Annotated in this window: 56 protein-coding genes, 2 tRNA genes and 1 pseudogene (1 of these 59 only partly in view); 18 read left to right on the forward strand and 41 right to left on the reverse strand. The window is 63.7% G+C overall.

Going from position 1 to position 54,045, the window contains the following annotated elements:
• The 11 genes and pseudogenes from ACLIJ1_RS11935 to ACLIJ1_RS11985 all read right to left on the reverse strand — a co-directional run.
• The coding region (locus ACLIJ1_RS11935; RefSeq protein ID WP_411365756.1) for a DUF4347 domain-containing protein at window positions 1-3,519 on the reverse strand (3,519 nt) is incomplete at its 3' end.
• Window positions 3,520-3,721: 202 nt separating this feature from the next.
• Window positions 3,722-4,219, reverse strand: coding sequence for a dihydroneopterin triphosphate diphosphatase (nudB, locus tag ACLIJ1_RS11940; protein WP_411365757.1), 498 nt, complete (start codon window positions 4,217-4,219; stop codon window positions 3,722-3,724).
• 55 nt (window positions 4,220-4,274) lie between these two features.
• Window positions 4,275-6,077, reverse strand: a complete 1,803-nt coding sequence (gene aspS / locus ACLIJ1_RS11945) for an aspartate--tRNA ligase (protein WP_411365758.1) — start codon at window positions 6,075-6,077, stop codon at window positions 4,275-4,277.
• A 46-nt stretch (window positions 6,078-6,123) separates the two neighbouring features.
• Window positions 6,124-6,795: a DUF502 domain-containing protein gene (locus ACLIJ1_RS11950; protein ID WP_411365759.1), complete on the reverse strand. Its 672-nt coding sequence runs from the start codon at window positions 6,793-6,795 to the stop codon at window positions 6,124-6,126.
• A gap of 14 nt (window positions 6,796-6,809) precedes the next feature.
• Complete coding sequence (locus ACLIJ1_RS11955) at window positions 6,810-7,115, reverse strand: FmdB family zinc ribbon protein (protein WP_411365760.1); 306 nt, start codon at window positions 7,113-7,115, stop codon at window positions 6,810-6,812.
• Between the two features lie 163 nt (window positions 7,116-7,278).
• Complete coding sequence (gene ubiB / locus ACLIJ1_RS11960; protein WP_411365761.1) at window positions 7,279-8,847, reverse strand: ubiquinone biosynthesis regulatory protein kinase UbiB; 1,569 nt, start codon at window positions 8,845-8,847, stop codon at window positions 7,279-7,281.
• Window positions 8,844-9,416, reverse strand: a complete 573-nt coding sequence (locus ACLIJ1_RS11965) for a hypothetical protein (RefSeq protein ID WP_411365762.1) — start codon at window positions 9,414-9,416, stop codon at window positions 8,844-8,846. Before ACLIJ1_RS11965 ends, ubiB begins: the two co-directional genes overlap by 4 nt.
• Window positions 9,417-9,484: 68 nt before the next feature.
• Window positions 9,485-10,039: pseudogene (locus ACLIJ1_RS11970) on the reverse strand (Tim44 domain-containing protein); the annotation flags it as partial.
• 91 nt (window positions 10,040-10,130) lie between these two features.
• On the reverse strand, window positions 10,131-10,862 hold the full coding sequence (gene ubiE / locus ACLIJ1_RS11975) for a bifunctional demethylmenaquinone methyltransferase/2-methoxy-6-polyprenyl-1,4-benzoquinol methylase UbiE (RefSeq protein WP_411365763.1): 732 nt from the start codon (window positions 10,860-10,862) through the stop codon (window positions 10,131-10,133).
• Window positions 10,863-10,882: 20 nt separating this feature from the next.
• Window positions 10,883-11,296 (reverse strand): gamma-butyrobetaine hydroxylase-like domain-containing protein, encoded by a 414-nt coding sequence (locus tag ACLIJ1_RS11980; RefSeq protein WP_411365764.1) that lies wholly within the window; start codon window positions 11,294-11,296, stop codon window positions 10,883-10,885.
• A 17-nt stretch (window positions 11,297-11,313) separates the two neighbouring features.
• Entirely contained in the window at window positions 11,314-15,204 is a 3,891-nt protein-coding gene (locus tag ACLIJ1_RS11985) for a DUF3683 domain-containing protein (protein ID WP_411365765.1), read from the reverse strand.
• Between the two features lie 115 nt (window positions 15,205-15,319).
• On the opposite strand from ACLIJ1_RS11985, the gene ugpQ reads away from it, so the two are divergent.
• Window positions 15,320-16,075, forward strand: a complete 756-nt coding sequence (gene ugpQ, locus ACLIJ1_RS11990) for a glycerophosphodiester phosphodiesterase (RefSeq protein WP_411365766.1) — start codon at window positions 15,320-15,322, stop codon at window positions 16,073-16,075.
• Window positions 16,076-16,099: 24 nt separating this feature from the next.
• On the opposite strand, the gene ACLIJ1_RS11995 is transcribed toward ugpQ, so the two are convergent.
• Entirely contained in the window at window positions 16,100-16,366 is a 267-nt protein-coding gene (locus ACLIJ1_RS11995) for a hypothetical protein (RefSeq protein WP_411365767.1), read from the reverse strand.
• Between the two features lie 45 nt (window positions 16,367-16,411).
• On the opposite strand from ACLIJ1_RS11995, the gene hemA reads away from it, so the two are divergent.
• The 5 genes from hemA to ACLIJ1_RS12020 all read left to right on the forward strand — a co-directional run bounded on the left by hemA (window position 16,412) and on the right by ACLIJ1_RS12020 (window position 21,255).
• A complete protein-coding gene (gene hemA, locus ACLIJ1_RS12000) occupies window positions 16,412-17,686 on the forward strand; it encodes a glutamyl-tRNA reductase (RefSeq protein ID WP_411365768.1) in 1,275 nt (424 codons plus the stop codon).
• Window positions 17,687-17,776: 90 nt separating this feature from the next.
• A complete protein-coding gene (gene prfA / locus ACLIJ1_RS12005) occupies window positions 17,777-18,877 on the forward strand; it encodes a peptide chain release factor 1 (protein WP_411365769.1) in 1,101 nt (366 codons plus the stop codon).
• Window positions 18,874-19,713, forward strand: coding sequence for a peptide chain release factor N(5)-glutamine methyltransferase (gene prmC, locus ACLIJ1_RS12010; protein WP_411365770.1), 840 nt, complete (start codon window positions 18,874-18,876; stop codon window positions 19,711-19,713). The genes prfA and prmC overlap by 4 nt, the downstream gene beginning before the upstream one ends.
• Window positions 19,714-19,771: 58 nt before the next feature.
• Complete coding sequence (gene grxD / locus ACLIJ1_RS12015; RefSeq protein WP_411365771.1) at window positions 19,772-20,095, forward strand: Grx4 family monothiol glutaredoxin; 324 nt, start codon at window positions 19,772-19,774, stop codon at window positions 20,093-20,095.
• Between the two features lie 155 nt (window positions 20,096-20,250).
• Window positions 20,251-21,255, forward strand: coding sequence for an AAA family ATPase (locus ACLIJ1_RS12020; RefSeq protein ID WP_411365772.1), 1,005 nt, complete (start codon window positions 20,251-20,253; stop codon window positions 21,253-21,255).
• Between the two features lie 13 nt (window positions 21,256-21,268).
• On the opposite strand, the gene ACLIJ1_RS12025 is transcribed toward ACLIJ1_RS12020, so the two are convergent.
• Together ACLIJ1_RS12025 and ACLIJ1_RS12030 are read right to left on the reverse strand one after the other, a co-directional pair.
• Complete coding sequence (locus tag ACLIJ1_RS12025; protein ID WP_411365773.1) at window positions 21,269-21,889, reverse strand: lytic transglycosylase domain-containing protein; 621 nt, start codon at window positions 21,887-21,889, stop codon at window positions 21,269-21,271.
• 17 nt (window positions 21,890-21,906) lie between these two features.
• Window positions 21,907-23,652: a proline--tRNA ligase gene (locus ACLIJ1_RS12030; RefSeq protein ID WP_411365774.1), complete on the reverse strand. Its 1,746-nt coding sequence runs from the start codon at window positions 23,650-23,652 to the stop codon at window positions 21,907-21,909.
• Between the two features lie 178 nt (window positions 23,653-23,830).
• On the opposite strand from ACLIJ1_RS12030, the gene ACLIJ1_RS12035 reads away from it, so the two are divergent.
• Window positions 23,831-24,484, forward strand: a complete 654-nt coding sequence (locus ACLIJ1_RS12035) for an RNA pyrophosphohydrolase (protein WP_411365775.1) — start codon at window positions 23,831-23,833, stop codon at window positions 24,482-24,484.
• Window positions 24,485-24,495: 11 nt separating this feature from the next.
• Here ACLIJ1_RS12035 and proB read toward each other — a convergent pair whose 3' ends face one another.
• The 4 genes from proB to rplU form a co-directional block, all read right to left on the reverse strand.
• Entirely contained in the window at window positions 24,496-25,671 is a 1,176-nt protein-coding gene (gene proB, locus ACLIJ1_RS12040; RefSeq protein ID WP_411365776.1) for a glutamate 5-kinase, read from the reverse strand.
• 20 nt (window positions 25,672-25,691) lie between these two features.
• Window positions 25,692-26,768, reverse strand: coding sequence for an Obg family GTPase CgtA (gene cgtA / locus ACLIJ1_RS12045; RefSeq protein ID WP_411365777.1), 1,077 nt, complete (start codon window positions 26,766-26,768; stop codon window positions 25,692-25,694).
• A 99-nt stretch (window positions 26,769-26,867) separates the two neighbouring features.
• Complete coding sequence (gene rpmA, locus ACLIJ1_RS12050; RefSeq protein ID WP_411365778.1) at window positions 26,868-27,125, reverse strand: 50S ribosomal protein L27; 258 nt, start codon at window positions 27,123-27,125, stop codon at window positions 26,868-26,870.
• A gap of 13 nt (window positions 27,126-27,138) precedes the next feature.
• Window positions 27,139-27,450 carry a 50S ribosomal protein L21 gene (rplU, locus tag ACLIJ1_RS12055; protein ID WP_411365779.1) on the reverse strand — a complete coding sequence of 104 codons (312 nt, stop codon included), beginning with the start codon at window positions 27,448-27,450 and terminating at the stop codon, window positions 27,139-27,141.
• Between the two features lie 292 nt (window positions 27,451-27,742).
• On the opposite strand from rplU, the gene ACLIJ1_RS12060 reads away from it, so the two are divergent.
• The 8 genes from ACLIJ1_RS12060 to ACLIJ1_RS12095 all read left to right on the forward strand — a co-directional run bounded on the left by ACLIJ1_RS12060 (window position 27,743) and on the right by ACLIJ1_RS12095 (window position 34,372).
• Window positions 27,743-28,672, forward strand: a complete 930-nt coding sequence (locus ACLIJ1_RS12060) for a polyprenyl synthetase family protein (RefSeq protein WP_411366394.1) — start codon at window positions 27,743-27,745, stop codon at window positions 28,670-28,672.
• 40 nt (window positions 28,673-28,712) lie between these two features.
• A tRNA-Pro gene (locus ACLIJ1_RS12065) sits at window positions 28,713-28,789 on the forward strand.
• 151 nt (window positions 28,790-28,940) lie between these two features.
• Entirely contained in the window at window positions 28,941-30,677 is a 1,737-nt protein-coding gene (gene pilB / locus ACLIJ1_RS12070) for a type IV-A pilus assembly ATPase PilB (RefSeq protein ID WP_411365780.1), read from the forward strand.
• A gap of 30 nt (window positions 30,678-30,707) precedes the next feature.
• Window positions 30,708-31,925, forward strand: a complete 1,218-nt coding sequence (locus ACLIJ1_RS12075; RefSeq protein WP_411365781.1) for a type II secretion system F family protein — start codon at window positions 30,708-30,710, stop codon at window positions 31,923-31,925.
• Window positions 31,925-32,776: a prepilin peptidase gene (locus ACLIJ1_RS12080; RefSeq protein WP_411366395.1), complete on the forward strand. Its 852-nt coding sequence runs from the start codon at window positions 31,925-31,927 to the stop codon at window positions 32,774-32,776. Before ACLIJ1_RS12075 ends, ACLIJ1_RS12080 begins: the two co-directional genes overlap by 1 nt.
• 10 nt (window positions 32,777-32,786) lie before the next feature.
• Complete coding sequence (gene coaE, locus ACLIJ1_RS12085; protein ID WP_411365782.1) at window positions 32,787-33,377, forward strand: dephospho-CoA kinase; 591 nt, start codon at window positions 32,787-32,789, stop codon at window positions 33,375-33,377.
• A 40-nt stretch (window positions 33,378-33,417) separates the two neighbouring features.
• Window positions 33,418-34,173 (forward strand): cell division protein ZapD, encoded by a 756-nt coding sequence (gene zapD, locus ACLIJ1_RS12090; RefSeq protein ID WP_411365783.1) that lies wholly within the window; start codon window positions 33,418-33,420, stop codon window positions 34,171-34,173.
• A 10-nt stretch (window positions 34,174-34,183) separates the two neighbouring features.
• Window positions 34,184-34,372: a DNA gyrase inhibitor YacG gene (locus ACLIJ1_RS12095; RefSeq protein ID WP_411365784.1), complete on the forward strand. Its 189-nt coding sequence runs from the start codon at window positions 34,184-34,186 to the stop codon at window positions 34,370-34,372.
• On the opposite strand, the gene ACLIJ1_RS12100 is transcribed toward ACLIJ1_RS12095, so the two are convergent.
• From ACLIJ1_RS12100 to ACLIJ1_RS12120, 5 genes are all read right to left on the reverse strand, one after another.
• Window positions 34,373-34,846: an NUDIX domain-containing protein gene (locus ACLIJ1_RS12100; RefSeq protein ID WP_411365785.1), complete on the reverse strand. Its 474-nt coding sequence runs from the start codon at window positions 34,844-34,846 to the stop codon at window positions 34,373-34,375.
• Window positions 34,843-35,721, reverse strand: coding sequence for an ATP-binding protein (locus ACLIJ1_RS12105; RefSeq protein WP_411365786.1), 879 nt, complete (start codon window positions 35,719-35,721; stop codon window positions 34,843-34,845). The genes ACLIJ1_RS12100 and ACLIJ1_RS12105 overlap by 4 nt, the downstream gene beginning before the upstream one ends.
• Window positions 35,718-36,965 carry a bifunctional glutamate N-acetyltransferase/amino-acid acetyltransferase ArgJ gene (gene argJ, locus ACLIJ1_RS12110; protein WP_411365787.1) on the reverse strand — a complete coding sequence of 416 codons (1,248 nt, stop codon included), beginning with the start codon at window positions 36,963-36,965 and terminating at the stop codon, window positions 35,718-35,720. The genes ACLIJ1_RS12105 and argJ overlap by 4 nt, the downstream gene beginning before the upstream one ends.
• Window positions 36,966-36,980: 15 nt before the next feature.
• A complete protein-coding gene (secA, locus tag ACLIJ1_RS12115; RefSeq protein WP_411365788.1) occupies window positions 36,981-39,725 on the reverse strand; it encodes a preprotein translocase subunit SecA in 2,745 nt (914 codons plus the stop codon).
• A 156-nt stretch (window positions 39,726-39,881) separates the two neighbouring features.
• Window positions 39,882-40,835: a M23 family metallopeptidase gene (locus tag ACLIJ1_RS12120; protein WP_411365789.1), complete on the reverse strand. Its 954-nt coding sequence runs from the start codon at window positions 40,833-40,835 to the stop codon at window positions 39,882-39,884.
• 73 nt (window positions 40,836-40,908) lie between these two features.
• On the opposite strand from ACLIJ1_RS12120, the gene ACLIJ1_RS12125 reads away from it, so the two are divergent.
• Window positions 40,909-41,199, forward strand: coding sequence for a hypothetical protein (locus tag ACLIJ1_RS12125; RefSeq protein ID WP_411365790.1), 291 nt, complete (start codon window positions 40,909-40,911; stop codon window positions 41,197-41,199).
• 31 nt (window positions 41,200-41,230) lie between these two features.
• Here ACLIJ1_RS12125 and ACLIJ1_RS12130 read toward each other — a convergent pair.
• The 6 genes from ACLIJ1_RS12130 to petA all read right to left on the reverse strand — a co-directional run bounded on the left by ACLIJ1_RS12130 (window position 41,231) and on the right by petA (window position 45,449).
• Window positions 41,231-41,306 (reverse strand) — tRNA-Thr (locus ACLIJ1_RS12130).
• A gap of 16 nt (window positions 41,307-41,322) precedes the next feature.
• Window positions 41,323-41,841: a ClpXP protease specificity-enhancing factor gene (locus ACLIJ1_RS12135; protein WP_411365791.1), complete on the reverse strand. Its 519-nt coding sequence runs from the start codon at window positions 41,839-41,841 to the stop codon at window positions 41,323-41,325.
• 15 nt (window positions 41,842-41,856) lie between these two features.
• A complete protein-coding gene (locus tag ACLIJ1_RS12140) occupies window positions 41,857-42,468 on the reverse strand; it encodes a glutathione S-transferase N-terminal domain-containing protein (protein ID WP_066152914.1) in 612 nt (203 codons plus the stop codon).
• Between the two features lie 119 nt (window positions 42,469-42,587).
• Window positions 42,588-43,343 carry a cytochrome c1 gene (locus ACLIJ1_RS12145; protein WP_411365792.1) on the reverse strand — a complete coding sequence of 252 codons (756 nt, stop codon included), beginning with the start codon at window positions 43,341-43,343 and terminating at the stop codon, window positions 42,588-42,590.
• A 22-nt stretch (window positions 43,344-43,365) separates the two neighbouring features.
• Window positions 43,366-44,802 (reverse strand): cytochrome b, encoded by a 1,437-nt coding sequence (locus ACLIJ1_RS12150; RefSeq protein WP_411365793.1) that lies wholly within the window; start codon window positions 44,800-44,802, stop codon window positions 43,366-43,368.
• Window positions 44,803-44,840: 38 nt separating this feature from the next.
• Window positions 44,841-45,449 carry a ubiquinol-cytochrome c reductase iron-sulfur subunit gene (gene petA, locus ACLIJ1_RS12155; protein ID WP_411365794.1) on the reverse strand — a complete coding sequence of 203 codons (609 nt, stop codon included), beginning with the start codon at window positions 45,447-45,449 and terminating at the stop codon, window positions 44,841-44,843.
• A 230-nt stretch (window positions 45,450-45,679) separates the two neighbouring features.
• Here petA and mscL point away from each other — a divergent pair, with 230 nt between their 5' ends.
• A complete protein-coding gene (mscL, locus tag ACLIJ1_RS12160) occupies window positions 45,680-46,093 on the forward strand; it encodes a large conductance mechanosensitive channel protein MscL (protein ID WP_411365795.1) in 414 nt (137 codons plus the stop codon).
• A gap of 50 nt (window positions 46,094-46,143) precedes the next feature.
• Here mscL and pdxA read toward each other — a convergent pair whose 3' ends face one another.
• From pdxA to ACLIJ1_RS12175, 3 genes are all read right to left on the reverse strand, one after another.
• The gene (gene pdxA, locus ACLIJ1_RS12165; RefSeq protein ID WP_411365796.1) at window positions 46,144-47,196 is read right to left on the reverse strand and encodes a 4-hydroxythreonine-4-phosphate dehydrogenase PdxA; all 1,053 of its coding nucleotides are present in this window, start codon (window positions 47,194-47,196) and stop codon (window positions 46,144-46,146) included.
• Window position 47,197: 1 nt separating this feature from the next.
• Window positions 47,198-47,989, reverse strand: coding sequence for a Nif3-like dinuclear metal center hexameric protein (locus ACLIJ1_RS12170; RefSeq protein ID WP_411365797.1), 792 nt, complete (start codon window positions 47,987-47,989; stop codon window positions 47,198-47,200).
• A 106-nt stretch (window positions 47,990-48,095) separates the two neighbouring features.
• On the reverse strand, window positions 48,096-48,245 hold the full coding sequence (locus ACLIJ1_RS12175; protein WP_411365798.1) for a DUF3149 domain-containing protein: 150 nt from the start codon (window positions 48,243-48,245) through the stop codon (window positions 48,096-48,098).
• A 171-nt stretch (window positions 48,246-48,416) separates the two neighbouring features.
• On the opposite strand from ACLIJ1_RS12175, the gene ACLIJ1_RS12180 reads away from it, so the two are divergent.
• Complete coding sequence (locus ACLIJ1_RS12180) at window positions 48,417-49,580, forward strand: trypsin-like peptidase domain-containing protein (protein WP_411365799.1); 1,164 nt, start codon at window positions 48,417-48,419, stop codon at window positions 49,578-49,580.
• A gap of 16 nt (window positions 49,581-49,596) precedes the next feature.
• On the opposite strand, the gene tatC is transcribed toward ACLIJ1_RS12180, so the two are convergent.
• The 9 genes from tatC to ACLIJ1_RS12225 all read right to left on the reverse strand — a co-directional run.
• Complete coding sequence (gene tatC, locus ACLIJ1_RS12185) at window positions 49,597-50,388, reverse strand: twin-arginine translocase subunit TatC (protein WP_411365800.1); 792 nt, start codon at window positions 50,386-50,388, stop codon at window positions 49,597-49,599.
• Window positions 50,388-50,885, reverse strand: a complete 498-nt coding sequence (tatB, locus tag ACLIJ1_RS12190; protein ID WP_411365801.1) for a Sec-independent protein translocase protein TatB — start codon at window positions 50,883-50,885, stop codon at window positions 50,388-50,390. The genes tatC and tatB overlap by 1 nt, the downstream gene beginning before the upstream one ends.
• Window positions 50,886-50,949: 64 nt before the next feature.
• Window positions 50,950-51,180 (reverse strand): Sec-independent protein translocase subunit TatA, encoded by a 231-nt coding sequence (gene tatA, locus ACLIJ1_RS12195; RefSeq protein WP_411365802.1) that lies wholly within the window; start codon window positions 51,178-51,180, stop codon window positions 50,950-50,952.
• A gap of 72 nt (window positions 51,181-51,252) precedes the next feature.
• Window positions 51,253-51,615, reverse strand: coding sequence for a histidine triad nucleotide-binding protein (locus tag ACLIJ1_RS12200; protein WP_411365803.1), 363 nt, complete (start codon window positions 51,613-51,615; stop codon window positions 51,253-51,255).
• Window positions 51,616-51,638: 23 nt separating this feature from the next.
• Complete coding sequence (locus ACLIJ1_RS12205) at window positions 51,639-52,028, reverse strand: DUF4870 family protein (protein WP_411365804.1); 390 nt, start codon at window positions 52,026-52,028, stop codon at window positions 51,639-51,641.
• A 14-nt stretch (window positions 52,029-52,042) separates the two neighbouring features.
• Window positions 52,043-52,414 (reverse strand): phosphoribosyl-ATP diphosphatase, encoded by a 372-nt coding sequence (locus tag ACLIJ1_RS12210; protein ID WP_411365805.1) that lies wholly within the window; start codon window positions 52,412-52,414, stop codon window positions 52,043-52,045.
• A gap of 5 nt (window positions 52,415-52,419) precedes the next feature.
• A complete protein-coding gene (gene hisI / locus ACLIJ1_RS12215) occupies window positions 52,420-52,809 on the reverse strand; it encodes a phosphoribosyl-AMP cyclohydrolase (protein WP_411365806.1) in 390 nt (129 codons plus the stop codon).
• Window positions 52,809-53,588 (reverse strand): imidazole glycerol phosphate synthase subunit HisF, encoded by a 780-nt coding sequence (gene hisF, locus ACLIJ1_RS12220; protein ID WP_411365807.1) that lies wholly within the window; start codon window positions 53,586-53,588, stop codon window positions 52,809-52,811. The genes hisI and hisF overlap by 1 nt, the downstream gene beginning before the upstream one ends.
• A 39-nt stretch (window positions 53,589-53,627) precedes the next feature.
• On the reverse strand, window positions 53,628-54,045 hold the final stretch of the coding sequence (locus tag ACLIJ1_RS12225) for a D-hexose-6-phosphate mutarotase (RefSeq protein ID WP_411365808.1). The gene runs 464 nt beyond the window's last position; only the last 418 of its 882 coding nucleotides appear in the window; its start codon lies off the right edge, out of view — the gene reads right to left on this strand; the stop codon is at window positions 53,628-53,630.

A 54,045-nucleotide genomic window follows, 5' to 3' on the forward strand; every position in this document is an offset into this window, starting at 1 on the left:
GGTGTCTCCGTCCTTGTCCGTCAGGCGGTAGGTATAGACCTCTTGCAGCGTCTCTCCAGGAGCGAGTTGCTGCACCGTGGTGTTGGCGTTGTTCAGCGTGTACGTGTACGTGCCGTCCGGGTTCAGAGCCACGGTGCCGAAGCTGCCCGTGGGCGAGCCAACGATCCCCGTCGTGTTCTGCGCCGGCGTGCCGTCACCGTTGGTGTCGTTGGTCTTCACACCGCCCGTCACCGTGGCCGTGTCTTCCGCAATCGTGGCGGTGTCGGCCACCGCCACCGGCAGGTCTTCCGCACCGGTGATGGTGATCGTCAGCGTCGCCGTCGAGGTGTCTCCGTCCTTGTCCGTCAGCACGTACGTGTACGTCTCCGCCAGCGTCTCTCCAGGGGCCAGCTGCTGCACCGTGGTGTTGGCGTTGTCCAGCGTGTAGGTGTACGTGCCGTCGGCGTTCAGGCTCACCGTGCCGTAGCTGCCCGTGGGCGAGCCGCTCAGCGCCGTCGTGTTCTGCGCAGGCGTGCCGTCACCGTTGGTGTCGTTGGTCTTCACACCGCCCGTCACCGTGGCAGCACCTTCAGCGATCGTGGCTGTGTCGTTGACGGCAACCGGCAGGTCTTCCGTGCCGGTGATCGTGATCGTCAGCGTCGCCGTCGAGGTGTCACCGTCCTTGTCCGTCAGGCGGTAGGTATAGACCTCTTGCAGCGTCTCTCCAGGAGCGAGCTGCTGCACCGTGGTGTTGGCGTTGTTCAGTGTGTAGGTGTACGTGCCGTCGGCGTTTAGGCTCACCGTGCCGTAGCTGCCTGTGCCCGAGCCCGTCAGCGCCGTCGTGTTCTGCGCCGGCGTGCCGTCACCGTTGGTGTCGGCCGTGCCGTCGGTCTTGACGTTGCCGCTGACGTTGGCCGAGCCTTCGGCAACCGTCGCCGTGTTTGCGGTAGCCACCGGGAAGTCGTCGACCGAAGTCACATTGATGTTGACCGTGTCGGTGTCGGAGAGGCCTGCCACGTCCGTTGACACAACCGTCAATACCGACGCGCCGAAGTAGTTGGCCGTCGGCTGATAAGCGATGGACGCGAGAGCTGCGTTGATCTGCGCTGCGGTCCCGGACAGTGTCAGCGTACCGCTTCCGTTGGCACCGGCGGAAATGGTTGCACCACCAGCCAGGCTGACGTTCATGATGCCGTTGGTGATGGTCAGCTGAGTGGTGGCCAGGTTGCCGTCGGGGTCGCTCGTGGACACCCCAACAATATTCAGAGTGCCGTCTTCGGGAACCGTTTGGGTCCCGGGAACCACGTTCACCGGGGGCCTGTTGTTCAGACCGAAGTCCAACGCGAGGTTGGTGCTCCCGACCTGAGAAACATCCGCATCGGCTCTGGTGGCACCGCCCGCCGTGGTGTAGGTGCGTCCGGTACCCAGGACGCCACCCGTATCCGTGACCTGGACGATGTAGTTGCCCGGCAGAACCCCGGTGAACAGATAGTTACCGGTGGCATTGGTGGTGTCGATTGCGAGCACCCGCTCACCCGCGTCCACAACCCCGTTGTTGTTGACGTCATCCACCAGCCGCACGGTCACGCCCGCAATGCCGGAGTCGGTGCCATCAAAGACGCCGTTGGTGTTGGTATCGGTAAAGATCCGGTCACCCAGGTTGGCGGTCGGCGGCGTCCAGGCCGCGGCATCGTTGAGCGATCCCAGTGCGGTCGTGCCATTGGTGGTGATGTTGACCGCCGTGCCGATGTTGGCGCCCGTGGTGGCGTTGATCTGCTGGATGCTTGTGCCCAGCACGTACACGTTGCCGGCCTGACTCAAAGCAACCTGCGTATTGGTCGACGGCTTGGAGATCCCCGTCGTGGTGGCCGTCACAGCGGTGCCGCCGGCATTCAATGAGTAACGCGCCAGGGTCGTGCCCTGTGAGCTCAACAGCGTGTTGGTTGCGGAGTCGTATCCAAGATCACCCCAGTCGTTGTTGATGATGTTGCTCACCAGGAGCGTGACCGATCCGGCAGCCGTGTTCACGCTGCGGCCGTCGGCGGACAACGCGATCCGGTAGATCGAATCGTCCGCCACAGTGCCGCCACCGTCACCACCCAAGTTGTTCTCGACACCCAGATAGAGTGCGCCGTTGGCGAACGTTGCACCCCCGCTGCCCAACCCGGTGGCGCCAACCGCGACGTTGCCCACACCCGCCGCATTGTTGGTCAGATCCGAGTCAACAAGGATGTGCGTGTTGTTGATGTAGTCGTACGCAAACAGCGCGACGTTGCCAGTGGCTGAGTCGTTCGAGCAGTAATAGATGAGGCCATTGACTTGGTCGACGGCAAGGGAGTTCAGCCCAGTTCCCGAGGTTCCGGTGGACACACCACCGACGGTGGCCGGAGCGGTTGTCAAAAGGGTGGCCTTGCCGGTGGTGAGGTCGATGCTGTAGATGTTCTTTGCCGCATCGGTCCCCAGAACCGCACCAGCGCCTACGTTGGCCGGGGTGGTGAGGACACCAGCCCACTCCGCCGCTGTGATCACGACAGTTTCGATGCTGCCGTCGCTGGACCGGGTTTCCAGCACCCAGTCACCGCCCAGCATCTCCGTGCCCGTCATGTCGTCCGAAGCGGCCACATCGGCACCCGTCGCGTCGGCCAGAGCGTCCACAAAGGCAATGCCCTCTGGGGTCGAGGAAACCTCGCAGCCGTAGAGAAGGATGTCCGCGTCCTGTGACAGCGAGGCCCTGATGACTGCCAACTCGTCGGCATGCTCCTCGGCAATCGAGGTCGTGTCCAGCACAGCATTGCCCAGCTCCAGTTGACCTGCGCTGCCGTGGCTGATGATGTGAATCGCGTCGATGCCCGTCTGACCCGCCAGGATTTCAGCCATCTGTTCGACGCCATCACGGTTGGCGTCGAGCACGTAAACCTGTCCCTGCACCCAGTCCAGGTCATCGACAATGCTGGCCGCCACCGAGTCGACGAAGATCACCTCGACACGAACCTGGTCAGCAGCCACGGCGACGTCGATCACCGCAGGTGTGGCATCGTCCGGATTGGTCTGCACTTGTGGGCGATCCGCCACTGCCATCGGCGTCGACGCCACGGGTTTGGCCACCGCGACCGCCTCGCTGGGGCGTTCCGCCGCCACCGTGGTGGTCGTGGTCGTGGCGGGAGCTTCTACCGGCGCTGTGGCGGCTCCAGTCGTCACAGGCACTGTGGTGACGCTCGTTGTAGCAGGAGTGGCAACGGATTCCGCAGGCACTGTCGCCGTGGTCGAAGCAGCCGAATCGGCGGTGTGGTTGTCATCCGCCAGCAACAACAGGTCCTGCGTCTGCGACTTGTCGGTATTGGTTTCAATGACCGTTGCCGGCAGGGCCGCATCAAAGACGATGCGCTGCTCCAAAGCGATCTGGCTGGAGAGGGCCCGCTCAGGCGCCCGCCGAGACTTGCGGGCCGAGGACACCTTGCGCCCGCCGGAAACGGCAACTTCGGAAGCCGCCACGTAGGTGCCCAAGGACTCGTTCCAGATCGACTTGTATGACTTGTTCATGCTGGTGCGTATTTTGTGTAACAAGACGCTACGGACTGCCCGCGCTTGTAACTTAGGTTGTACCTTTCTAGGGTACCAAAAAAAGGGAGCGGAAAGGCCCGTTGGAAGGGCTTGTGCTGCGCAAGAAGTACCTTTTTAGTAACTTCTTGCACATGAAATCGATATGCAGCCAACGAACCTGGAACGAAATCCAGGACAAGGGTTAACCCTTATGTTTTGATTTTTTCATTCCTGAAACAAAGGCCGGCAGATGAAGTACGGCCTCGGCATTCGACGATGAAAAACACCGATCGGCGGCCTCTCGCCACGGCAGCCAGAGTTGCGACCGGTGTTCCCGGGGATTGAGCGCCACCGGCATTGCCTCGGGAATGCAAAGCCCGAATACCCGCTCCGTGTTGAGCAAGACCCCCGGCGCATACCGGTGCAGCCACTGCGGGTAGATTTCGTAGACGTTTTCCAGCCGCCAGTCCGTCAGCACGTTTCCAGCGGCCTTGGCATCCAGCCCGGTTTCCTCCGCGGCCTCGCGTGCAGCTGCAACCTCAAACGCCTCGTCCTCGCGGTCCAACGACCCGGTGACCGACTGCCAGAACCCGGGCGAGTCGGCTCGCTCAATCAGCAACACATCCAGATCCTGGGTATGGATGACCACCAGAACGGAGCGCGGGATCTTGAATGTGGTCCTGATCGGAAGTTGCGCCATGGAGAAAAACAAAAAGGGCGCCCATGGCGCCCTTTCATCCTAGCTGAAGCCCTGCTCAGACCGCCTTGACCGCGTCAGGGTTGCGCAGGCGGATGTGCAGTTCGCGCAGCTGCTTCTCGTCCACCGGGCTCGGAGCCTGGGTCAGCAGACACTGGGCGCGCTGGGTCTTGGGGAAGGCGATCACGTCGCGGATGGACTCGGCGCCGGTCATCAGCGTGACGATACGGTCCAGGCCGAAGGCCAGGCCGCCGTGCGGGGGCGCGCCGTACTGCAGCGCATCCAGCAGGAAGCCGAACTTGAGCTGCGCTTCTTCGGGTGTGATCTTGAGCGCGTCAAACACTTTCTGCTGCACGGCCGCGGTGTGGATACGGACCGAGCCACCGCCGATTTCCCAGCCGTTGAGCACCATGTCGTAGCCCTTGGCGATGCACTTCTCGGGTGCGGTGACCATCCAGTCCTCGTGGCCGTCTTTCGGCGCGGTGAACGGGTGGTGCACGGCGGTCCAGCGGTCGGCTTCTTCGTCGTGCTCGAACATCGGGAAATCCACCACCCACATCGGGGCCCAGCGGTCTTCGAACAGGCCGTTCTTCTTGCCCAGGGCGCTGTGGCCGATCTTCAGGCGCAGCGCGCCGATGGCGTCGTTGACGATCTTGGCTTTGTCGGCGCCGAAGAACAGGATGTCGCCATCCTGCGCGCCGGTGCGGGAGAGGATCTCGGCGATCGCCTTGTCGTGCAGGTTCTTGACGATGGGCGACTGCAGACCGTCCTTGCCCTTGGCCAGTTCGTTGACCTTGATCCAGGCCAGGCCCTTGGCGCCGTAGATCTTGACGAACTCGGTGTAGGCGTCGATCTCGCTGCGCGGCATTTCGGCACCGCCACGCACGCACAGTGCGACCACGCGGCCGCCCGTCATCTGCGCCGGCGCGCTGAAGACCTTGAAGTCCACGTCGGCCATGACGTCGGTGAGTTCGGTGAACTCCATCTTCACGCGCAGGTCAGGCTTGTCCGAGCCGAAGCGGTGCATGGCTTCGCTGTACGCCATGATGGGGAACTCGCCCAGGTCCACGCCCAGAGTGTTCTGGAACACCGTCTTGATCATGCCCTGGAACATCTCGCGGATGTCTTCCTCGGTCAGGAACGATGTCTCGATATCGATCTGGGTGAATTCCGGCTGGCGGTCGGCGCGCAGGTCTTCATCGCGGAAGCACTTGGTGATCTGGTAGTAACGGTCGTAGCCGGCCACCATCAGCAGCTGCTTGAACAGCTGTGGGCTTTGCGGCAGCGCGAAGAACTGGCCGTCGTGCACGCGGCTGGGCACCAGATAGTCGCGCGCGCCTTCGGGCGTGCTCTTGGTCAGCATGGGCGTCTCGATGTCGATGAAGCCGTTGGCATCCAGGAACTTGCGCACTTCCATCGCCACGCGGTAGCGCAGCATCAGGTTGTTCTGCATGTAGGGGCGGCGCAGGTCCAGCACGCGGTGCGTCAGGCGGGTGGTCTCGCTGAGGTTGTCGTCATCCAGCTGGAACGGCGGCGTGACCGAAGCGTTGAGCACCTTGAGCTCGTGACACAGCACTTCGATCTGGCCGCTCTTGAGCTTGTCGTTGGTGGTGCCAGCCGGGCGGGCACGCACCAGGCCGGTGACCTGCACGCAGAACTCGTTGCGCACGTCTTCTGCGGTCTTGAACATCTCGGCGCGGTCGGGGTCACAGACCACCTGCACATAGCCTTCGCGGTCGCGCAGGTCGATGAAGATCACGCCGCCATGGTCGCGGCGGCGGTTGACCCAGCCGCAGAGTTTCACGGTTTGGCCCAGAAGGGCTTCGGTCACCAGACCGCAATAGTGGGAGCGCATGGCCATGTCGGTTCTTCTTTCAGCAGTGTTGCCACATCCAGTGGCAGGAAATTCAGTGATGGGCGGAAGCTTCCGCCGTCTTCAAGGCAGGGTTCTTGGGGCCCCCGGGCACGATCACGCCCATGGACACGATGTAGGTCAGCGCTTCGTCCACGGACATCTGCAATTCGACGCAATCGCTCTGGCGCACCATGACGAAATAGCCGCCAGTGGGATTGGGCGTGGTGGGCACGAAGACACTCAGAAATGCGTCTGGCAGGCCTTCATCGGTCGTCTGGGCGTGCAGATGCTGCAACACCTCGCCGCCCGGTGCGCCAGTCTGAAACCCGATGGTCCACATGCCGGTGTGTGGCCATTGCACCAGCACCGCCTTGCGAAAGGCGTTGCCCTTTTCGGAAAACAGGGTGTCGGAGATCTGCTTGACGCCCGAATAGATCGAGCGCACCACGGGGATGCGGTGCAGCAGGGCGTGCCACCAGTTCACCAGCTGGTTGCCGATGATGTTCGAGGCCAGTGCGCCGATGGACAGCACCACGACCAGCGCGAAGATCACCCCCAGGCCGGGGATGTGGAAGCCAAACAGCTGATCGGGCTGCCAGGCGGCCGGCAGGATGCGCAGCGTCTGGTCCAGCGTCGAGACAACCCACTCCAGCACCCAAAGGGTGATGATGAGTGGCACCAGAACCAGCAGACCGGCCAGCAGCCACTTGCGGACAGAGGCCATGCGATCCATTGGCATCAATGACAGGCGCAGGAACCGCCGCAGGGCGTGGACGGCGCAGCGCTGGCCGCTTCGGCCGGCTTGCTCTCGGCCGCAGGAGCAGCAGCGGCGCCAGCCGCCGGGGCGGCCGCGGCGCCGGCTCCACCCTTGAAATCGGTGGCGTACCAGCCCGAGCCCTTGAGCTGGAAGCCGGCGGCCGTCAGTTGCTTGCGGAATGCATCTGCTCCGCAGGACGGGCAATGGGTCAACGGCGTGTCGGAAATTTTCTGCAGGACGTCCTTGGCGTGGCCGCAGGACTCGCACTTGTAGGCATAGATCGGCATGGCTTGGGCAAAGGAAGTGACGGAAACCAACCCTGGGGGCGCTTCAGACCGGCCAAGCCGGTGGCGCCCCGGCTGGCCCGGGAAGTGGAACAAAACCTGAAATTATAGATGGGGGCCGTCTTTTCCGGGTTCAAGATCCCCGGTAAAAAGGACCTCGCCAGAGCTACAGGCGCAGCAGCAGGCGAACCAGCATCGGCAGGAGGATCAGCCCCAGCAGGAAGCCGATCCCTGCGTAGACGATGCCCTGCAGCAGCCGGTTGGTGCGGCGCTGCTCCGCCACCAGGCTGTCCAGCTCGGCGCGCAGCTGGTGCGGCCGGTGCTGGAGGTAGTCGTTGAGCAGCCGCGGCAGGGCCGGCAACAGCTTGGCGTACTGGGGCGCTTCTGCCTTGAGTTGCTGCAGCAGCTTCTGCGGGCCGACCTGCTCGACCATCCACTTTTCGAGGAACGGTTTGGCGGTGGCCCATAGATCCAGCTCGGGATCCAGTTCACGCCCCAGGCCTTCGATGTTCAGCAGCGTCTTCTGCAGCAGAACCAGTTGCGGCTGGATTTCGACATGGAAGCGGCGCGACGTCTGGAACAGGCGCATCAGCACCATGCCCAGCGAAATTTCCTTGAGCGGCCGGTCGAAATACGGCTCACACACCGCCCGGATCGCGGACTCCAGCTCATCCACCCGCGTTTCGGGCGGCACCCAGCCGCTTTCGATGTGCAGCTCGGCCACGCGCTTGTAGTCGCGCCGGAAGAACGCCGTGAAGTTCTGCGCCAGGTATTCCTTGTCGTACTCGGTCAGCGTGCCGACGATGCCGAAGTCCAGCGAGATGTAGCGACCGAAAGTCGCCGGGTCGACACTGACCTGGATGTTGCCCGGGTGCATGTCGGCGTGGAAGAACCCGTCGCGGAACACCTGGGTGAAGAAGATGGTCACGCCGTCGCGCGCCAGCCTGGGAATGTCGACGCCGCGATCGCGCAGTTCCTCGATGCGGTTGATGGGCACCCCGTTCATGCGCTCCATCACCATGACTTCGGTGCGGCAGTAGTCCCAGAACATCTCGGGAATCAGCACCAGGTCGAGGCCCGCCATGTTGCGGCGCAGCTGGGCAGCGTTGGCCGCCTCACGCAGCAGGTCCAGTTCGTCGTGCAGGTACTTGTCGAACTCGGACACCACCTCCAGCGGCTTCAGGCGCTTGCCGTCGGCCGACAGCTTCTCGACCCAGCCGGCCATCATGCGCATCAGGCTCAAGTCCTTCTCGATCACCGGCAGCATGTTGGGCCGCAGCACCTTGACCGCCACCTCCCGCCCGCCGTGCCGGCCGTCGCGCAAGGTCGCGAAATGCACCTGGGCGATGGAAGCGCTGGCCACCGGCGTCTGATCGAAATGGCTGAACACCTCGTCCAGCGGCTTGCCGAAGGCGCGCTCGATGGTGGCCACAGCGATCGCGCTGTCGAACGGCGGCACGCGGTCCTGCAGGCGCGCGAGTTCGTCGGCGATGTCCGGCGGCAGCAGGTCACGCCGGGTCGACAGCACCTGCCCGAACTTGACAAAGATCGGGCCCAGGCCTTCCAGCGCTTCGCGCAGGCGCTGTCCGCGCGGCGCATCGAGGTTGCGCCCGATCGAAACGATCCGGGTCAGCAGCCGCAGGCCCGGACGCTGGAAGCTGGACAGCACCAGCTCGTCCAGCCCGTGGCGCAGCACCACCCAGACGATGAACAGTCCACGCAGCAGCCGGGTCATGCGGAGTGTCCGTCGCCCCGACCCGCCCCGCCAGGAGCGCGGCGACCGACAAAGGCCTTCACGGCCGTCGCAGCGGAGCGTGCACCGCCCACCAGCGTGTGCGCCATCGCATCGCCCACCAGCCGAGAAAGATCCTCTTCAACGTCCCAGCGCACGTTGTCCACCAGCCAAGCCACTTCGGCCGCCAGTTGCACATCACCCTGGATGTCGACGCCTGGGCGCTCCCCGGCCAGCACCTTCTGCGCCAGTGCAAAGGGCGAAGCCTGCGTCAGGGTCACGTTGAGTTCAGGTTGGCGGTCGCCGGCCGGGCGTTCCAGCAGCCCTGCGGGCGTGGCGGCCAGGGTGAGATGAAAGTCGCCCCACTGCACCCGCACCGGCTTGCCCTGCTGGCGGCGCAAGCGTTGCTGTGCCTGAGGTTCCTGCATCAACACATGGTTGAGAAAGAGAACCACCCGGTTCTGCACCTCGTCGACCACCCACTCGGGAGGACGGACGCTGCCCAGCAGCGACTGCAGAAAGCCCAGGGGCGAACGGGGCGCGGACGAAGAGGTGGGGGAATCGCTTTGCATGATCCCCCGATTTTGACGGATAACCCGTACCCGTCAGGCCCGGTGGACCCGAGAGGTACGGTGCAGGCTCACTGCAGAGCCTGAACGCCCGCCACCAGCCAGCCGCTGTCGCCGGCTTTGGGTCGGGTGATGTTCCAGATCTCGCGGAACGGATTGGGACCGGCCGACAGATCCTCGCGAATCATCCCGGAGAACTCGACACTGGCGAGGTAGGCACTTTCCAGCTCCTCCAGCCCCAGCAACTGCGCCTCCAGCATCACCACTTCCGTGCGGTTCGGCTCGATGGCAGCGCGCTCGCGCTCGACGAGCTGGGTCTGGATTTCGGCCAGCATGCCGTCGGTCATCATGGCCCGCAGGCTGGCAACGTCGGCCCGGTCCCAGGCCTCCTGGAGATTGACAAAATTGGACTTGGAGGCCTGCAGGAAACCGTCGGCGTCGAACCCCTCGGGTACCGTGCGGCCCGCGCTGGCAGACGCAGCAACCTCGGCCACCGACTCCCAGGGGCGCGCCGACGCATCGTTGCCCACGTTTTTCGGACTGTATCCCTTGGGCTCCACCACCGGGCCACCGGGGCCGGAGGCCGCCAGCATGCCCACAGGCGTCGCCGCTGCACTCTTGCGCCGCAGAAGTCCGCGCATCGCAAGCCTCTTGCCCAAACCCCCTGTCCACCACGGCTTCATGTTCTTTCTCCCTCTGGTTCAACCCGTCAACCCGTCAACACTTGATCCCGAGATGCAGCGCCACCACACCGGCACTCAGGTTGTGCACGTCCACGTGCCCGAATCCGGCCGACTTCATGAGCTGGCGCAATTCTTCCTGGCCGGGATGCATGCGAATCGACTCGGCCAGGTAGCGATAGCTGTGCTCGTCATTGGCCACCAGCTTGCCCAGCTTCGGCAGCACGTTGAACGAGTACCAGTCATACGCCTTTTCCAGCGGCTTGGCGACGCGGGAAAACTCCAAGACCAGCAGTTTCCCCCCCGGTTTGAGGACGCGGCACATCTCTGCCAGCGCCTGGTCCTTGTGCGTCATGTTGCGCAAACCAAACGCCACCGAAACGAAATCGAAGCTCTCGCTGGCAAACGGCAGCTTCTCGGCGTCGCAGACCATGGTCGGCAACACCTGTCCCAGGTCGAGCAGCCGGTTGCGGCCTTCGCGCAACATGGCTTCATTGATGTCGGTGTGGACCACCCGGCCAGTGGGGCCGACGCGTTTGGCGAACGCCAGCGACAGGTCACCCGTGCCGCCCGCAATGTCCAGCACCTGCTGGCCCGGCTGCGGGTTGGCCACGGTGATCGTGTAGCGCTTCCAGATCCGGTGCAGGCCAGCCGACATGAGGTCGTTCATCACGTCGTACTTGGGCGCGACCGAGTCGAACACGCTGCGCACGTGCTTCGCTTTTTCCTGCTCGTCGACGGTCTGGAAGCCGAAGTGGGTGGTGGCCATGGAATGTGTCTCCGTCGGGGTCAGTGGCTGCCGCAGGCGTGTCCGCCCTTTTCCGGCATCGGTGCGTCGCGATCGACCCCGGCGGCCTGAAGCCGCTGGTGGTAATCGTTCCAGAGTTGTTCCTGCTGCGATCCCAGGAAATACAGGTAATCCCAGGTGTAAATGCCCGATTCATGGCCGTCGGAGAAGGTCGGCTGCACCGCATAGTTGCCGACCTGTTCCAGGGAGACAAGGCCAACTTCGCGCTTGCCGGTCTGCAATGTCTCCTGACCCGGGCCGTGACCCTGCACCTCGGCCGAGGGCGAATACACGCGCATCAGCTCGAACGGGATGCGGAACGTCTGTCCGTCCGAGAAGGCAATCTCCAGCAGGCGCGAGGCGCCGTGCACGGTAATGTCTTGCGGCGTCGGGGTGTCTTTGTTCAGGCCAGCCATGGAAATCCTTGTATTGATCAGACCAGTACGCGTTCGATACCGCCCTGGTTGGCGTGCGCGACGTATTCGGGCAGCCAGTTTTCGCCCAGTATCTGGCGCGCCATCTCGACCACGATGTAGTCGGCTTCCAGCAAGCCGTTCTGCAGGTCGTCGCCGTAGCGCGTGAGGCCTTGCAGGCAGCTCGGGCAAGAGGTCAGCATCTTGATGTTGGCCTTCTCGCCCACGGTGCCTGCGGCACGCAGCGTGGCTTCACCCTTGCGGATTTCTTCTTCCTTGCGGAAGCGCACCTGGGTCGAGATGTCAGGCCGCGTCACGCCGAGCGTGCCACTCTCGCCACAGCAGCGTTCGCTCTTGACGACGCCCTCGCCCACCAGGGCCTTGACAGTCTTCAAGGAGTCCTGCAGCTTCATCGGGTTGTGGCAAGGCTCGTGGTACAGGTAACCACCTTGCCCGGCCGGCAGGGTGATCCCCTTTTCCAGCAGGTACTCGTGGATGTCGATGATGCGGCAGCCCGGGAAGATCTCCTCGAACTTGTAGCCCTGCAGCTGGTCGTAGCAGGTGCCGCAGCTGACCACCACGGTCTTGATGTCCAGGTAGTTCAGGGTGTTGGCGACGCGGTGGAACAGCACCCGGTTGTCGGTGATGATCTTCTCGGCCTTGTCGAACTGGCCCGAGCCGCGTTGCGGGTAGCCGCAGCACAGGTAACCCGGCGGCAGCACGGTCTGCACACCCGCGTGCCACAGCATCGCCTGCGTGGCCAGACCCACCTGGCTGAACAGTCGCTCCGAACCGCACCCCGGAAAATAGAACACCGCTTCGGTCTCGGCCGTGGTGTCCACCGGGTTGCGAATGATCGGCACGTAGTCCTTGTCCTCGATGTCCAGCAGGGCGCGCGCCGTCTTCTTGGGCAGGCCACCCGGCATCTTTTTGTTGATGAAGTGGATCACCTGCTCTTTGACCGGCGCCGGGCCGAGCGTGGCCGGCGGCGCGCTGGTTTGCTTGCGCGCGGCGAGCTTGAGCACCTTGTTGGCCAGGCGCTGGGCCTTGAAGCCCACGTCCACCATGCCCGCACGCATGAACTTGATGGTCTCCGGGCTGGTCGCATTCAGGAAGAACATCGCCGCCGCGTTGCCGGGACGGAAGCTCTTCTGACCCATCTTGCGCAGCAGGTTGCGCATGTTCATCGACACGTCGCCGAAGTCGATCTTCACCGGGCAGGGCGAAAGGCACTTGTGGCAGACCGTGCAGTGGTCGGCCACATCTTCAAACTCTTCCCAATGCTTGATGCTGATGCCGCGGCGCGTCTGTTCTTCGTAGAGGAAGGCCTCGACCAGCAGCGACGTCGCCAGGATCTTGTTGCGCGGGCTGTACAGCAGGTTGGCGCGAGGCACGTGCGTCGAGCAGACCGGTTTGCACTTGCCGCAGCGCAGGCAGTCCTTGACCGAATCGGCGATGGCGCCGATGTCGCTCTGCTGCATGAGCAGCGACTCATGGCCCATGAGGCCGAACGATGGTGTGTATGCGTTGGCCAGGTCGGCCTGGCGCACGCTCGCATCGCCCGCGACCAGCGACTGGTGCGCGGCACCGCGCAGCAGCTTGCCCTTGTTGAAGCGGCCTTCGGGGTCAACCTTGGCCTTGTAGGCCGCGAAGGGACCCAGCTCGGCATCGGTCAGGAACTCCAGCTTGGTGATGCCGATGCCGTGTTCGCCCGAGATGACGCCGTCCAGGCTGCGCGCCAGCACCATGATGCGGGCCACCGCCTCGTGTGCGGTCTGCAGCATCTCGTAGTCGTCGCTGTTGACCGGGATGTTGGTGTGCACATTGCCGTCGCCGGCGTGCATGTGCAGCGCCACCCAGACCCGACCCTTGAGTACGCGCTTGTGGATCGCGTTGCACTCGTCGAGGATGGGGCCGAAGGCCGCGCCGGTGAAGATCTGCTGCAGCGGCGCACGGATCTGTGTCTTCCAGCTGGCGCGCAGGGTGTGGTCCTGCAGTTGCGGGAACAGGGACTCCACATCATGCAGCCAGGTGGACCAGAGCGAACGCACTTCACGCACCAGGCTCAGCGCCTGTTGCACGCGGTCTTCCAGCAGCTCGGCATTGGGCAGTTCGTTGGCCTCGTCGGTCTTGCCCAGGGGCAGGTTGCCCTTGGTAAAGAAGGCTTCCAGCGCTTCGCACAGCTTGAGCTTGTTGCGCAGCGACAGCTCGATGTTGATGCGCTCGATGCCCAGGGTGTACTCGCCCATGCGCGGCAGCGGGATCACCACGTCTTCGTTGATCTTGAAGGCGTTGGTGTGCTTGCTGATGGCCGCGGTGCGCTTGCGGTCCAGCCAGAACTTCTTGCGCGCCTCGTAGCTGATGGCGATGAAGCCCTCGCCGCTGCGGCCATTGGCCAGGCGGATCACTTCGCTGGTGGCGCGTGCCACGGCGTCGGCGTCGTCGCCGACGATGTCGCCAATCAGCACCATCTTGGGCAGGGTGCCGCGCTTGCTCTTGGTGGTGTAACCCACTGCCTTGAGGTAACGGTCGTCCAGATGCTCCAGGCCAGCCAGCAGCACGCCCGAGCGCTTCTGCTCGGCAAACATGAAGTCCTTGATCTCGACGATCGACGGCACGCCGTCCTTGGGATTGCCGAAGAACTCCAGGCACACGGTGCGGGTGTGCTCGGGCATGCGGTGCACCACCCAGCGGCCGCTGGTGATCAGGCCGTCGCAGCCTTCTTTCTGGATGCCCGGCAGGCCGCTCAGGAACTTGTCGGTGACGTCCTTGCCCAGACCTTCCTTGCGGAACGACTTGCCCGGAATCACCAGCTGCTCGGTTCGCACCGGCGTCTTGCCATCGGCCTCGAAATACTTCAGCTCGAAGGTCGCGACCTCGGCGTCGTGGATCTTGCCCAGGTTGTGGTCGGTGCGTGTGACTTCCAGCCATTGCGCCTGCGGCGTCACCATGCGCCAGCTCACCAGGTTGTCCAGCGCCGTGCCCCAGAGCACCGCTTTCTTGCCGCCCGCGTTCATGGCGATGTTGCCGCCCACGCAGGACGCTTCGGCCGACGTCGGGTCCACCGCGAACACATAACCCGCGCGCTCGGCCGCATCGGCCACGCGCTGCGTCACCACGCCGGCCTCGGTCCACACGGTGGCCACTGGCTGCTCATGCCCGCCGATGCGGATGTGCTCCACCTCGGTCATGGCTTCGAGCTTTTCGGTGTTGATGACCACGCTCTTCCAGGTCAGCGGGATCGCGCCGCCGGTGTAGCCGGTGCCGCCCCCGCGCGGGATGATGGTCAGGCCCAGTTCCACGCAGCCCTTGACCAGGTGCGCCATCTCGGCCTCGGTGTCGGGCGTGAGCACCACGAAGGGGTATTCCACGCGCCAGTCGGTCGCATCGGTCACGTGGGACACACGCGAGAGGCCGTCGAACTTGATGTTGTCCTTGGCGGTGAGCTTGCGCAGCACCTTGTTCGTGCGCTGGCGCAACGCCGCCATCTCGTCGAACGAGCGGGCAAAGCGGTCCACCGCTGCTTTGGCCGCCGTCAGCAACTGGCCGACCGACTCGTCGCGCGCCGGATCGTCCTGCGGCGTGCGGCGCTTCTGCACTTCACCCAGGCGGTGGTGCAGGGCCTCGACCAGGGCCGCACGGCGCTTGGGGTTGTCCAGCAGGTCGTCCTGCAGATAGGGGTTGCGCTGCACGACCCAGATATCTCCCAGCACTTCGTAGAGCATGCGGGCCGAGCGGCCGGTGCGCCGCTCTCCGCGCAGTTCGTCCAGCAGGTCCCAGGCCCCGGAACCGAGCAACCGCACCACGATTTCCCGGTCCGAGAACGAAGTGTAGTTGTAGGGAATTTCGCGCAGGCGCGGCGCGTCATCGGCGGCCGTCGCCAGGAGCGTAAGAGGGGTCGGGGCGTTCATGGGCAAAGGGGGACGGTCAGCAGGAAACGCTGAACCCGCGATGGTACCGCAGCCCCTATACGCGCACCTCTGGGGCGGGTACTGGCAAACTGGACCTTTTGACGCACCCGAACCCATGAAAAAACCCGCCCCTGCCCTGCCCGACTGGCCCTATCCGCGCTGGGTTGCCCACCGGGGCGCCGGCAAGCTGGTGCCTGAAAACACCCTGGCAGCGTTCCGGGAAGGCGCCCGGTATGGCTACCGCATGTTCGAGTGCGACGCAAAGCTCAGTGCCGACGGTGTGGTGTTCCTGCTGCACGACGACACCCTGGACCGGACCACCGATGGCCAGGGCATCGCGGGCGAGCAGCCCTGGTCCAGCCTCAGCCGCCGCGACGCAGGCGGCTGGCATTCCCGCCAGTTCGCCGGCGAATCGCTGCCCACGCTGGAAGCCGTCGCCCGGTTCTGCCGCGCCAATGCGTGCCTGCTGAACATCGAGATCAAGCCAACCCCGGGCCTGGAAGAGGAAACCGGCCAGGTGGTGGCGCTCGAAGCGGCACGGCTCTGGGCCGACGCGAACGTGCTGCCGCTGCTGACCTCGTTTCAGCCGCAGTCCCTGGCTGGCGCGAAGGCGGCGGCGCCCCATCTTCCCCGCGGGCTGCTGCTGGAAACGCTGTGGGACGGCTGGCTGGGCCACGCGCAGTCATTGGGCTGCGTGGCCATCGTGTGCGACGAGGTGCTCTGGGGCGCCGGGACGATGGCGGCCGTGCATGGCGCCGGCTTGCGCGCCCTGGCCTACACGGTCAACGAACCCCGGGAAGCCGTGCGCCTGTGGGCACTGGACATCGACGGGTTGATCACCGACCGCGTCGACCTGTTCGCGCCCGACTGATCCGTCGAGGGCGAGAAGACGCCGTCAGCGGCGCATCCACCAGCCCAGGGAACCCTGCGCCAGCACCAGCGCGGCGTAGGTCACCATCTTGCCGTCACGGCCAAAGACCACCAGCCCGGCCAGCAGCACCAGCACCCCGACCCCGGCCAGCACCGACCACTCGACCGCCGGCCGGTAGCGCACCGCCCGCGCATTTCTTCTCAGGCGCGGCACCGCCCAAAGAAGGGCCGCCATGACCAGGGCTGGGGCCATGAAATTGGCGAAGTGCCCGAACAAGGCAAAGAAGGTCATGGGGAATGGGTCCGCAACAGAGCAGGCAATTTTATAATCCGGCCCATGTCTGTCTGGGCGCTCGGCATCAACCACCACACGGCTCCGCTGGATCTGCGGGGCCGTTTTGCGTTCGCGCTGGACCAGATCCAGCCCACGCTGCACGGCTACCGCCAGAGTCTGGCGCGCCAGCCCGAGGCCACGCTGCTGTCCACCTGCAACCGCACCGAACTCTATGGCGCCGGCGAACAGGCGGCCGTGGAACCCACACTGGACTGGCTGGCCCAGACCGGCGGCGTCAGCACCCACGTGCTCAAGGAACACGCCTACGTGCTGCGCGAAGGTGAGGCCGCGCGCCATGCTTTCCGCGTCGCCAGCGGCCTGGACAGCATGGTCCTGGGCGAGGCCCAGATCCTGGGCCAGATGAAGGACGCGGTGCGCGCCGCCGACGAGGCCGGCGCCCTGGGCACCACACTGCACCAGCTGTTCCAGCGCTCCTTCTCGGTCGCCAAGCAGGTGCGCACCTCGACCGAGATCGGCGCCCACTCGATCAGCATGACCGCCGCCGCGGTGCGGCTGGCGAGCCAGCTGTTCGAAGACCTGAAAGACATCAAGGTGCTGTTCGTGGGCGCTGGCGAGATGATCGAGCTGGCCGCCACCCACTTCGCGGCCAAGACGCCCAAGAGCATGGCCATTGCCAACCGCACGCTCGAACGCGGCGAGGCCCTGGCCGGCCGCTTCGGTGCCCAGGTCCTGCGTCTGGCCGACATTCCCGAGCGGCTGCACGAATTCGATGCGGTCGTCAGCTGCACCGCCAGCACCCTGCCCATCATCGGTCTGGGGGCCGTGGAGCGCGCGCTGAAAAAGCGCAGGCACCGTCCCATGTTCATGGTCGATCTGGCCGTGCCGCGCGACATCGAGATCGAGGTCAAGGGCCTGTCCGACGTCTATCTGTATACCGTGGACGATCTGGCCAGCGTGGTGCAGACCGGCAAGGAAAACCGACAGGCTGCCGTGGCGCAGGCCGAGGCGATCATCGACGCGGGCGTGCTCAGCTTCATGCATTGGATGGAGCAGCGCGACCCCGCCAGGGGCGGCGTGGTGCCGCTGATCCAGCAGATCAACGCCCAGGCCGACGTCTGGCGCGCTGCCGAACTGGCCCGCGCGAAGAAGCTGCTGGCCAAGGGCGAACCGGTCGAAGCGGTGCTCGAAGCCCTGTCCAAGGGGTTGACGCAGAAGATGCTGCACGGCACCCTGGCCGAACTGCATGCGGGCGACGCCGAATCGCGCGCCGCCACGGCGCAGACGGTCTCGCGCCTGTTCCTGCGCGAAAAGTCCTAGCGACGACGGCCGGCACCCCCGGGTGCCTCCAGCACGGTTTGTCGGCCCCGTGCGTTCCCGCTCCGCCGTCGCCTCCTTTTCGCTTCCCGCATGAAACCCTTTGTCCGCGACACCCTGCTGCGCCAGAAAGCCCGCCTGCACGAGCTGGACGCCCTGCTCTCTGCACCTGATGTGGTGAACGACCTGGAGCGTTTTCGCATGCTCAGTCGCGAGCACGCCGACGCCTCGGTCGTGGTCGAAGCCTTCAACCGCCACCAGCAGCGCGAGAGCGATCTCGCCGCCGCAAAGGACCTGCTGACCGACCCGGACATGGCAGAGATGGCGCAGGACGAGATCGACGCTGCGCAAGCCGATCTGGAACGGCTGGACGCCGAACTTCAGCAATTGCTGCTGCCCAAGGACCCGGATGATGAACGCCCGGCCTTCGTGGAAATCCGGGCCGGCACCGGCGGCGACGAGTCCGCCCTGTTCGCGGGCGACCTGGCGCGCATGTACACCCGCTACGCCGACAGCCAGGGCTGGACCACTGAGATCGTGAGCGAGTCGCCCAGCGAACTCGGCGGCTACAAGGAAGTGGTGCTGCGCATGGCCGGCCGCGGACCGGGAACGAACGTCTATGGGCAGCTGCGCTTCGAGTCGGGCGGCCACCGGGTGCAGCGCGTGCCCGCCACCGAGACGCAGGGCCGCATCCACACCAGCGCCGCGACCGTGGCCGTGATGCCCGAGCCCGACGAAGCCGAGGCCGTCAAGCTCAACCCGGCCGATCTGCGCATCGACACCTTCCGCGCCAGCGGCGCTGGCGGCCAGCACATCAACAAGACCGATTCGGCCGTGCGCGTGGTGCACCTGCCCACGGGCATCGTGGCCGAATGCCAGGACGGCCGCAGCCAGCACAGCAACAAGGCCAAGGCTTTGCAGGTGCTGCAGGCACGCATTCAGGAAAAGGAGCGCAGCGAACGCGCCGCCAAGGAAGCCGCCACCCGCAAGGGCCTGGTTGGCAGCGGCGACCGCAGCGACCGCATCCGCACCTACAACTTTCCGCAAGGGCGCCTGACCGACCACCGCATCAACCTCACGCTGTACAAGCTGCTGCAGGCGATGGAAGGCGACCTGGGCGACGTGATCCATGCGCTGCAGGTGGCGCGCGGTGCCGAGCTGCTGTCTGAACTTGAGCAGCGGAACAGCCTGTGAACACCCTGACCGACGCTCTGCGACACGCCACCACTGCCGGCCTGGACCGGCTGGACGCGCAGATGCTGCTGCTGCACACGCTGGGGCGCTCACCGCACGACCGCGCCTGGCTGATCGCGCACGACAGCGACCCGCTGCCGGCCGAAGCCGACGCCCGCTGGCAAGCGCTGCTGCAGCGCCGCCACGCAGGAGAGCCGGTGGCCTACCTTCTCGGCGAAAAGGAGTTCGGGGGTCTGACGCTGAATGTGGACGCCCGCGTGCTGGTGCCCCGCCCCGACACCGAGGTGCTGGTGGAATGGGCGCTGGACGCCCTGCCCCTGGTTGGCGGCCAAACGCCCCGCCTGCTGGACCTGGGCACCGGCAGCGGCGCCATCGCTCTGACCGTCGCTGCCCGCCGCCCCGATGCGCAGGTTACCGCCACCGACGCCAGTGCCGACGCTCTGGCAGTCGCAGAGGCCAACGCCCGGCGGCTGGGCCTGCCGGTGCGCTTTGCCCACGGCGCCTGGCTGGCGGCCGTGCCGGGTGAATGTTTCCACGTGATAGCGAGCAACCCGCCTTACATCGCCGAGGGCGACCCGCACCTGAACGCGCTCTCCCACGAACCCATCAGTGCCCTGACCGCAGGCCCCGACGGCCTGGACGACATCCGCCAGATCGTGGCACAGGCTCCCTCGGCGCTGGTCCCCGGCGGCTGGCTGCTGCTGGAACACGGCCACGACCAGGCGGCCAGCGTCCGCGCCCTGCTGGCCGCTCAGGGCTTTGACGCCGTTGGCAGCCAACAGGACCTGGCGGGCATCGAGCGCTGCAGCGGCGGACTTTGGCCCGGCGCGCGATAATTCCAACCCTGTCTCCGGCAACATCCGGCCAACCTCCACCGAACCCAGGACGCCCACCATGAGCGACGCGCAAACCCAGATCGACCAACTGGTCAAATCCAACGACATCGTGCTGTTCATGAAGGGCAGCGCCAGCTTCCCGATGTGCGGCTTCTCCGGCCGCGCCATCCAGATCCTCAAGGCCTGCGGCGTGGACACCAAGTCCGTCAAGACCGTCAACGTGCTGGAAGACGACGGCATCCGTCAGGGCATCAAGGAATACAGCAGTTGGCCCACGATCCCGCAGCTCTACGTCAAGGGCGAGTTCATCGGCGGCTCGGACATCATGATGGAGATGTACGAATCGGGCGAACTGCAGAAAGCCATCAGCGGCCAGGCCTGAACCGCCCCCCTCTGACAAAGCCACCTTCGGGTGGCTTTTGTTTTTGGTGCACGCGAACGCACAGGCAAGAGGGGTTTTCCTGGGCTTATCCGGCGTTGAGCAGTGGCACGTCTTGTGCTTGAATGAAAGCGTCGCCGAATCCTCCGGAGAACCGCATGAGCTCTCACAGCCTGGTCGCTTCCCCCACCCTCGGACTGCCCATCGCCCGGATGCGCAGCGTGTTCAATGCCGACGCGGTCGAGCGCAAGCTCACGCAGCTGCAGGCCAGCGGCAACGAACGCGAACACGAAGGCCTGCGCAACACCTACCAGCGCATGCTGGAACGTGGTCCGCAGCGTTTCGCCGTCAAGCCCTCGGGCGTGCCCGACATGGCCCCCCTTTACGAACTCCTGCCCAACTTCACCGACGTGCTCGACGACGTCAAGCGCCACGTGGCGCTGAGCCAGGACAGCCACGACAGCCTGGAAGTGACGCCCATCCTGCTGCTGGGCCCGCCCGGCGTCGGCAAGACCCACTTCGCCAAACAGATCGCCGACCTGCTGGGCACGGGCATGAGCCTGGTGCCAATGAGCAGCATGACGGCTGGCTGGCTGCTGTCGGGTTCATCGTCGCAGTGGAAGGGTGCCAAGCCCGGCAAGGTGTTCGAGGCCCTGGTCGATGGCCAATATGCCAACCCGGTGATCGTCGTCGACGAGATCGACAAGGCCTCGGCCGACGCACAGTACGATCCGCTGGGTGCCCTCTACAGCCTGCTGGAACACGACACGGCACAGCACTTCGTCGACGAATTCGCCGAAGTGCCGATCGATGCCAGCCAGGTGATCTGGGTCACCACAGCCAACGACGAGCGCGCCATTCCCGAACCGATCCGCAACCGCATGAATGTGTTCGAGATCGCGCCGCCCTCGCCCGACGCGGCGCGCAAGATCGCGGCCCATCTGTACCGCAGCATCCTCGGCGAACACGACTGGGGCCAGCGCTTCGATCCTGAGCCTTCCGCCGATGTGCTCGATCAGCTGGCCTCGCTGGCGCCACGAGAGATGCGCCGCGCATTGGTCACCGCCTTCGGCAACGCGAGGCTGGACAGCCGCTACAGCGTGACGCCCGTTGACCTGCCCAAGGCCGGTGGCGGCAAGGCACGGATCGGTTTTCTCCAGTAGCCGGGAGGAGCGTTCAGACGCCCGGGTGCACCCAGTTGCGGGCCGCGGCAAACACGGCGTTCGGATATTCCGCCCGCCCCCGGCTGCCGTTGTAGCGCCCCAGCGCCAGGAAGCTGTCGCCACGCTCCCGGTCCAGGTAGTGGCGCAGGATCACGCAGCCAAAGCGGATGTTGGTCTGCATGTGAAAGAGCCTTGACGGATCGCCGTCACCGATCAGGCGCGACCAGAACGGCATGATCTGCATGTAGCCGCGGGCGCCGACCCGCGAAATCGCGAACTTGCGGAACGCACTTTCGACCTGGATCAGACCCATCACCATGGTGGTGTCCAGTCCCGCACGGCGCGTCTCGTACCAGACCGTCTGCAGGAACTCGATGCGGGTCTGGAAATCCGGCTTCTTGTGCCGCAGCCGGTCGCTCATCACACCCAGCCACCGGAGATAGGCCAGGCGCTTCTCGGTATCGGTGAACTCGGGCACCGGCGGTGCGCTGTTGGCGATGGCCGAGGCCAGGGCTGTGCGCACCGAATCGGCGAGCGGCTCCTCGACTTGGCCGCCGGCATGCACCGCCGCGGTGCCGAGGCAGCCTGCCGCGCCCAGTGCCGCACCACGCAGCAGACATTGCCGACGGTCCATCACCGACCAATCAACGCTCACGCGCCCAGACGGCCCCGCACGAAGGCCAGTGCCTCGGCTGCCGGCACCTTGGTGGCAGCCGCATCGCGGCGGTGCTGGTACTCGACCATGCCTTCCTTGAGACCGCGATCGCCGATGGTCACGCGGTGCGGCACGCCGATCAGCTCCCAGTCTGCAAACATCGCGCCCGGGCGTTCGCCACGGTCGTCAATGATCACGTCCACACCCGCTGCCAGCAGGCCAGCATAGAGCTCGTCGGCCGCGGTCTTGACTGCCTCGCTGCGGTCGGCGCCTACCGGGCAGACCACCAAAGTGAACGGCGCGATCGCATCAGGCCAGACGATGCCGCGCTCGTCGTGGTTCTGTTCGATGGCAGCCGCCGGCAGACGCGTGATGCCGATGCCGTAGCAGCCCATCTCGAAGTGTTTGGGCTTGCCGTCGGTATCCAGAAAGGTCGCGTTCATGGCCTTGCTGTACTTGGTGCCCAGGTAGAACACATGGCCCACCTCGATGCCGCGCTCGATCGCCAGCGCACCCTTTCCATCCGGCGACGGATCGCCTTCGACCACGTTGCGCAGGTCGGCCACCAGGTCTGGTTCGGGCAAGTCGCGGCCCCAGTTCACCCCCGTGGTGTGGAAGTCCGGCTCATTGGAGCCGCAGATCCAGTCGGCCATCACCGCCACCTCCCTGTCGGCGACGATCTTCAGCGGCTCCTTCATGCCTACGGGCCCCAGATAGCCCGGCTTGCAGCCGAAGTGGGTGTCGATCTCGGGAATGCTCGCGAAGCGGAAGCCCTTGTCCAGGCCAGGCACCTTGCTCACCTTGACCTCGTTCATGTCATGGTCGCCACGCAGCAGCAGCAGCCACACCTGGCTCTTGGCGATTTCGCCCGCCTCGTTGAGCTCGTCGGTGGCCAGGACCAGCGACTTGATCGTCGTTGACAGCGGCACCCCCAGATACCGCGCCACGTCGGCACAGGTGCTCTTGCCCGGCGTCGGGGTCTTGGTCATCGGATTGGCCGGAGCCGGACGCGGGCCGGCCGGCGCCAGCGCCTCGGCCTTCTCCATGTTGGCGGCGTAGTCGCTGGCCGGGCAATAGACGATGGCGTCCTCACCCGTGGCGGCGATCACCTGGAATTCTTCGCTCAAGTCGCCACCGATGGCGCCGCTGTCGGCCGCCACAGCGCGGTAGCGCAGGCCGAAGCGATCGAAGATCCGGCGGTAGGCGGCGGCCATCACCTGGTAGCTGGCCTTGGCACCTGCCTCGTCGCGGTCGAAGGAGTAGGCGTCCTTCATGATGAACTCGCGACCTCGCATCAGACCGAAACGCGGGCGGCGCTCGTCCCGGAATTTGGTCTGGATCTGGTACAGGTTCTTGGGCAGCTGTTTGTAGCTGCGCAGTTCCTGCCGTGCCACGTCGGTCACCACTTCCTCGCTGGTGGGCTGCACGATGTAGTCGCGCTCGTGCCGGTCCTTGATGCGCAGCAGCTCAGGGCCCATCTTTTCGAAGCGGCCGGTTTCTTGCCACAGCTCGGCGGGCTGCACCACCGGCATCGTCATCTCGACGGCGCCCGCACGGTTCATTTCCTCTCGCACGATCGCTTCCACCTTCTGGATCACGCGCAGCCCCATCGGCATGTAGTTGTAGATGCCGGCACCGAGCTTGCGGATCATGCCGGCGCGGGTCATGAGCTGGTGGCTGACCACCTCGGCATCGGCGGGCGCTTCCTTGAGTGTGGTGATGAGGAACTGGGAGGCTTTCATGGGCAAACCGCCGCCGATGGCGGCCAGGAGGCAATGGACAGGGATGGGGAAACGGGGCGAACCTGCAGCGCCACCGATCAGTATTTACCCGGCGTTGGGCCGCCGGCAGTGCTCAATCGGTACGCAATCTGTCATGCGCGATGCATAATCCAGACAGTTCAAAAATTTGGGGTTGATTATGCTTGACAGAGAAGGCTTCAGGCCCAATGTCGGCATCATTCTGCTCAACCAGAGAAACCAGGTGTTCTGGGGCAAGCGCATCCGCTCGCACTCCTGGCAGTTTCCGCAAGGCGGCATTGATCGCGGGGAGTCCCCGGAACAGGCCATGTACCGCGAACTGCATGAAGAGGTGGGCCTCAAGCCCGAACACGTCTGCATCGTCGCCCGCACGCGGGACTGGTTGCGCTACGAAGTGCCAGACCGCTTCATCCGCAGGGATGCGCGCGGCCATTACAAGGGTCAGAAACAGATCTGGTATCTGCTGCGCCTCATTGCGCAAGACTGGAACCTGAACTTGCGCGCCACCAACCATCCCGAGTTCGACGCTTGGCGGTGGAACGACTACTGGGTGCCTCTCGATGTCGTGGTCGAGTTCAAACGCGGTGTCTATGAGATGGCACTGACCGAACTCGCCCGTTACCTGCCCCGCAACGAAAACCGCAACCGTTATCTGCGCACCGGCAACCGCCCGCGTTCGCCGGAACATTCGTCGGACTGCGCGCCGAGCCCCTTGTTCAACGGCTCCGGCATGGAACTGCCGCCCGGCGCGATGTTCGATCCGGATCCGCAGGCAGGTTTTCAGGTCGCCGACGGCCGCAACAAGCTGGTCTGATCCGGCAAAGATCAGGCCTTCGACAACACCAGGTTGTCGCGGTGGATCATTTCCGGCTCGGCGGCATAGCCCAGCAGACGCTCGAAGTCTGCCGACGACTTGCGGCACAGCAACCGTGCCTCCGAGCTGGCGTAATTCGCCAGTCCGCGAGCGATCTCATTGCCTTGTGGATCGCGCACCGCGATGACGTCGCCGCGCGAGAAATCCCCCGCCACTTCGGTCATGCCGATCGGCAACAGGCTCTTGCCTTCGCCAACAATCTTGACCACGGCACCTTCGTCCACCACCACAGCCCCGCGCATCTGCAGATGGTCGGCCATCCATTGCTTGCGCGCCTGTTGCTTGGCGGTCTGTGCCACCAGGCAGGTGCCGATTGCCTCGCCCTCGCACAGGCGCTGCAGCACCTGTGGCTCACGCCCCCAGGCAATGACGGTCGAAGCCCCTGATCCCGCAGCCCGCTTGGCCGCCAGAATCTTGGTGATCATCCCGCCCTTGCCGATGCCCGAACCGGCGCCACCGGCCATCGTTTCGAGTTGAGGATCACCCGCACGCGCTACATGCACGAAGGTCGCTGACGGATCGCGGCGCGGATCGGCGGTGTACAAGCCCTTCTGGTCCGTCAGGATGATCAGCACGTCCGCTTCGACCAGATTCGCCACCAGCGCCCCCAACGTGTCGTTGTCGCCGAACTTGATTTCGTCGTTGACCACCGTGTCGTTCTCGTTGATCACGGGAACCACACCCAGCTGCAACAGCGTCAGCAAGGTCGACCGCGCATTGAGATAGCGCTCGCGATCCGCCAGATCGGCATGGGTCAGCAGCACCTGCGCACTGCCCACGCCGCATTCCCGCAGCTTGGTCTCGTACATCTGTACCAGACCCATCTGCCCGACAGCCGCAGCGGCCTGCAGCTCGTGGATTTCCTTGGGGCGCGACGTCCAGCCCAGGCGCTTCATGCCTTCCGCCACCGCGCCGCTGCTGACCATGATCAGTTCACGCCCCTGCTGCACCAGCGCAGCCAGCTCCTGACTCCAGTGGCCAATGGCTGTTTCGTCCAGCCCCCGACCTTCATTGGTCACCAGGCTGGAGCCCACCTTCACCACGATGCGGCGGGCGGTCCTGACCACCTGCGGTACCGCATCGAGATCGTTGATCGGAGCGTTCACAAAGCTTCCCACGTCTGCCATGGCGATCGGACCGTGTCGTTTCAGTCAGGTTGTTGTTCGTTGCCGGCGAAGCGCGGATCCACCTCCACCGGTGCCTGCGCGTCTTCGTGCACCTTGGCAATGTGTGCGTAGATCTTCTGCACCAGAAATTCGCAGCCTTCGCGGGTGAGCGCAGAAATCTCGAACACCTGGCCCTTGTGCTTCAGGCGCTTGACGATGTCTTTCACACGCGCCTCGCGCTCTTCGGTCGACACCATGTCCAGCTTGTTGAGCACCAGCCAGCGCGGCTTGGCATACAGCTCGGGATCGAACTTCTTGAGTTCGGCCGCGATCGCCTTGGCCTGTTGCACCGGATCGACGGCATCGTCGAAAGGCGCCACATCCACAAGATGCAGCAAGAGTCGGGTGCGCTGCAGATGGCGCAGGAACTGGTGCCCCAGACCGGCACCTTCCGAGGCGCCCTCGATAAGCCCTGGCACATCCGCCACGACAAAGCTCTTTTCCGGCCCCACACGCACGACACCGAGGTTGGGATGCAGGGTGGTGAACGGGTAGTCGGCAATCTTCGGGCGCGCATTCGAAATCGCGGCGATCAGGGTGGACTTGCCGGCGTTGGGCATGCCCAGCAAACCCACATCGGCCAGCACCTTGAGTTCAAGCTTGAGCGCACGGTGCTCACCCGGCCAGCCTGGCGTCTTTTGACGCGGCGCACGGTTGGTCGAGCTCTTGTAGTGCATGTTGCCGAAACCGCCGTCACCGCCCTTGGCAATGGTGACCTGTTCTCCCGGCTTGAGCAGCTCGAACAGCACTTCACCCGTTTCGGCGTCGGTAATGATGGTTCCGACCGGCATCTTGAGTGTGATGTCGTCACCCTTGACGCCGAACATGTCGGAGCCCTTGCCGTGTTCCCCGCGCTGCGCTTCAAAACGGCGTGTGTAGCGGAAATCCACCAGCGTGTTCAGGCTGGCATCGGCGAGGGCATAGACGTGACCGCCACGGCCACCGTCACCACCGTCCGGGCCACCGAACTCCTTGTACTTCTCATGCCGGAACGACGCGCAGCCGTTGCCGCCATCGCCCGCGGCGACATCGATCGTGGCTTCGTCCACAAACTTCATGATCCGTGCTTTCGAAAAGTCAAACAGAAAAGGCCCGCGTACGGCGGGCCTTTCCAAAGGGATGATGCCATCCGGTCAGCGGCCCGGGGGGCCACCGCATCACACAGGGGTGATGCTCACGGTCTGGCGATTCAGTGCGCCCTTGATGGCGAAGGTCACATGACCATCCACCGTGGCAAACAGGGTGTGATCCTTGCCCACGCCGACATTGGTGCCGGGGTGGAACTTGGTGCCGCGCTGGCGCACGATGATGGAACCGGCGCTGACCAGTTCACCACCGAAAGCCTTCACACCAAGCATCTTTGGCTTGGAATCGCGCCCGTTTCGCGTAGAGCCGCCGCCTTTTTTCTGTGCCATTTCAAATTACTCCTCAGGCTGCGATCGAACCGATCTGCAGCTCGGTGAAATTCTGACGGTGACCTTGGCGCTTCTGGTAGTGCTTGCGACGGCGCATCTTGAAGATGCGGACCTTGTCGTGCCGACCATGCGCCACCACCGTGGCCTTGACCGTTGCGCCAGAGACCAGGGGAGTGCCGACCTTCAGTTCGGTGCCGTTGCCGACAGCCAGAACCTGATCGATCACGATTTCCTGGCCCACTTCCGCAGCAATCTGTTCTACTTTGATTTTCTCGCCAGCGGCAACGCGATACTGCTTGCCACCGGTTTTTATGACCGCGTACATAGGAACCTCGTGAAGTTATCCCGGCAGACATTGCCCGGGAACTCGGCAGACGGACTTCCGCCGAACCAAAGATTCTATCACGGAGAGAAAAGTCCATCAAGCCCCGCCTCGACCCGTTGAAATGCTGTTGGATTCACGGCCAGCACCGTGAGAACAGCTTCGCGCGGGGACACGCCCCGAACACGGCGTTCCTATAATTCGCGCAGCGCTTCCTAGGCCGATTCCCGGTACCAGCATCTTGACCACCTCCAGTGTTACCTTCGACTCCCCACTTGACCTGATCCGGCCGGACATGCAGGTGGTCGACCAAGTCATCAGCGAGCGCCTGACATCCGATGTCCCACTGGTCAAGGAAGTCTCCCAATACATCATTTCCGCGGGTGGCAAGCGCCTGAGGCCCGCACTGCTGCTGCTGGTCAGCGGTGCGCTGGAGAGCCTGCACCCCCATCGCCACACGCTGGCAGCGGTGGTCGAGTTCATCCATACCGCCACTCTGTTGCACGACGATGTGGTCGACGAGTCCACCCTGCGCCGTGGCCGCGCAACGGCCAACGAACGGTTTGGAAATGCACCCAGTGTGCTGGTCGGCGATTTTCTGTACTCCCGCGCCTTCCAGATGATGGTGGACGTCAACAACATGCGCGTGATGCAGGTGTTGTCAGACGCCACCAACGTGATCGCCGAAGGCGAAGTGCAGCAATTGGTGAACATGCACGACCCGTCACTGGACGAAGCGGCCTATCTGCGCGTCATCCGGTCCAAGACCGCCAAGCTTTTTGAAGCTTCGGCCAGACTGGCGCCGATCCTGTGCGGCGCACCCACGGACGTCGAACAGACCTGCGCAACCTATGGCCAGGCCCTGGGTACGGCCTTCCAGGTGATTGACGACGTCCTGGACTACGAAGGGTCAGCCAACGTGCTCGGGAAGAACCTCGGCGATGACCTTCGAGAGGGCAAGGTCACGCTGCCGATCATCTGTGCGCTGAAAAAAGCCAGTGCGTCCCAGCAGGCATTGCTCAGAGATGCCATCGTGGACGGAGACCTTGAACACATGGACGACATCCTGCAGGTCATCCGTGAAACGGGCGCCCTGGAAGCCGCACGAGCCAGCGCATATGGCGAAGCTCAGCGAGCCATGAAGGCGGCCGAACGCCTCCCCGCCAATCACTACAGTTCAGCTTTGCTACAATTGGCGGCTGATCTGTTGGAGCGACGCTCCTGAAGTTCAAAACGCATCGTGCGGGCCTTGCCCGCGTGCATGTCGGGGTGTAGCTTAGCCTGGTAGAGCGCTACGTTCGGGACGTAGAGGCCGGAGGTTCGAATCCTCTCACCCCGACCATTTCTTTGGTCTTCCCCGCCCCGGCTCCGCCGGCTTCGCGGGTCCGAACGACACCTTCCTACAACGCTGCCTCCGCCGGAATGCCGGTTTTCGACACAGTTTGGGTGAATTGTGTCTTCCAAGTCGTTGATTTACGATAGATTACGCGTTTATGGCATCTGTCGACACGGCTCTCTCCGACACCCCATCCATGGCCCTGCCCGGCTTGGGTCGCGCGCTGGTGGCTGCAGGAAAGCTGGGCCAAAAGTCCGCGGAGGATCTCTACAAGAAGGCCCAGAGCGGACGAACCAGCTTCATTGCTGAACTCACTGGCTCTGGCGCGGTCTCTCCCACCGATCTGGCACACACCATGTCGGTGGCTTTCGCTGCACCCTTGCTGGATCTGGACGCCATCGATGTCCAGCGTCTGCCCAAAGGTCTGCTTGACGCGAAGATCTGCAGCGACTACCGGATCGTTGTTCTGAGCAAACGCAACAACCGTCTGATGGTGGCCACGGCGGATCCGGCCGACCAGCAGGCAGCGGAAAAGATCAAGTTCGCAACCCAGCTCGGTGTCGACTGGGTCATTGCCGAATACGACAAGCTCAGCAAGCTGGTCGATGCACAGTCCACCACCGCCACCGAGGCGATGGACAACATCATCGGCGGCGATTTCGAGTTCGACGAGCTCGACGCTGAAGTGGCTACCACCGACACCGACAAGAGCGCGACCTCTGAGGTTGACGATGCGCCGGTCGTCAAGTTCCTGCACAAGATGCTTCTGGACGCCTTCAACATGAGGGCCTCCGACCTGCACTTCGAACCCTATGAACACAGCTACCGGGTCCGCTTTCGCATCGATGGCGAGCTCAGGGAAATCGCATCACCGCCCATTGCCATCAAGGAAAAGCTCGCATCGCGGATCAAGGTGATCTCGCGCATGGACATCTCCGAAAAGCGGGTGCCACAGGACGGCCGGATGAAGCTCAAGGTCGGTCCGGACCGGGTCATTGATTTCCGCGTCAGCACCTTGCCCACCCTCTTCGGCGAAAAGATCGTGATCCGTATCCTGGATCCGAGCAGCGCCAAGGTAGGCATCGATGCCCTGGGGTATGAACCCGAGGAGAAGGAACGGCTGCTGGACGCCATCTCGCGTCCGTACGGCATGGTTCTGGTCACAGGTCCGACAGGTTCAGGCAAGACCGTGTCGCTCTATACCTGTCTGAACCTGCTGAACAAACCAGGCATCAACATTTCGACGGCAGAAGACCCGTCTGAAATCAATTTGCCAGGCGTGAACCAGGTCAACGTGAACGAGAAGGCCGGGTTGACGTTCGCGGCAGCGCTCAAGGCTTTCCTGCGCCAGGATCCCGACGTGATCATGGTGGGTGAAATCCGCGATCTCGAAACCGCCGATATTTCCATCAAGGCGGCGCAGACCGGTCACATGGTGCTCTCCACCCTGCACACCAACGACGCGCCAACCACGCTGACCCGCATGATGAACATGGGCATTCCCACGTTCAACATCGCTTCAAGCGTGATCCTGATTACCGCCCAGCGGCTTGCACGCAGGTTGTGCCCCAATTGCAAGGCGCCGCTGGATGTGCCGCGCAAGGCCTTGCTGGATGCTGGTTTCAAGGCCGATGAACTGGACGGCAGCTGGACCCCCTACAAACCTGTGGGATGCTCAGCCTGCAACAATGGGTACAAAGGCCGGGTGGGCATCTACCAGGTGATGCCGATTTCCGAAGAAATCCAACGCATCATCCTCAAGGGTGGCGGCGCGCTGGACATCGCTCAGCAGGCTGGGCGCGAAGGGGTCAGGACGTTGCGCGAGTCAGGCCTGCTGAAGGTCAAGCAGGGAATGACATCCCTGGAAGAAGTGCTCAGCGTCACCAACGAGTAAGTCGCCACTGAGCCAGAACACGAGGATCACATGGCCACCGCAGCAACAAAGAAACCGTCGGACTTCGTGTTCGAGTGGGAGGGGAAAGATCGCAACGGCAAGCCTGTCCGGGGCGAGACCCGAGCGATCGGCGAAAACCAGGTCCTTGCCGCCATGCGGCGCCAGGGGATCATCGTCACCAAGGTCAAGAAGCGCCGCATGCGCTCGGGCAAGCGGATCAAGCCAAAGGACATCTCGATCTTCACGCGCCAGCTGGCGACGATGATGAAGGCGGGGGTGCCGTTGCTTCAGGCTTTTGACATCGTGGGCCGTGGCAATCCAAACCCCAGCCTGTCCAAGCTGCTCAACGACATCCGTTCGGATGTCGAAACCGGTACCTCACTGAGCTCCGCGTTCCGCAAGTACCCGCTGTACTTCGACAGCCTGTACTGCAATCTGGTGGAGGCTGGTGAGGCGGCGGGTATTCTGGAAGAGTTGCTGGATCGCCTGGCAACCTACATGGAGAAGACAGAAGCGCTGAAATCCAAGATCAAGTCGGCGCTCATGTACCCCATCGCCGTGATCGTGGTCGCGTTTGTCGTGGTCGCGGTGATCATGATCTTCGTGATCCCCTCGTTCAAGCAGGTGTTCAGTTCGTTCGGTGCCGAGTTGCCAGCGCCGACGCTGTTCGTCATCGCGATGAGCGAGTTCTTCACCAAATACTGGTGGCTCATCTTTGGCGGGCTGGGCGGTGGGGTTTACTTCTTCATGCAAGCCTGGAAGCGCAATGAGAAGGTCCAGATGTTCATGGACCGCCTGTTGCTCAGGCTGCCGATCTTCGGTGCGCTGATCGAGAAATCCGTGATCGCCCGCTGGACCCGCACACTTGCCACCATGTTTGCAGCCGGCGTTCCTCTGGTGGAGGCGTTGGACTCCGTCGGGGGCGCTTCCGGCAACTCGGTCTTCCAGATGGCCACAGAGAGGATTCAGCAGGAAGTGTCGACCGGCACGAGCCTCACCAACGCCATGACCAACGCGAACATCTTCCCGTCCATGGTCCTGCAGATGTGCGCGATCGGTGAAGAGTCCGGCTCGATTGACCACATGCTGGGCAAGGCGGCGGACTTCTACGAAGCGGAGGTTGACGACATGGTCGCTGGCCTGTCCAGCCTGATGGAACCCATCATCATCGTTGTCCTGGGCACGATCATCGGCGGCATTGTGGTGTCGATGTACCTCCCAATCTTCAAGCTGGGTCAGGTCGTTTGATCATCGTGGCAAGCCTGCTGGACGCGCTGCCGCTGGGTGCGCTTGGGCTGCTGGTGGGCAGTTTCCTGAATGTGGTCATTCATCGCCTTCCAAAGATGATGGAAATGCGGTGGGCCGCCGAATGCGCTGAGCTCCAAGGTAGCCCTGCGATCCCGGACAGCGAGGCACCGCAGTTCAACCTGATGCTTCCGCGCTCTCGCTGCCCGCACTGCGGCCATCAGATCCGCTGGTTTGAAAACATCCCTGTCGCCAGCTATGTCGCGCTTGGCGGCAAGTGCTCCAACTGCAAGTCGCCCATCAGTGCGCGCTATCCCGCCATCGAATGCCTGACCGGCGTCCTGTTCGCCTGGTGTGGCTGGAAATGGGGTATCGGAGCGGAAGCCTTGGCCTGGTGCGGGTTTGCAGCCTCACTCGTGGCACTGACCTTCATTGACTGGGACACGACCTTGCTCCCGGACGACATCACTCTTCCTTTGCTGTGGGCCGGATTGTGTGCGGCAGCGCTTGGCTTAACTGCCACCAACCTGCCCAGCGCACTCTGGGGAGCGGTGTCCGGCTATCTGTCGCTCTGGTTGGTGTACTGGGGCTTCAAGCTGGTCACGGGCAAAGAGGGCATGGGCTACGGTGACTTCAAACTGTATGCGGCACTGGGCGCCTGGTTCGGCTGGCAGGCACTGATCCCGATCATCCTGATGGCGTCCGTGATCGGCGCGCTGGTCGGCATCGGCATCAAGGTGTTCTCGCAACTGCGGGAAGGCGGGTACGTGCCCTTCGGTCCGTTCCTGGCGCTCGCGGGCCTGACGTCGCTGTTCTTCGGGCCGCGCGCCATCCTCGCCACGTTCGGCCTTTGAAGCGCAGAGCATGCTCAGGCTGGGACTGACTGGCGGCATCGGCAGCGGAAAGAGCACGGTGGCCCAGATGCTGGTGCGGCAAGGCGCCACCCTCATTGACGCGGACGACATTGCCAAGCGTTGCACCTTGCCGGGTGGTGTTGCGATGCCCGCCATCGTAAGAAGGTTTGGGGAGCAGTTTGTTCAGCCGGACGGGGCCATGGACCGGGCGAGGATGCGTGAGCATGTCTTCGCCTATCCGCAAGCCAAGCAAATCCTGGAACACATCATTCACCCGCTGGTGCAGCAGGAGATCCGGCGTCAGGCCGAAGCATCGTCCGCAGCGCTCACTGTGTTCGACATACCGCTGCTGGTGGAATCGGCCCATTGGCGACACATGCTGGACCGTATCGTCGTCGTGGATTGCGCGGTGGAAACGCAGATCAAACGGGTGATGGATCGCAACGGCTGGGACAGGCAACAGGTGGAGGCGGTCATCGCACAACAGAGTTCACGTGCGCGGCGGCTGGCGGCCGCAGACTCAGTGCTTTGCAACGACCAGATTGATCTGGAAACACTGCGAAACCAGGTCCTCGGGCTCGGGCGACAGATCGGGCTATGATGTTCAGGCTCGCGAATGCCCTACCGCGCACCTACCTCCCGTGATCCTGTACGAATACCCTTTCAACGAGCGCGTCCGGACTTACCTCCGGTTGGAACATCTGTTCAACCGGTTGTCTGATCTGATGTCCCGCGCCGATCCGCTGGATCACCACTTCGCCATCCAGTCGATTTTCGAGATCATGGATGTGGCATCGCGCGCCGACATGAAGTCGGATGTGCTCAAGGACATCGACCGCCATCGCATTCAGCTGAACAGCTACCGTGGCAATCCCGCCATTTCAGAGAAGGTGCTCGATGAGGTGATCGGGCAGCTGGACAACAGCTTTTCCCAGCTCAACGCAATGGCAGGAAAAACCGGCCAGCCGCTGACCGAGAACGACTCGCTGATGGCCATCCGCAGTCGCATCGGTATTCCGGGCGGCACCTGCGAATTCGACCTGCCTGCTTATTTCCACTGGCAACACCATGCGCCGCAGCGCCGTCAGGCCGACCTGCAGCGGTGGGTCCAGACTCTCGTGCCGCTGGCCGAGGCCATTGCACTGCTGATGAAGATGATGCGCGACTCGGGCTCTCCGCACAAAGTGGTTGCCCCGGGGGGACAGTTCCAGCAGAACCTGCCCCAGGGTCGCACCTATCAGCTGCTCCGGCTGGCAATCGATCCGCGGCTGGAACTGATCCCGGAAATCAGCGGCAATCGTCTGATGCTTTCTGTGCGTCTGCTGCGGTTGGGTGAAGACGAGCGGCTGCATCCGGCGGGCGAAGACGCGGCGTTCGAACTGACGCTCTGCACCTGAGGGTTGGCACGTGACCACAACTTCGAAACAGGTCCAATGCCCGGCCTGCGGCGGTCCGAGCCTGTACGCACCCGCCAACCGCTTCCGGCCCTTCTGCAGTGAGCGCTGCAAGCAGATCGACCTCGGCGCCTGGGCCAGCGAACAGTTCAAGGTGCCGGAGCAGGCACCGGACAAAACACCCGATTTCGAACAGAACTGATCAGCGCTGGCTGTCACCTGCCAAGGCTTCTTCGGCCAGCCAAGCCAGCACGGGGACCGTGCCCGGCAACACGGGCTCGCAGCTCACCGGCAGCCGCTGCCAGCAGTAGCTCTGTCCCTCGTGCATGTGCAGGTCGCCACTCCACGTGGTCACCTTGCAGAACTGGAGGTGCACGAGAGCATGCGGATAGTCCACCATCGAGTCTCGCCACACCGGGGCCTCGCCGATGGTCACACCGATCTCTTCCTGCAGTTCCCGGCGCAAGGCCTGCTCCACCGACTCACCGGCTTCCAGCTTGCCGCCAGGGAACTCCCAATATCCCGCATAGGCCTTGCCCGCTGGTCGTGACGTCAGCAGATAGCGCCCCTCGCGATCGATGAGGATCCCCACCGCCACTTCGGTGACTGGACGGGGCGAGGCGTTTTCCGGAGCGCCGCCGCCATCCACGACGAACACTGCTGCGGACCGGCTCATGTGCCGCTGCGGTGGGAGCCCGCGAAATCGCGCGCGAACTGGTAGGCCACCCGGCCGCTGCGGGAGCCACGCTCCAGGGCCCAGACGAGTGCCTGGGGACGCGCTGCCTCGACTTCCGGCGCCGGCACACCGAACGAGGCCAGCCACTGGGCCACGATGGTCAGGTACTCGTCCTGGCTGAACGGGTAGAAGCTGACCCAGAGACCAAACCGCTCCGACAGGGAAATCTTCTCTTCCACCACCTCGCCCGGATGCACCTCGCCATCGGGCGTATGGGTGTACGAGAGGTTTTCCTTCATGTACTCAGGCAGCAGGTGGCGCCGGTTGCTGGTCGCGTAGATCAGCACGTTCTGTCCCGCCGCGGACACGCTGCCATCGAGGATCGACTTGAGTGCCTTGTAGCCCGCTTCGCCATCCTCGAAGCTGAGGTCGTCGCAGAACACGATGAAGCGTTCTGACCGGTCGGCGACCACATCCACGATGTCCGGCAGGTCCACCAGATCGGCCTTGTCCACTTCGATCAGGCGCAGCCCCTGCGGTGCGTATTCGTGGAGGCAGGCCTTGACCAGCGAAGACTTGCCAGTACCACGGGCACCGGTCAGCAACACATTGTTGGCCGGCAGGCCCTGCACGAACTGCAGCGTGTTGCGCTGGATCTTGTCTTTCTGTCCGTCAATTTCCTGCAGGTCGTCCAGCCGCATCACGGCGACATGGCGCACCGGTTCCAGCACGCCGTGGCCACTGCTGCGCTTGCGGTATCGAAACGCCACCGAAGCATTCCAGTCGGGCGCGCCCAGCGGCTGGGGCAGCACCGCCTCGATGCGTCCGATGAGTTGCTCAGCCCGCTGAAGCAGCCGTTCGAACTGCTCGTTCATGACCGGTAGTCGGCATTGATGGTCACGTAGTCGTGGCTGAAGTCGCAGGTCCACACGGTCTCAGTCGCGGTGCCGCGTCCGAGGCCGATGCGCACCAGGATTTCCGCTGCCTTCATCACGCGCTGGCCGTCTTCCTCGCGGTAGTCCGGGTTGCGCCCGCCTTGCTTGACGACATGCACATCGCCCAGATGCAGTTCGATCTTCGTGGCGTCCAGATCTCCGATACCGGCGTAGCCCACCGCCGCCAGGATGCGGCCCAGGTTCGGGTCGCTGGCGAAAAACGCGGTCTTGACCAGTGGCGAATGGGCCACCGCATACGCGGCCTTGAGGCATTCATCGCTGTTCGCACCGCCTTCCACCCGCACCGTGATGAACTTCGTGGCGCCTTCGCCATCACGCACGATGGCGTGGGCGAGGAATTGAGCAACTTCGGTCATTGCCGCCATCAACGCCCGCGCATCGGTGCCGTCCAGGTCCGTGACAGTCGCGTTGCCAGCCTTGCCGGTGGCTGCAACGACGAAAGAGTCGTTGGTCGACGTGTCACCATCAACCGTCACGCGGTTGAACGATACATCGGCCAGTCGCTTGGCCAAGCCATTCATCAGGGCCGGTGCCACCGCAGCGTCGGTGGCCACAAAGCCCAGCATGGTGGCCATGTTGGGACGGATCATGCCCGCGCCCTTGGCAATTCCGCTGACGGTCACCGTCTTGCCACCGACCAGCGCCTGACGGCTGATGGCTTTGGGCAAGGTGTCGGTGGTCATGATGCCTTCGGCGGCCTTCAGCCACTGGGCGCCCGCGGCACCATCGGCGCCGCCTGCATCGACCACTGCAGCGGGCAGACCCGCCAGCAGGCGGTCCAGCGGCAGTGGCTCCATGATCACGCCGGTCGAGAACGGCAACACCTGCTCGTGCTTCACATTCAGGGCCAGCGCAAGTGCCTGCGCCGTCTGGCGTGCGTGGGCCAGCCCTGGTTCACCCGTGCCTGCATTCGCATTGCCCGTATTGATGACCATGGCCCGGATGCCCTGCCCGACCGACAGATGCTCGCGGCAGACCTGCACCGGTGCCGCCGCGTAGCGGTTCTGCGTGAACACCGCACCGACGACGCTGCCCTCGTCGAGGAGAAACACCGTCAGGTCCTTGCGGTTGGCCTTGCGGATGCCCGCTTCAGCCACGCCAATCCGAACGCCGGCCACCGGCATCAAATCCTGGGCCACGGGAGCGGAGTAGTTCACAGCCATGTCTTCAATCTCCAATCAGGTCAGGGCGCCGTGGCAATGCTTGTACTTCTTGCCACTGCCGCAAGGGCACAGGTCGTTGCGGCCCACGCGCGGCACCTCGGCCACGACCGTGGCGGGGTCGGTGACAGACTCGGCTTCACCCGTTTCGGTCGGCGCCGTATACGTCACGTTGGCAATGTGCTCGGCACGCGCTTCCAGCTCTTCGGTCGCCTCGGTCACCTGCTCGGGCGACTGGATGCGGACATTCATCAGGACTCGCGTCACATCGTTCTTCACGCTGTCGAGCAGTTGGCCAAACAGCTGGAAGGCTTCGCGCTTGTATTCCTGTTTGGGCTGCTTCTGCGCGTAGCCTCGCAGGTGGATGCCCTGGCGCAGGTAGTCCAGCGCCGACAGGTGATCGCGCCACTGGCTGTCGATGGTCTGCAGCAGCACCATGCGTTCGAACTGCGTGAAGTTCTCGTCGCCGACCAGGGCCACCTTGTCGTCAAACCCCTGTTTGGCGGCGGCCAGCACGCGCTCTGCGATGTCGTCCACCTCGACCGATTCGGACGACGACACCCAGCTGGCGACAGGCACTTCAATGCCCCAGTCTTCGCGCAACACGCGCTCCAGACCAGGCAGATCCCACTGCTCTTCGACGCTGCCTTCCGGCACGAACTGGTGCACCAGATCGGTCATGCAACCGTCGCGCAGCGAGTCAATCTGCGCGCGCAGGCTCTCGGCGTCCAGAATGTCGTTGCGCTGCTGGTAGATCACCTTGCGCTGGTCGTTGGACACATCGTCGTATTCGAGCAGCTGTTTGCGGATGTCGAAGTTGCGCGCCTCGACCTTGCGCTGTGCACTCTCGATGCTGCGCGTGACCATGCCCGCTTCGATCGCCTCGCCTTCGGGCATCTTCAGGCGGTCCATGATCGCGCGCACCTTGTCGCCGGCGAAGATGCGCATCAGCGAATCGTCCAGGCTCAGGTAGAAGCGGGAAGAGCCCGGGTCACCCTGGCGGCCCGAGCGGCCACGCAGCTGGTTGTCGATGCGACGGCTTTCATGGCGTTCGGTCGCGATGATGCGCAGACCACCCAGGGCCTTGACCTTGTCGTGGTCGGCCTGCCACTGTTGGCGCAGGGTCTGCACCCGTTGCGCCTTGGCGACTTCATCCAGAGAATCGTCGGCTTCGACCGCAGCCACCATCTTTTCGAGGTTGCCACCAAGCACGATGTCGGTGCCACGACCGGCCATGTTGGTCGCGATGGTGATCGCGCCCGGGCGACCGGCCTGCACGATGATGTCGGCCTCACGGGCGTGCTGCTTGGCGTTGAGCACTTCGTGCGGCAGCTTCTCGGCCACCAGCAGCTGCGCGATGATTTCCGAGTTCTCGATCGACGAAGTGCCCACCAGCACCGGCTGGCCACGCTCGTGGCATTCGCGGATGTCCTGGATCGCGGCGACGTACTTTTCTTTCGTCGTCTTGTAGACGCGGTCGAGCTGGTCGGTGCGCTGGCTCGGCCGGTTGGGCGGAATCACCACCGTCTCCAGACCGTAGATTTCCTGGAACTCGTAGGCTTCGGTATCGGCCGTACCGGTCATGCCCGACAGCTTGGTGTAAAGGCGGAAATAGTTCTGGAACGTGATCGAGGCCAGCGTCTGGTTTTCCGGCTGGATCGCCACGCCTTCCTTGGCTTCCACCGCCTGGTGCAGGCCATCGCTCCAGCGGCGACCCGACATCAGACGCCCGGTGAACTCGTCGACGATCACGATCTCGCCGTCCTGCACCACATAGTGCTGGTCACGGTGATACAGGTGATGCGCCTTGAGAGAGGTCACCATGTGGTGCATCAGCGCGATGTTGGCGGGGTCGTACAGCGATGCGCCTTCCGGCAGCAGACCGGCCTGGCTCAGCAGACGCTCGGCATTTTCATGGCCCTGCTCGGTCATGTGGATCGAATGGGCCTTTTCGTCAACCGTGAAATCGCCTGGCTTGGTGACGCCTTCGCCGGTGCGCGGGTCGGCCTCGCCCTCCTGGCGGGTCAGATGCGGCACCAGCTGCTTGATGGCGGTGTACACCGGGGTCTGGTCTTCGGCCTGGCCGCTGATAATCAGCGGCGTGCGGGCCTCGTCGATCAGGATCGAGTCCACCTCGTCGACGATGGCGAAGTTCAGGCCGCGCTGCACGCGGTCCTTGGACTCGTGGACCATGTTGTCGCGCAGGTAGTCGAAGCCGTATTCGTTGTTGGTGCCGTAGGTGATGTCCGAACCGTAGGCAGCCTGCTTGTCCTCCCGCGGAGCCTGCGGCAGGTTGATGCCGACGGTCAGTCCCAGGAAGTTGTAGAGGCGACCCATCCACTGGGCATCGCGGCTGGCCAGGTAGTCGTTGACAGTCACGACGTGCACCCCCTTGCCGGACAGCGCATTGAGGTACACCGGCAACGTGGCGGTCAGGGTCTTGCCTTCACCCGTGCGCATTTCGGCGATCTTGCCGGAGTGCAGCGCAATGCCGCCCACCAGCTGCACGTCGAAGTGGCGCATCTTCATGACGCGCTTGCTGGCCTCGCGCACGACCGCAAAGGCCTCTGGCAGGATCGAGTCCAGCGTGGCGCCCTCGGCCACACGGCGCTTGAAGAGTTCAGTCTGTGCCTTCAGCTCCTCGTCGCTGAGCTTCTCGTACTGAGGCTCGAGACCATTGATGCGTTCCACCGTCTTGCGGTAGGTCTTGAGCAGGCGGTCATTGCGGCTGCCAAAGAGCTTGGTGAGGAAGTTTGTGGCCATAGGTGCGGGCAGGCGCCGGGCACGGGCCCGGGCAGGCGAAAAAGTCGAACAACTCCTGGCAGCCGACACGGCTGAACCCGGCACCTGCGAGGTGCTGGCAAACGCTGCTGTTTCAAGAGCAAAGAAGCGATTTTACCCGGCGCCCCGGGTTACCCTTCAGGGCTTGCGCCGAGGGCCTGGCTGCACCAGCTGCGCCGCCGCCAGCGTCTCGCCTGCGGCGAGGAAGCGCGCAGGGTCCTGCACCACCCCGGAGACCCAGACCTCGAAGTGCAGGTGCGGACCGGTCGAGCGGCCGGTCGAGCCCACTTCGGCGATCTTCTGCCCGCGCTTGACGATATCGCCCTTCTTCACGAACACCTTCGAGGTGTGGCCATAGCGGGTGATGATGTTGTTTCCATGATCGATTTCAACCATGTTGCCGTAGGCAGGATGCAGGTCCTGCACCACGACCACGCCACCAGCAGCCGCCACGATGGGTGTGCCGATGTCGGCCGGAAAATCCAGTCCGGTGTGCAACGCTGTGCGACCTGTGATCGGGTCGATGCGGAAGCCGAACGGAGAACCGATGCGTCCACCTGACACAGGCTCTTCCGTGGGCACGAGAGTCTGCTGGATGCGCTGGTCAAACAGGCGAGACTCGATCACCGTCAACCAGTCGACACCAGCTCCACTGGCACGATCAAGTTGATCCATCGCCTTCATCAGCTCATCCAGCGTCGGCTCACGGCCTGACACCAGGGCCCCCCCCGAGCCGGGCAAGGCCTTGAACTCTTCCGGCTTCATGCCTGCAAGGCCTGCAACCCGTTCGCCCAGAGACTGGATCTGCATCATGCGCGCCTGCATTTCCCCAAGCTTGCGCGCCATGGCCGAAAGGTTCTCGCGCATGTACAGATCCTTGGAGTCGACCTCTCCCTGGGTGACGATGCGGGCCACCGACTCGAAGCCAGGCCACCCCTGACGCACGCCATGGAGAAACACCCAGTGATAGGCCGCCACTGCCCCCAGCATCAGCAGAAGGCTGGCCAGCACGCCCGTGAGCGCCAGCTTGAGGCCGCTGAGGTGGAGGGCCTTGCTCTTGGCCAACCATGCGTCCGTGATAATGATGTGCACTTGTCACCTTTCCCGGCGGCCTTGGGCCACCTGCATCATTCGTCCCATGACCACCGTTCCACGAAAACACACCGTGTTCAGCCTGGAACAGGCTGTCGGGGCTGCGCCCAATCTGGCGGCGCTGCAGGAACGTATCCGCGTCTCGCGCGCCTGCCTGGAACTGGTCAAGCCGCTGATTCCGGCCATGCTGCACAAGCAGATCCAGGCGGGGCCGATTGGTGACGGCGAGTGGTGTCTGCTGGTTGGCAGCGCCTCTGCTTCCACCAAATTGCGCCAACTGTTGCCAGTCATCCAGAAACGGCTGACCGAGAGCGGCGCTCAGATCAACTCGATCCGGTTGAAAATCCAGCAACCGCAGCACTGAGCGGCGCCATCGCCGCTACTTGCCAGCAATCTGGTGCCGCTTGTCTGACTCGAACAGACGACCTATCGCTTACAAGGCGAGTGCTCTACCAACTGAGCTAAAGCGGCACGTGAGGGCAAAATTCTACTTGACCCGTTTGAGCTGCGGCCGGGTGCCGCCGCGCCCGGGGCCTGTGCCCGGTGGCTCGGTGCCGTCTGGTGCGTCCGGATCAGACGGCACGGGACGCAGGGTCGCTTTCTCCTGAGGTTCGTCGGAAGGCGGCGCATCCCCGGTCTCGTTGGGCGCAGTTTCCTGCCCCTGGTCCCCGGAGGGATCGGGCGGAGGAAACGCCATGCCTTGCCCGTTTTCACGCGCATAGATGGCCGTCACATGCGTCACCGGCACCACGATCTCACGGGCCACGCCACCAAAGCGCGCTTTGAACTCGATGAAGTCGTTTCCGAGTCGCAACCCGTTGGTCGCCTCGAAGCCGACGTTCAGGACAATTTCTCCATTGCGCACGAATTCGATTGGCACCCTCACCGAACCGTCCACGCGCACGGCGATGTGGGGCGCAAACCCGTTGTCCGTGCACCATTCGTGCAGAGCGCGAATGAGGTACGGGCGTGTCGAAGTCGGTTCCTGGTCGTCGTCGCGCGTCATGGAAGCGTCCGGAAATTACTTGCGCATCACCTTTTCCGAAGGCGTCAGCGCTTCGATGTACGCGGGGCGGGAGAAGATGCGCTCGGCGTACTTGAGCAGCGGCGCCGCATTCTTGCTCAGTTCGATACCGTAGAAGTCCAGGCGCCACAGCAGCGGAGCAATCGCCACGTCGAGCATGGAGAAGTTGTCGCCCAGCATGAACTTGTTCTTCAGAAACACCGGGGCCAGCTGCGTGAGGCGGTCACGGATGTGGGCACGCGCCTTTTCAAGGGCCTTTTCATTGCCCTTGCTGCTGCGCGACTCGAGCACGGAGACATGGGTGAACAGTTCCTTCTCGAAATTCAGCAGGAACAGGCGCACGCGGGCGCGGTCCACCGGGTCGCCAGGCATCAGCTGCGGATGCGGGAAACGCTCGTCGATGTACTCGTTGATGATGTTGGATTCGTACAGGATCAGGTCGCGCTCGACCAGGATCGGCACCTGCCCGTAAGGGTTCATCACGCTGATGTCCTCGGGCTTGTTGTACAGGTCCACGTCACGAATCTCGAAGTCCATGCCCTTTTCGAACAGGACAAAGCGGCAACGGTGGGAATAGGGGCAGGTTGTGCCCGAGTACAGGACCATCATGTTGGAGTCTCCTAAATACAAAACAGTGGTTTGCATGGCCGCGCTTCCGCGGAACCACAAACCACTGTGAAAAGTCCGGAGCATGCCGGCCGTTGAAGGCCGGAATGCCGGTCAACAAATTACTTGACGTCTTTCCAGAACGCAGCGTTCAGACGCCATGCCACGACGGTGAAGGCCGCCAGGAACAGCAGAACCCAGACACCCAGACGCACGCGGCTGTTCTGGCCGGGCTCGGCCATCCACTGCAGGTACGCCACAAGGTCTCCCACGTTCTGGTCGTACTCTTCCTGGCTCATCATGCCGGCCTTGCCCGCCGTCCAGCCCTTGAAGTGGTGCTCTTCCTGACCGTGGCTTTCAACCTTCTCAAACTCGGGCTTGCGTTCACCCTGCAGTTCCCACAGCGGGTGGGGCATACCGATGTTCGGGAACACCAGGTTGTTCCAGCCCGTCGGGCGGCCTTCGTCACGGTAGTAGCTGCGCAGGAGCGTGTACACGTAGTCGGCACCGGTGCCGGCGCTGCTGGCGCGCGAACGCGCAATCAATGTCAGGTCGGGCGGATTCGCGCCGAACCAGGCCTTGGCCAGCTTCGGATCGATGGATGCCTTCATGGTGTCCCCGATCTTGTCGGTCGTGAACGCCAGGTTTTCAGCGATCTGCTTGTCGGTCAACCCGATGTCACGCAGACGGTTGTAGCGCATGAACGAGGCCGAATGGCAGCTCAGGCAGTAGTTGACAAACAGCTTGGCGCCGTTTTGCAGGGCGGCCATGTCATTGGTGCGCTGCGGAGCCTTGTCCAGCGGGAAGCCGGTACCAGCGGCCAGCACCGCGCCGTTCAAACCCATGGCCAGCATCAGGCCCAGAAGGATCTTTTTCATCTTTTGGTTCTCCGGATGTCGCTCAGTGGGGCGTGAAGGTGACGCGGCTGGGCACCTGCTTGAACTCGCCCAGTCGGCTCCACCAGGGCATCAGCAGGAAGAAGCCGAAGTAGAACAGCGTACCCACCTGCGAGACGCGCTCACCGACCGGCGACGGCGGCTGCACGCCCAGGTAACCCAGGATCAGGAAGTTGATCACGAACACGGTGTAGAGCCACTTGTTCCAGCTCGGACGGTAGCGGATCGACTTGACCGGGCTGTTGTCGAGCCAGGGCAGGAAGAACAGGATGACCACGGCACCGCCCATGGCCACCACACCCCAGAACTTGGCGTCGATCGCCCACATGAGCAGGACGGTCACGGCCGCAGCCCCAACGGCTGCCATCTTGAAGATGCCTCCCAGTTTGGACTTGAACACCGCGTAAGCAGCTGCGAGCACCACGCAGAGCTCGAGTGCATACATCATCTGGCTGGTGATGGCACGCAGCATCGAGTAGAAGGGCGTGAAGTACCAGACCGGTGCGATGTGCAGCGGCGTGACCAGCGGATCGGCAGGAATGAAGTTGTTGAACTCCAGGAAGTAGCCACCGAGTTCGGGCGCGAAGAACACGATGGCGGAGAACACCATCAGGAACATCGACACACCGAAGATGTCGTGCACCGTGTAGTACGGGTGGAAAGGCACACCATCAGCCGGTGCCGACACCGACCAGCGGTTGCCCTTGGGGCCAGCCTTGATCTCGACGCCATCAGGGTTGTTGGAACCCACATCGTGCAGCGCCATCAGGTGAGCGACCACCAGACCCAGCAGCACCAGCGGCACGGCGATCACGTGGAAGCTGAAGAAGCGGTTGAGCGTCGCATCGCCCACCACGAAGTCACCACGAATCAACAGTGCCAGGTCCGGGCCAACGAAGGGGATGGCGGAGAACAGGTTCACGATCACCTGTGCGCCCCAATAGGACATCTGGCCCCAGGGCAGCAGGTAGCCCATGAAGGCTTCAGCCATCAGAACCAGGAAGATGCCGCAGCCAAACAGCCACACCAGTTCACGCGGCTTGCGGTAGGAACCGTAGATGAGCCCACGGAACATGTGCAGGTACACCACCACAAAGAATGCAGATGCGCCCGTGGAGTGCATGTAGCGGATCAGCCAGCCCCAGGGCACGTCGCGCATGATGTATTCGACCGACGCGAAAGCGACGGGAACACCGGCCGAGTTGACCGACGCGTCGGGCTTGAAGTGCATCACCAGGAAGATGCCGGTCACGATCTGGATCACCAGAACGAGCATCGCCAGCGAACCGAAGATGTACCACCAGTTGAAGTTCTTCGGCGCGTAGTACTCAGCCATGTCGCGCTTGTAGATGTAGAACGCCGACGGAAGCCGGTTTTCAAACCAGTTCGTGACTTTCTCTACGACGGGCGCGTCGGGGGAAATTTCTTTGAATTCAGCCATGGAATGCCTCTGTGGTCGGTTTGACTGCGGTGTGCAGTTCAGGCCTTTTTGTCTTCGCCAATCAGCAGCGTCGTGTCAGACAGGTACTGATGCGGCGGAACTTCGAGGTTGTCTGGCGCCGGCTTGTTCTTGAACACACGACCGGCCAGATCGAATGTCGAGCCGTGACAGGCGCAGAGGAAACCGCCAACCCAGTCATCGGGCAGGGACGGCTGGGGGCCGGGCGTGAACTTGTCGCCAGGCGAGCACCCCAGGTGGGTGCAAATGCCCACACCGACAAACACATCGGGCTTGATGGAGCGGTGCTGGTTCTTGGCGTATTCCGGCGTTGGCACCGACTTGCGCTCGGACTGCGGATCGGCCAGCGACGGCTCGATCTTCGCCAGTGCCTTCAGCTGCTCCTCACTGCGACGCATGATCCACACTGGTTTGCCGCGCCACTCGACCACCCGCTTCTCACCCGGCTTCAGCGTGGAAATATCCACTTCCACCGCAGCACCAGCGGCCTTGGCCCGCTCGGACGGTTGAAAGCTGGAGACAAAGGGCACGGCGACGGCGGCTGCTCCCGCGCCACCCATGGCGGCGGAGGTGATCAGCCAGGTGCGGCGGCTGCTGTCCACAGGCGCCGGGACGGTTGCTTCACTCATGGGGATCTTTCAAGGAGGGTTCGAGAGGTGGGCCCACTAGGGTCAACCCTGCATTGTACCGGAGCGTTACAGCCGATTTGACAGCTCTGGAAGGCACACTGCAGCGGCAATTTCAAGCGATGCCGAACGCACCCGATCAGTCAGGAAGAGGTAATACAAATGTGTTCTGTGCGAGAATGCCGTCGCCAATGTCGTGGACATTGGGCCTAATGCAACCAACGGAGAATCTCATGGGAATGATGCAGGAGTTCAAGGAATTTGCCCTCAAGGGCAATGTGATGGATCTCGCTGTCGGTGTGATCATCGGCGGTGCTTTCGGCAAGATTGTTGATTCGCTGGTCGGTGACGTGATCATGCCGGTGATCAGCAAGCTGTTCGGCGGCCTCGACTTCTCGAGCTACTACGTCGCCCTGGCCGGACAGGCAGCAGGCCTGCCACTTGCCGAAGCCAAGAAGGCTGGCGCAGTGCTGGCCTATGGCAACTTCATCACCATCGCGCTGAACTTCGTCATCCTCGCCTTTGTGATCTTCATGCTGGTCAAGCAGATGAACCGCATGAAGAAGGAAGCGCCCCCGGCTCCGCCCGCTGCCCCTGCCGAAGACATAGTGCTTCTGCGCGAAATCCGCGACAGCCTGCGCAAGTAACAGCGACTGTCCTGAAAGCCGCCTGCATCCGCTGGATGCAGGCGGCTTTTTCATTGGGCGCCAGCACTCATCGCAAACGCAGCGTCAATGGCAGCCAGCAAACTGGAGGGATCGGCCCGCCCGGAGCCTGCCAGGTCAAACGCCGTCCCATGGTCCGGACTGGTGCGGATCAGCGGCAAGCCCAGTGTTGTGTTGACGCCATGCTCCAGGCCCAACAACTTGATCGGAATCAAACCCTGGTCGTGGTACATCGCGACCACCACATCAAACGCACCCTGCCGGGCCCGCATGAACACGGTGTCCGGCGCGTGCGGACCGCTGGCATCAATACCCAGTGCGCGCGCCGATGCAACGGCCGGGCCGATGACATCGATGTCCTCGCGTCCAAACAAGCCGCCTTCCCCGGCGTGCGGGTTCAGACCGGCGACCGCAATCCGGGCTGTGGGCACTCCACAGCGGGAAAAGTGCGCGGCGGTGATCCGGACGGTTTCAAGGATCCCCTCGGTGCTCAGGGAACCCAGCGCCGCCCGCAACGACACATGGATGCTGACCAGCACGGTCGCGAGGCCGGGAGCACTCAGCATCATGCGCACCGGCACCCTGTCCACCGGTAAATTCTGGTGCTCGGCGGCCAGTGCCTGCAGGTACTCGGTGTGTCCCGGGTGGGGCAGCCCCGCGGCCGCGAGTGCCTCCTTGTGCACAGGCGCTGTCACCATCGCGCTCGCTTTCCCGGCGAGGGTCCAACGGGCGGCCGCGGCGATGCATTCGGCCGCCGCCTGACCAGCCACTCCGCTGAGCTGCCCGAACGGCACCAGTCGATGGCGCCCGCAGGCCTGAACGACGCGGATAGCCGGAACCTCTTCCTGCGGTGCATCCACTGCGCCTACTTCTCGCACCTGCGGCAGCACGCGCGCCGGGTCCATGGAGAGCAGTTCGCGTGCGCGCTCCATCGTCGGGACATCGCCGGCCACCACCACCTGCCCCAGCAAATCGGGGCGGCGTGCAAGCGCCTGTACGATGATTTCAGGGCCAATGCCGGCGGGATCCCCCATGGTGATCACCAGCGGCAGCTGACGCACCTTCTGCAAGCTCATTGCGTTCATGTCAGGCCGGATTGGGAATGTCGATGAACCGGTGTTCAATCCCGAGCCGGTCGGCCACATCCTGCGCCACAGCAGGCGCCCCATAGCGTTCCGACGCATGGTGCCCGCAGGCGATGTAGGCCACACCGGTCTCCCGCGCGTAGTGGGCTTGGGGCTCGGAGATTTCGCCCGTGATGAACAAGTCTGCCCCGGCAGCGATGGCCGCCTCAAAGTAGCCTTGCGCGCCGCCGGAGCACATCGCCACCCGCACCACCGGCCGCTCCGGCTCGCCCACCAGCACGAGTTCACGCCCCAGCGACCGGCGCACCCCGTCGGCGAACGCCCCTGCCGTGGTCGCCGGGCAGCGCCCCAGCACGCCCAGCGACTGGTCACCAAAGCGCCCCTCTCCCGCAACCTCGGACAAGGTCACGCCCAGGCGACGCGCCAGTTGTGCGTTGTTCCCGAGCACGGGATGGGCGTCCAGCGGCAGGTGATAGGCAAACAGGTTGATTTCGTTGGTCAGCAGGCGGGAGAGTCGTTGCTTCATCCATCCGGTCACCCGCCCGTCCTGACCGCGCCAGAAGAGTCCATGGTGGACAAAGATGGCATCGGCACCCGCCTCCACGGCCGCATCGATCAACGCCAGACTTGCCGTGACACCGCTGACCAGCTTGCGCACGGTGGCCCGGCCCTCGACTTGCAGCCCGTTGGGGCCGTAGTCCTTGAACAAGGCGGGCTGAAGCAGACCATCAAACGCTGCGAGCAAGGTTTCTCTGGTCACGCCATCGGGGCGAATTGCAGACTGGAACGACATTCGTACGAGCAATGAAAAAGGCCTGTCTTCCCGCCGGAATGGCGAAAAGTCAGGCCTATTCTGTCACTGCCACGCGCCGGGGCGCGCGCCGCGACGCCCCGCTGGGTCAGCCGCGTCCGCCCGCGGCGCGCTCTGACTCAGCCATCTTGCGGTTGAAGAACCGGTAGAACCAGACCGCCATGCCCAGCGTGAAGGCGATCACAGCCACGCTGAAAAGTCCATAGTCGGTCGAAAGAAGATCTGCCACGGCTTTCATTGGATGCTCCTGTCCTCAAAATCAACAGGTCACCATTGCAATCCCGATACCCCCCGGGTGCATTGACCTGCATCAATCGGCTTGAACTGAAAGTGGCGACAGTCATATACGGGACAATGGACGACCTCGATCCGCAATTCGCGCATCGGTTCGCCGCGACACTTCTCCGTCATGAAACGCCTCTGGCTGCTCTTTGCCCAAACCGTCACCGTTCTGGTTGCCGCCCTGTTCGTGGTGGCAACGCTCAAGCCCGAGTGGCTCAACCGGCGCTCGGCACTGCCGACGGTGGTGCCCGTGATCGAATCGCCGGCGGACAGTGCCGCCGCACCGGCCGGCGCGGGCACCAACAGCCTGCGCGAGGCCGCGAAGGTAGCCTCGCCTGCCGTGGTCAGCATCAACACCAGCAAGGCCCCGGAGAACCAGCCGCAAAGCAACGACCCGTGGTTCCGTTTCTTTTTCGGTGATCAGGGTCAAGGCCAGCCGCAGGCCGGGCTCGGGTCGGGTGTGATCGTCAGCCAGGCCGGCTACATCCTCACCAACAACCATGTCATCGAGGAAGCCGACCAGATCGAGGTGCTGCTCAACGATGGCCGCAAGAGTGCGGCGCAGGTGATCGGCACCGACCCCGAGTCGGATCTGGCCATCCTGAAGGTCACTCTCACGGACCTGCCGGTGATCACGCTGGGTGATTCGGACGCGCTCTCGATCGGAGACCAGGTGCTGGCGATCGGCAACCCCTTCGGCGTCGGGCAGACCGTGACGAGCGGCATCGTCAGCGCACTGGGCCGCACGCAGCTGGGCATCAACACATTCGAGAACTTCATCCAGACCGACGCAGCCATCAATCCCGGCAATTCGGGTGGCGCACTGGTGGACATCCGAGGGCACCTGATGGGCATCAATACCGCGATCTATTCGCGCTCGGGCGGCTCCATGGGCATCGGCTTTGCGATCCCCACCTCCACCGCGCGCACCGTCATGGAAGCCATCGTGCGCGAAGGCAAGGTCACCCGCGGCTGGATCGGTGTGGAGCCCCAGGACCTGACACCGGAACTCGCCGAGAGCTTCTCCGTTCCACCCGGCACCGGCGTCATCATCACCGGCGTGCTGCAGAACGGCCCGGCCGCCCAGGCCGGCATCCGCCCGGGCGATGTCGTCACGCATGTCGGCGAAAAACCGGTGAGCAATGTGGCCCAGCTGCTCTCGGCCGTGGCCGCGCTCACTCCGGGCACACCGTCGACATTGGATCTCGTGCGGAAAGAAGGCAAGCAGCGCGTGCAGATCACGCCCGGCAAGCGCAACCTTCCGAAGCCGCAAGCCGCCGGCAACCGCTGAGGCCGCCGATCCCGACTCAGGCCGTGTCGCTGGAGGCTTCTTCTTCGGGTGCCTTGGTGCTCTTGGCAAACCACATGGCGCCCCAGATGCCGAACTCGTAGAGCAGGCACATCGGCAGTGCCAGCGCCAGCTGGGACACCACATCGGGCGGCGTCACCACGGCAGCCACTACAAAGGCCACCACGATGAAGTAGCCACGAAATTCCTTGAGCTGCTTCACGGTGACCATGTTCATTTTCACCAGCAACACGACCACGATCGGCACCTGAAACGCCAGGCCGAAAGCCAGGTACAGAGAGAGGATGGCCTCAACGTACGAAGCGATGTCGGGCGTGGCGGCCACGCTCTTGGGGGTGAACTGCTGGATGAAGCCGAACATCTTGTCCAGCACGAAGAACTGAACGAACGCAATGCCGATATAGGCCAGCAGGCTGCCAATGATGATCAGAGGGACTGCAAACCGCTTCTCATGGCTGTACAGCCCCGGGGCCACGAAGGCCCAGATCTGGTACATCCACCACGGCAGCGACATGAGCAGTGCAGCCATGGCCAGCACTTTCAGCGGTACAAAGAACGGCGAGAACACGCCGATGGCGATCAGCTTCGCGTCCGGGGGCATGTGCGCCCGGATCGGTACGGCAATCAGGTCGATCAGCCCGCTGGGCCCAGGCCATACCGCGAGGACGGCCATGCATAGGCCCAAACCGATGACGCCGTAGAGCAGGCGGTCGCGCAGCTCCATCAGGTGCTGGACAAACGGTTGCTCGGAACCGGCGAGCTCGTCGGTGGACTTGTCAGGATCGGACATCAGCGGGGGGAAACGGAAGTGGAGCGCGGGCGGAACCGCGCCACACGGGCCGCACCAGACTGCGCGCGAGTGCGCACACCGGTGCGGGCCTTGTACCACTGTGGCATCGCGTTCTGCTTGATGCGCCAGTTCTTCTTGGGGTGCCTGTAGGTCGGGAAACTGCCGTTGCCCAGCGCGGAAAGGTCGCTACCCGACGACATCGCCGAGCCGTCCAGCCCGGTCGTGGCCTCGGACCACGACTTCTCGAAATCGCTGGCGCCGGTACTGACCGAAGACTCGACGTCCCGGGCCGCGGTCTCCATCGACTCCTTCATCTTCTTGAGCTCGTCGAGCTCCATCGACCGGTTGACCTCGGCCTTGACGTCGGCCACATACCGCTGGGCCTTGCCCAGCAAGGCACCCACGGTACGCGCGACACGCGGCAACTTTTCGGGGCCGATGACGATCAACGCCACCGCACCGATCAGCGCGAGCTTGGAGATTCCGAGATCAATCATGGAGCGGCAAGCAGCTTGAAGTCAGGAATGGCGACAAGCCGGAACAGGCAGCGCCACCCGGACTTCAGCTTTTCTGCTTGGCTTCGACGTCGATGGTGGTCTTGTCGCTGCGGACGTCCTGCCCCACCTGACCAGTCGGCAAGTCAGCGCTCGAACCTCCGTCCTTCATACCGTCCTTGAAACCTTTGACGGCGCCACCCAGATCGGAGCCGATGTTCTTGAGCTTCTTGGTTCCGAACACCATCACAACGATCAGCAGCACGATCAGCCAGTGCCAAATCGACAAAGAGCCCATGAAATTCTCCAGAAACAGATTGGTGAAAGAGCGACTGGCGCCAATGGTCGGATTCTAAGCCCCGCGATTGGTTCAACCCCGTGCCCACGGCCGCGGACCACCCATCACATGCCAGTGCAGATGCTGGACTTCCTGCCGCCCTTCGGCACCGGTGTTGCACACCATGCGAAAGCCCCCTTCGGGATAGGGGTTGCAGCCCTGCTCCAGTGCCAGCCTCGGCGCCAGCACCATCAGACGACCCATCCAGCCCTCATCGGCCGTGGTCAGGTGCGACATCGACGCGATGTGGCGCTTGGGGATGATCAGAAAATGCACCGGCGCCCACGGATCGATGTCGTGGAATGCGAAGAGCTCATCGTCTTCGTACACCTTGCGGGAAGGAATCTGGCCGGCAATGATCTTGCAGAAGATGCAGTTCGGGTCGTGGACGCTCATGGTCGGACTTGAGGATTCTTGATTCAGGCTGGCATCGGCTCGCTGGCATTCATCCGGACCATGCCCCTCACGATCCGATAGAGGAACCAGATGGAAATGATGGCCCAGGCGATCCATCCGGGCAGCACCAGCAGCAACCACAGCGGAATCGTCACCACGTACAAAACGGCAGCCCAGATCACGCTGCGGATGCGCCAGGAGAAATGGCTGGCCTGCCAGGTGCCCGCGGCATCACCCTTTTTCACCAGATCGACGATGAGGGCCACGATCAGCAAACCGGCTCCCACCTGGGCGCCCGGGACCACTGCCGCCACTGCCACGACCAGATGCAGCAGGTAGCTGATCCAGCCGACCGTCTTGAGCGATTCGGCTTTTTCGCGGTCGACCGCCTGCACGTCGATGATGTCGCTCATGTCGGATCTCCTGTTCAGGACTTCGGTTCGGCCTCACGCGCCACAGCCTTGCGCAGCGCCTTCTCTTCCAGTCCGCTCAGCCCTTCGCGGCGCGACAGTTCGGCCACCACATCGGCCGGCGCCTTGCCATAGTGGGCCAGCGCAATCATGCTGTGGAACCACAGGTCGGCCACTTCATTGACCAACTTCTGCACGTCACCACCATGGTCGCAATCCTTCGCGGCCATCACGGCCTCGGTCGCCTCTTCGCCGATCTTCTTGAGGAATGCATCCGGCCCCTTGTGCAACAGGCGGGCGACATAACTCTTCTCGGGGTCGCCACCATTGGCCGGCTTGCGGCTTTCGATGACCGCAGCCAGGCGTGCGAGGGAATCGGTGTCGGACATTGGGCTCACTTGTAGATGGATTCGGGATCTTTGAGGACCGGATCGACCGACACCCACTGACCGTTCTGGTGGCTCTGGAAGAAGCAGCTGTGTCGCCCGGTGTGGCAGGCAATCCCAGGCTCGTGTCCGAGTTGCGTCACCTTCAGCAGCACCACGTCGTTGTCGCAGTCCAGGCGGATGTCGTGCACCGTTTGCACATGACCAGACTCTTCACCCTTGAACCACAGCTTGTTGCGCGAGCGGCTGAAATACACCGCCCGGCCCAGCTCTGCCGTCTTCTGCAGCGCCTCGCGGTTCATCCAGGCGAACATCAGCACGTCGCCGGAGGCCGCTTCCTGCGCGATCACGGGCACCAGGCCCTGCGCGTCCCACTGGATCTGTTCGAGCCAATCCATCACAGCCTCACCGGAATGCCGCGCTCGGCCATGCGCTGCTTGGCCTGCGCCACGGTGTATTCGCCGTAATGGAAGATGCTGGCCGCCAGCACGGCGTCGGCACCACCCTGCTGCACGCCGTCGGCCAGGTGGTCGAGGTTGCCAACGCCCCCCGAAGCGATCACCGGCACGCTCACCGCATCGGCGATCGCGCGCGTGAGCTGCAGATCGAAGCCGCTCTTGGTGCCGTCGCGGTCCATGCTGGTCAAGAGGATTTCGCCGGCGCCGAAGTCCGCCATCTGCCGCGCCCAGGTCACGGCGTCCAGTCCGGTGTTCTTGCGGCCACCGTGGCTGTAGACATCCCAGCCTTCGCCTCGCGCTGCGACATCGTCACCATGGCGGCGCTTGGCGTCGATCGCAACCACGATGCACTGCGAGCCGTATTTGTCCGAGGCGTCACGGATCACTTGCGGGTTGCCGATGGCGGCCGAATTGAAGCTGGTCTTGTCGGCGCCGGCGTTGAGCAGGCGGCGCACGTCTTCCACCGTGCGCACACCGCCGCCGACGGTGAGCGGAATGAATACCTGCGAAGCCACGGCCTCGATGATGTGCAGGATCAGGTCGCGCCCGTCGCTGGTGGCGGTGATGTCCAGGAAGGTCAGCTCGTCGGCGCCCTGTTCGTTGTAGCGGGCGGCGATCTCGACCGGGTCACCAGCGTCGCGCAGTTCGACAAAGTTGACGCCCTTGACGACGCGACCACCGGTCACGTCCAGGCAGGGAATGATGCGTTTGGCAAGCATGGGAAGGATTGTCGCAGCGATTCGCGATGCGGCGGCGGGTCAGGACGGGTGAACGAGACTCAGGCGCTGGGTACCGGCCCAGACGCCACGGGGAGGCACCGACACCGGTGACAGCGCCTGCGCCGCCTCGATGCAGGCCATGCGGCGCTCGTCCCCGTTGGGCATGTCGGACATTGCAGCACACTTGTCGGCGCCAGGATTCCAGACCACGGTATCGGCCCAGCCGGACTGCTCGATGGTCAGCTCCTGGTTTCCGTCGGTCATCACCAGCGCTGCGGGAGCGGCGGGAAGGATGCGGTCGATCTCGCCGCGCAGGCTCAAGCCAGGTTCCACGCGACAGGGCGTGTCCGTCATCGAATCCCAGCCCTGCCGGGACGAGGGATCGGGCCAGCCCGTCACCGTCGCTGTCTCGGCGTCCGACAGTGCCAGGTAGGTGTGCAGCGCGCCGGTGAAGGGC

This window comes from Hydrogenophaga sp. RWCD_12, assembly GCF_046604225.1.
In the GTDB taxonomy this organism is placed as follows: domain Bacteria; phylum Pseudomonadota; class Gammaproteobacteria; order Burkholderiales; family Burkholderiaceae_C; genus Hydrogenophaga.

What these genes read in the sequence shown, in the direction of transcription:
- ACLIJ1_RS12205 (WP_411365804.1), bottom strand. Translation starts at nt 52,028, where the DNA reads ATGAGCGACATCATCGACGTGCAGGCGGTCGACCGCGAAAAAGCCGAA.
- coaE (WP_411365782.1), top strand. Translation starts at nt 32,787, where the DNA reads ATGCTCAGGCTGGGACTGACTGGCGGCATCGGCAGCGGAAAGAGCACG.
- ACLIJ1_RS12060 (WP_411366394.1), top strand. Translation starts at nt 27,743, where the DNA reads ATGCAGGTGGTCGACCAAGTCATCAGCGAGCGCCTGACATCCGATGTC.
- ACLIJ1_RS12105 (WP_411365786.1), bottom strand. Translation starts at nt 35,721, where the DNA reads ATGAACGAGCAGTTCGAACGGCTGCTTCAGCGGGCTGAGCAACTCATC.
- ugpQ (WP_411365766.1), top strand. Translation starts at nt 15,320, where the DNA reads ATGAAAAAACCCGCCCCTGCCCTGCCCGACTGGCCCTATCCGCGCTGG.
- ACLIJ1_RS12140 (WP_066152914.1), bottom strand. Translation starts at nt 42,468, where the DNA reads ATGATGGTCCTGTACTCGGGCACAACCTGCCCCTATTCCCACCGTTGC.
- ACLIJ1_RS12020 (WP_411365772.1), top strand. Translation starts at nt 20,251, where the DNA reads ATGAGCTCTCACAGCCTGGTCGCTTCCCCCACCCTCGGACTGCCCATC.
- rpmA (WP_411365778.1), bottom strand. Translation starts at nt 27,125, where the DNA reads ATGGCACAGAAAAAAGGCGGCGGCTCTACGCGAAACGGGCGCGATTCC.
- ACLIJ1_RS12135 (WP_411365791.1), bottom strand. Translation starts at nt 41,841, where the DNA reads ATGACGCGCGACGACGACCAGGAACCGACTTCGACACGCCCGTACCTC.
- aspS (WP_411365758.1), bottom strand. Translation starts at nt 6,077, where the DNA reads ATGGCCATGCGCTCCCACTATTGCGGTCTGGTGACCGAAGCCCTTCTG.
- tatA (WP_411365802.1), bottom strand. Translation starts at nt 51,180, where the DNA reads ATGGGCTCTTTGTCGATTTGGCACTGGCTGATCGTGCTGCTGATCGTT.
- nudB (WP_411365757.1), bottom strand. Translation starts at nt 4,219, where the DNA reads ATGGCGCAACTTCCGATCAGGACCACATTCAAGATCCCGCGCTCCGTT.
- ACLIJ1_RS12180 (WP_411365799.1), top strand. Translation starts at nt 48,417, where the DNA reads ATGAAACGCCTCTGGCTGCTCTTTGCCCAAACCGTCACCGTTCTGGTT.
- ACLIJ1_RS12075 (WP_411365781.1), top strand. Translation starts at nt 30,708, where the DNA reads ATGGCCACCGCAGCAACAAAGAAACCGTCGGACTTCGTGTTCGAGTGG.
- ACLIJ1_RS12150 (WP_411365793.1), bottom strand. Translation starts at nt 44,802, where the DNA reads ATGGCTGAATTCAAAGAAATTTCCCCCGACGCGCCCGTCGTAGAGAAA.
- grxD (WP_411365771.1), top strand. Translation starts at nt 19,772, where the DNA reads ATGAGCGACGCGCAAACCCAGATCGACCAACTGGTCAAATCCAACGAC.
- ACLIJ1_RS11995 (WP_411365767.1), bottom strand. Translation starts at nt 16,366, where the DNA reads ATGACCTTCTTTGCCTTGTTCGGGCACTTCGCCAATTTCATGGCCCCA.
- ACLIJ1_RS12145 (WP_411365792.1), bottom strand. Translation starts at nt 43,343, where the DNA reads ATGAAAAAGATCCTTCTGGGCCTGATGCTGGCCATGGGTTTGAACGGC.
- cgtA (WP_411365777.1), bottom strand. Translation starts at nt 26,768, where the DNA reads ATGAAGTTTGTGGACGAAGCCACGATCGATGTCGCCGCGGGCGATGGC.
- petA (WP_411365794.1), bottom strand. Translation starts at nt 45,449, where the DNA reads ATGAGTGAAGCAACCGTCCCGGCGCCTGTGGACAGCAGCCGCCGCACC.
- pilB (WP_411365780.1), top strand. Translation starts at nt 28,941, where the DNA reads ATGGCATCTGTCGACACGGCTCTCTCCGACACCCCATCCATGGCCCTG.
- tatC (WP_411365800.1), bottom strand. Translation starts at nt 50,388, where the DNA reads ATGTCCGATCCTGACAAGTCCACCGACGAGCTCGCCGGTTCCGAGCAA.
- ACLIJ1_RS11950 (WP_411365759.1), bottom strand. Translation starts at nt 6,795, where the DNA reads ATGGCCTCTGTCCGCAAGTGGCTGCTGGCCGGTCTGCTGGTTCTGGTG.
- tatB (WP_411365801.1), bottom strand. Translation starts at nt 50,885, where the DNA reads ATGATTGATCTCGGAATCTCCAAGCTCGCGCTGATCGGTGCGGTGGCG.
- ACLIJ1_RS12100 (WP_411365785.1), bottom strand. Translation starts at nt 34,846, where the DNA reads ATGAGCCGGTCCGCAGCAGTGTTCGTCGTGGATGGCGGCGGCGCTCCG.
- ACLIJ1_RS11965 (WP_411365762.1), bottom strand. Translation starts at nt 9,416, where the DNA reads ATGCAAAGCGATTCCCCCACCTCTTCGTCCGCGCCCCGTTCGCCCCTG.
- mscL (WP_411365795.1), top strand. Translation starts at nt 45,680, where the DNA reads ATGGGAATGATGCAGGAGTTCAAGGAATTTGCCCTCAAGGGCAATGTG.
- hisF (WP_411365807.1), bottom strand. Translation starts at nt 53,588, where the DNA reads ATGCTTGCCAAACGCATCATTCCCTGCCTGGACGTGACCGGTGGTCGC.
- ACLIJ1_RS12210 (WP_411365805.1), bottom strand. Translation starts at nt 52,414, where the DNA reads ATGTCCGACACCGATTCCCTCGCACGCCTGGCTGCGGTCATCGAAAGC.
- ACLIJ1_RS12170 (WP_411365797.1), bottom strand. Translation starts at nt 47,989, where the DNA reads ATGTCGTTCCAGTCTGCAATTCGCCCCGATGGCGTGACCAGAGAAACC.
- ACLIJ1_RS12175 (WP_411365798.1), bottom strand. Translation starts at nt 48,245, where the DNA reads ATGAAAGCCGTGGCAGATCTTCTTTCGACCGACTATGGACTTTTCAGC.
- ACLIJ1_RS12035 (WP_411365775.1), top strand. Translation starts at nt 23,831, where the DNA reads ATGCTTGACAGAGAAGGCTTCAGGCCCAATGTCGGCATCATTCTGCTC.
- hisI (WP_411365806.1), bottom strand. Translation starts at nt 52,809, where the DNA reads ATGGATTGGCTCGAACAGATCCAGTGGGACGCGCAGGGCCTGGTGCCC.
- pdxA (WP_411365796.1), bottom strand. Translation starts at nt 47,196, where the DNA reads ATGAACGCAATGAGCTTGCAGAAGGTGCGTCAGCTGCCGCTGGTGATC.
- argJ (WP_411365787.1), bottom strand. Translation starts at nt 36,965, where the DNA reads ATGGCTGTGAACTACTCCGCTCCCGTGGCCCAGGATTTGATGCCGGTG.
- ACLIJ1_RS12200 (WP_411365803.1), bottom strand. Translation starts at nt 51,615, where the DNA reads ATGAGCGTCCACGACCCGAACTGCATCTTCTGCAAGATCATTGCCGGC.
- prfA (WP_411365769.1), top strand. Translation starts at nt 17,777, where the DNA reads ATGAAACCCTTTGTCCGCGACACCCTGCTGCGCCAGAAAGCCCGCCTG.
- proB (WP_411365776.1), bottom strand. Translation starts at nt 25,671, where the DNA reads ATGGCAGACGTGGGAAGCTTTGTGAACGCTCCGATCAACGATCTCGAT.
- ACLIJ1_RS12025 (WP_411365773.1), bottom strand. Translation starts at nt 21,889, where the DNA reads ATGGACCGTCGGCAATGTCTGCTGCGTGGTGCGGCACTGGGCGCGGCA.
- hemA (WP_411365768.1), top strand. Translation starts at nt 16,412, where the DNA reads ATGTCTGTCTGGGCGCTCGGCATCAACCACCACACGGCTCCGCTGGAT.
- ACLIJ1_RS11980 (WP_411365764.1), bottom strand. Translation starts at nt 11,296, where the DNA reads ATGGCTGGCCTGAACAAAGACACCCCGACGCCGCAAGACATTACCGTG.
- ACLIJ1_RS12030 (WP_411365774.1), bottom strand. Translation starts at nt 23,652, where the DNA reads ATGAAAGCCTCCCAGTTCCTCATCACCACACTCAAGGAAGCGCCCGCC.
- ACLIJ1_RS11955 (WP_411365760.1), bottom strand. Translation starts at nt 7,115, where the DNA reads ATGCCGATCTATGCCTACAAGTGCGAGTCCTGCGGCCACGCCAAGGAC.
- ACLIJ1_RS11985 (WP_411365765.1), bottom strand. Translation starts at nt 15,204, where the DNA reads ATGAACGCCCCGACCCCTCTTACGCTCCTGGCGACGGCCGCCGATGAC.
- ubiE (WP_411365763.1), bottom strand. Translation starts at nt 10,862, where the DNA reads ATGGCCACCACCCACTTCGGCTTCCAGACCGTCGACGAGCAGGAAAAA.
- ubiB (WP_411365761.1), bottom strand. Translation starts at nt 8,847, where the DNA reads ATGACCCGGCTGCTGCGTGGACTGTTCATCGTCTGGGTGGTGCTGCGC.
- rplU (WP_411365779.1), bottom strand. Translation starts at nt 27,450, where the DNA reads ATGTACGCGGTCATAAAAACCGGTGGCAAGCAGTATCGCGTTGCCGCT.
- secA (WP_411365788.1), bottom strand. Translation starts at nt 39,725, where the DNA reads ATGGCCACAAACTTCCTCACCAAGCTCTTTGGCAGCCGCAATGACCGC.